Consider the following 51,571-nt stretch of genomic DNA (forward strand, 5'->3'; position numbering starts at 1 on the left):
GGGGGCGGGAGCCTGGAGGCTCTAAGTTTGGCCTGACGGCCAAACCAACGGGCCTGACGGCCCGTTGAGGTACGGTCGTCGTGCCTGGCGGCACGACTGTTTGTTAAGTGCGGGGTTGGCCCTGGCGGGCCAACTTGTTTGGTTTTTGTTGGGAGTTGGCAGGCCTGACGGCCTGCTAGTTTCTGACTGGGTGTTCCCCTGCCTGGCGGCAGGGCTGTGAAACGTGAGTGGTAGTGGATAAGGGCTGGCGCCTGGCGGCGCCGGTGATGTCATAAGGGTGTCGTTACGCAGATATTTGAGTTGCGTCCGCCCCCCTGTCGGGGAGCTTCAACTGCTGCTATCGCTGGCTTCTGACTGGGTGTTGCCCTGCCTGGCGGCAGGCTATGGAACGTAAGGCTGTGGGACCGGGTTGTAGTGGAGGGCGATGTCTAGCAAAGCGTCGATGTTGTCCGGTACTGGTTAGGTCTAAGTGATCCGCCAGTCCCAGGGAGAGCCGGGCCCACTGCCGCGAGGACGCGGACGGCAGCGGCGCCCTCACTATCGACAAGAACGTCTCGGTCTCCTCCTACCTCCAGCAGGCCGACGCCGGTCTGGTCGTGGCCCGGCGCTCGGCCGACGACTCCGTCACCGAGCCGGCCGTGGTGCTGGTGCACCGCGACGAGTTGGCCATATCGGGGTGGCGCGACTGGCAGGCGCTCGGCATGCGCGGTACGTGCAGCGGCGGCGGCCGGGTCCGGGCCCGCGCGCACCGTGACCGGATCCTGGAGGAGTCGTTCGGCGAGGTCTCGGCCCGGGTCATCATGCCGCTGACGAACCTGGGCTGGGCCGCGTGCTGGCTGGGCATCGCCGAGTCCGCATTCGCCACCGCCCAGGACGCGCCTTCCGGCGGCAGCAGGGCAGGACCGCACCGGACGTCCTGACGGCCAAGACGATACGGCTGGGCAGGGCGTCGGATACCCTCGACGAACTGGCGGAGCAGATCCGCTCGATCGCCGCGGGATATGAGGAGCTGGCAGGCACCGCGAGCGACGCCATGGTGCGCCGCTCGAACGCGCTGCGCCTGACGGCAGCCGCGCGCGCGAACGAGAGCGTGCTGGACTCCTTCCAGGTCATCGGGGTAGACGCCTACCGGGAGGTGTCGGCGAGCAAGTGGAGCCTGAGTCGCCAGATCCGCGATGTACTGTCCGCCCGGGTGATGATCAGCGAGGACCGCATCAGGCTCGGCAGCGGCGGGCTCGCTCAGCTCCCCCGGAAGAGCAGCTTGCAGGAAGCACTTGGATGACTGGGGATCTGACTGAGGATCGCCGGGGCGGCGGTCGGCCGGAGCCTCGCCCCGACGGTGACAAGACCGGAGGTGACATGGAGTTGGAAGCAGTGACGTCGCGGTACGACGGGGAGGTCCTGGAGCCGAGCGATCGGCCCGTCGATCCCTGGGAGGGAGTGGACGCAGCGGCGCTGGCGCGGGCGGTCCGTGCGCAGGCGGCGCGGCCGGTGCCGGGTGTCGAGGACATGGCGTCGTACCTTGCCGCCCAGGTGTCGGACGCCACGCACCGCGAGGTCGTGGGCCCGCTCCTGGACGGGCAGGGGGCCAGTGGTGTCGTGGTGCGACGCGGCACGGTCATCGCCTCGTGGGGCGATCCGACGCGCGCGGAGATGGCGTTCAGCGCCACCAAGAGCGTGCTGTCACTGGTGGGCGGCATCGCGTTCGACGACGGGACGTTGCACCTGGACGAACCGGTGTCCCGGTCGGTGGACCTGCCCCAGTTCGGCGGCCCCCATGGGCGCGCGATCACCTGGCGCCACCTTCTCGACCAGACCAGCCAGTGGGAGGGCGAGTTGTGGGGCAAGCCAACATGGGTGGACGTGCAGAGCACGCGTGAGGGCACCGAGTCGGCGAGCGGGCCGCCCGGCGAGGGCTGAGCCTACAACGACGTCCGCGTCAACCTCACGGCACTGGCGCTCACGGTCATCTCCGGCCGTGCCCTTCCGGACGTGCTGCGCGCACGCGTCATGACGGCGATCGGAGCCTCCGACGACTGGTCCTGGCACGGTTACCAGAACTCGACGGTGACCATCAATGGCGCCTGGGTGCCGGTGGTTTCCGGCGGCGCGCACTGGGGCGGCGGCCTGTGGATCAGCGCCCTGGACCTGGCCCGGATCGGCCATCTCTGCCTGCGCGGCGGAGCGTGGGGCGGACGCCGGGTCCTCTCGCGCCGCTGGATCGAGGAACTGTGGACGCCCTGCCCCGTCAAGCCCAACTACGGCCTGTCCTGGTGGCTCAACGACGACCGCCCCGTATGGCCCCGGGCACCGCACACTGGCCGCTGCGCCCGCGGAAACGCGGGCAGCCACCTGCTGTGGGTGGACCCGGCACGCGAGCTGGTGATCGCCTCACGCTGGGGCGCGAAGGTCGAACGCCTCCTGGTCGATGTGTCAGGGGCGGTACCGCCGGTCGCCTGACGTCCTCTGAGCTTGATTCTGTCGGGGATCTTGGAGTTGCCGAGGTCAGGTGCCCAGGGTTCGCCAGGGCTTCGGCCGGGGGATCTCGTGCTGATCAAGGTAGGTCTGGAAGGCGGTCGGTCGGCGAGGAGGGCGCACTTCTTCGGTCGGTGGGAGAGCGCTGAGGCGCTCGATGTTGATGGCGATGGCGGTCAGGACGTGCTGGAGGTGGACCCTTTCCTGGCCTCGGTAGCGGCAGTAGCGCATGCCGTGGCCGTGGGCGAACTCGTTGACCGTTCCCTCGACTCCGGAGCGGACCGCGTACGGGTCTTCCACTCGAGTGTCTGTTGCTCGGCACGGATGCGGAGTTGCAGGTCGCGTAGTTCGCGTGGGGGAAAGCCCACGGTGCGGTGGCTTGCGCGGGAGGCGGTGCACTGAGCACGGGCCGGGCATGGCTGACATTGGCTCTTGGTGAACCGGGCCACGATCAGCGGGGCCGCGGTGGGCGAGGAGGTCGGGTAAGGGCCGTGCCAGCCCTGGCTGACCTGCCCCTGGGGGCAGGTGACCTGCTGTCGGTCGTAGTCGATGTGGAAGTCGTCGCGGGCGAAGCCTTCACTCCGGCGGTGCTGCCGGGTGGGGTTGGCCTTGAGCGGCCCGGAGACGGTGACCTGGTGATTGCGTGCGGCTTGCGCAAGGTGGGGCAGGGAGGTATAGCCGGCGTCGACCAGGTGCTCGGCGGGCAACAGTCCGCGACGGTGCAGGCGAGTGTGGATGCCGGGCAGGACCTTGCTGTCGTGGGTGGTGGCCGCGGTGGTGGCCACGTCGGTGATCACGTTGGGGCCGTCGGGAGCGCACGTCTCCGTGAGATGGGCGGAGAACCCCTTCCAGCTGATGATGTGCCCGTGCCGTGCGTAGCGGGCTGAGGTGTCGTAGGGCGAGACGATCGCCCGGGAGGAGGGCGGCAGGCCGGAACCGTCTTCCGTCTCGGCGGTGCGCCAGCGCAGGTGGCCTGCGGCATCGCGGTGGTAGTTCTGCACCATGATCTGGCGCAGGGCCTGGACACGAGGGCCGAACGCCCGGTCTCCACCATGCTGGTGGAGGTGTTCCAGGAGCCGAACGGCGTCGTGGCCGGTGGCGGGGATCCTGGTCTTGGGCTTGGTGGGATTCTTGCCCAGGCGGACCGGGCGGCCGTAGCGGCGCCCCCAGTCCTCGTCGACCAGCTCGGCAGTGCCGGCGACTTCCTCCAGCGCGGCACGGACCGCCTCGGTGATCAGCTCCAGCCGGGTCAGGTCACGCACGGCGGCCAGGACGTGGATGGAGTTGGTGCGCTGCGTGGTGCGCTCGCGCACCAGCCCGGCTTCCTTCAGGCGGGTCAGCGCGAAGTCGAGGAGGCGATCGGCGCGGTCGCCCTCGGTGAGACGGTCGCGGAAATCGGCCAGCACACTGTGGTGGAAGCCGGGATCGTCCAGCTCCATGGCCATCGCGTACTTGAAGTCGATCCGGCAGCGCACCGCCTCGGCGGCCTGCCGGTCCGACAGGCCGAGCACGAACTGCAGCACGCAGACGGTGGCCAGCTGGGCGGGCGAGAGGCCCGGACGCCCGTCACGCGGATACCAGTCCGCGAAGTCCTCGTCACACCACAGCCCGTCCAGACGGTCTCTCACCCACATCGCCGCCGTACCGCCCGGGTTGCTCGCCCTCGCGATCTGCGCCGTCAGAGGCGGGACTTGCTCACCGGAACGAGGACGGAGCGACAACGGACACCTCGACAACTGCATGGGCTCTCGGAACACCCCGAGCATGCCCACCGATCACCCCAGCTCACCGGGAAAATCCAAGATCCCCGACAGAATCAAGCTCAGGCCCAGTTGGTCAGGGTGAGGACCTGCGCGGGTTGGGCGGTTTCGCTGGTGGCGTGGGATGCGATGTGGCGGTTGGCGCAGTGGCAGTCGAAGCCGGGTGACAAGATGACGCCGATACCGTCGGTGACTGCGGGGGCTCGGTGGCGGTCTGCAGTGTGGAGCGTCGGGCGTGCATGCGGGGTGGTGTGACGTGTTGGCGGACGTCGTCGATACCGCGCCGCATCGTGGTGCGGAGCCACTTTCCCAGGGGGCGTTCGACAAGAAGGTGGATGAACCAGGCGGCCATCAGCATGAGTATGGTCACCGTAGCTACCAGGACTGGGGCGGGGATCTGGTTTCGGTAGTGGTGGATGAGCGTCATGCCGATGTTCATGTGGATGACGTAGAGCGGGTAGGTGAGCGCCCCCGCGGTGGTGAGCCACTTCCACTGGATGCGGTCGAAGACGCCGAGCGCAATGGCGGCGATAAGGGCGAAGGCGGCGGTGATGATGAAGCGGGCGGGCCAGGTGGGCAGGGCGTCCACGGCGGCCTTGCCGAGGTTGGTGGCCAGCCGGTAGTCGATATAGCGCTGGGCGAGGAGGAGTTGCAGCACCACGATCGCCCACAGGACCGCGTTGGGGCGAAAGCGCCGCATGAGGTAGAAGGCGATGCCGGCGATGAAGAACGGTGCGTACTGCGGCATCGCGAAGGCGGTGAGCAGGGGCGTCTTGAGGACCGGGGCGAGGGCGGCGGCCGCGGTCCATACACCGCACAGGATCAGGCAGTTGCGGTAGGTGACACCGAACAGCACCACCACGACCATGATCAGGTAGAACTTCAGCTCCACGAAGAGCGTCCAGTACACCGGGTCCACGTTGGGGGTGTTGTTGCCGCCCTGCAGCATGGTCAGGTTGGTGATCACCGTGTCCCAGCCGTGCAGGGAGCTGACCTCCGGCCACATCTTGACGACGACGACGGTGAGCAGGATGCCGACCCAGTAGGCGGGGAAAAGCCGGGAGAGGCGGGAGACGGCGAACCCGCCCACCGTGCGGCCCCACACGCTCATGCAGATCACGAAGCCGCTGATCAGGAAGAAGATCTCGACCCCGAGCCAGCCGTACTGGGCTAGCTTGTGGGCGGTCGGGAAGATCGTGTCCGTGCTGTGGCCCCACGGTCGGGCCAGGGCGACGTAGTGGTAGAAGACCACCATCAGTGCGGCAAGCAGCCGCAGTCCGTCGAGTACGGCAAGCCTGCTGCCCGAGCGCTGCTCGGTCATGGTGCACCCCCAAGCGCTCTGGTCAGAAGCGCTCGATATCCGAGGAGGCTCGCAGGCGGCGAGAAGCCTGCGCGCCGTCGTTCGTCGTTCCTGTCAACCGACAGGTAAACAGCTGTCCTGCGGGCTGTGGCAGCAGCCGTGGATGGGACGAAGAATGAGAGATGGCTGGTCAGGCCACTCCCATGCGTGTCCCGTATGCGCCTGGGCCCGGCTTGGCCGCCGGACCCAGGCGGAGGGTTTCACCCGTCAGGGCAGGTGGATCAGGCGAACTGCAGCATGGTCTTCCAGCTGCTGCCGCCGTAGGGGATGGCGGTGCCGGCGTTGATGCCGCCCTTGCCGTCGCCCTTGTAGAGGTGGAGCGTGCCGTCGGTCCAGATCGCCATGAGGTCGGCGATGCCGTCACCGGTGTAGTCGCCGGCGGTCAGTTGGCGGACCGTGCCCCAGGTGTTGCCGCCGACCGGGACCGGGACCTGGGTGCCGACCTGGCCGGTGCCGTCGCCGGGGTAGTAGTGCAGGGTGCCGTCGGTCCAGACCGCCATGAGGTCGGCGATGCCGTCACCGTTGAAGTCACCGCCGGGCAGCAGCTTGACGGTGCCCCAGGTGTTGCCGCCGGTGTTCATCTTGACCTGCGGTTCCAGCTGCCCGTTGCCCTTGCCCTTGTAGAGGTGCAGGGTGCCGTCGGTCCAGACCGCCATGAGGTCGGCGATGCCGTCACCGTCGTAGTCGCCGGCGGTCAGCTGCTTCGTCGTGCCCCAGGTCTTGCCGCCCTCGGTGATGGTGATGTCCGAGCCGAACTTGCCCTTGCCGTCGCCCTTGTAGAGGTGGAGGGAGCCGTCGTCCCAGATTCCCATGAGGTCGGCGATGCCATCGTTGGTGAAGTCGCCCTTGGCGAGCTGCTTCATGGTCTTCCAGCTGGTGCCGCCGGCCTGCGCGATGTTCTTGCCGCTCAGGCCCTTCTCGGCGTCGCCTGGGTAAAGATGCAGGGTGCCGTCGTTCCAGACGGCGGCGAGGTCGGCGATGCCGTCGCCGGTGACGTCGTCCTGGACGCGGAAGGCGGTCTGGCGGATCCAGCCCGCGAGGTCGTCGACACGCACGTCGACGGCGCCTGTGCGGGTTTCCTTCGGGTCCGTGCCCAGGCAGCCGCCCTGCTGGGAACGGCTGTTGATCGCGACGAGTTCCGGAGTGCCGTCGTTCATGCGGAGGGCGGGTCCGCCGGCGTCACCCTGGCAGATAACGGCCTGGTCGGAGCCGTTGAGGTTGACGTCGCCACCTGCTGCGGAGGCGACGGTGAAGGGGGCGGAGTGCAGCTTGTCGGGCACCCACTCGGTCTTGGTGCGGCCGAAGCCGGTCACTGTCAACTGTTCGCCCGCGGAGGGGCCGTTGGTGGCCAGCTTGGCCGGGGTGGTACCCAGGGCGCGGTGGGCGAGCTTAACCATCACCACGTCGCGGTCGGCGTGCGGCACGAGTTCGACCGCGTCCGTCACCTTGCCGCCGGACTGGTTCAGGTCGGTGCGGCCCACCGTGACAGTGGTCTTGAGAGCGGGCTTGCCGGCATTGACCGACTGGCCGCTGTCGGCAAAGCAACTCTTTGTGGTGAGGACCCATTGCGGATCCACCAGCACCCCTGAGCAAGCGTAGTTCTCCGCTACATTGATCTTCGCGGTGAACGTGTAGGTGTCGTCCGCGGTGTTGGCGCCTTGCAGGGCCGTCGCGGGAGCGGCTATGGCGAGCCCGCTCGCCATGGTGGTGGCAAGCAGACCTGAGGTCCACGCGGCGCGTGAACGCTTTCCAGGCATGTGTAGTCCTTGATCGATGTTCGTGTGGGTGCCGCGAGCGTGCCTCTGGCAGTCTGGTGCGCTGGGCAGTTGGCGGATGGGGCTCTACTTGCCAGTGACGATCTCGACGAGTACGTGGTCGCGTCCTGTCGGGTCGGTGGATTCACCGATGCCTTGCCACTTGTTCTTGCCGATGTCGTAGGACTTGGTGGTGTCGTCGACAGTCATCTCGACATGTGCGGTGTGCCCCTTGGTCTGCACTCCGGTAACCGCGGGCACTTCGAGGCTGAGGTAGCCCTTGCTGCCTGTGACACGGAAGCAGAAGTCGTCTCGATTACGGCCGATGAATTTCAGCAGGTCGGGAGAGCTGCCGCACTCGGCCAATGTGATGTGGCCGTCTCCACGCTTCAGCTTGAGGTTCTTTTCCGCGAGGATCTGTGCCGCATTGGGGTAGGAGAAGTTCTCGACCGCGGAAGGCATCTGGTCGTCGGCCTGGGCCGTGGGGGATGCTGTCGTCTGGGGGACGGCGGCGGAGGCCGCTCCGGTCAGCAGCAGGGCTCCACCCGCCAACGTGAAGGTCAGCAGGCGCCTAGGCATCTTCATCAATAGCTCTTTCACTGAAGGGCAACCCATCGACCCTCCAGCCCGAGGGGATGGGAAAGGGGGCACGGGGTCAGTCCGCAGAGGGGCTGGGATCCTCGTCCTGGCGAACGGGTCAGAAGAAAACAGGTATCACCGGATCGTCGCTCTGGACAATTTTGCTGGAGTGACGAGATGCACATTCAAGAGCTTCGGAAACTCATCTGCGCATCACCGTGGGACTAAAGTCCCGTAGCCAACTTGCTTACGTGGCACGAAAAATTTCCGTCCATGATCTTGGATTTCCCAACGCGATCAGGACTTTAGTCCTGCTTTACCGCTCCTTTAATGCTCATTGAACATGTGGAACCATCGGGTTTCGCATCAAGCGCACTGAGAAGCAAGACACTTGACGACGAAATTCGGCAGCGAATACTTGACATGAATCGGACAGGTTCGAAGCGTGAGCGACCGCGCCGCGCAGCAAAGAGAAGCACCACCCTCACCGCCCTGACTATCTCCGGGGTCGTCTTCGGTACCACCGTCGCGGAGGCAGTACCTTCCGCACCGAGCGCACTACCGGCCAATGCCCGGGCCCAGGCCGTTGATGCCTGGATGACCGGCGATGTGGGAGTACGGCGCGCAGCAGCCGACGCCCTGACCGGCACGGATGCGGACCTTCAGGCGTTCCTCAAGACGGGGCTGCACAAGGCGACCGTCGACGACGCGCGTATCGCGATCCTCAAAATGCTCCCCACCGCCGGCAAGGGGGTGAGTGAAGCCGGGCAGGAGGCTCTGTCCGGAAGCGATCAGGACGTGCTCGACTTCGTGAAGTCCGGGGTCGACAAGCCCTTGCAGGACGACCGGCGCGTGGCCGTGCTGCGCACGATGAACGAGGGCGGAAAGGCGGTGTACCGAGAGGGGCAGAAGGCCCTGGACAACGGCTCCGCCAAGGCCCTGGACGAGTTCTTCGAAAAGGGCTGGCCCAAGGCCGAGGATGAAGACAATCGGGTCCGGGTGTTGGGCCTGATGAACTCGGGCGGTCAAGCGGTGCAGCAGGCCGGCGAACGGGCGATGGACGGCACGCCGGAGGACAGGGTCAAGTTCCTCGAGAGCGGGCAGCACTTGGCGCGTGCTCGCGACCAGGAGCTGATGACGGTCACCCAGCTCGCGCAGGCCGCCACCGCGGCGGGCAAGCGGGCCAAGGCCGAGACCGAAGCGGCCAAGGAAGCGGCAGACCGCGCTGATACCGCCTCGGAAGCGGCCATGAAGGAGGCGCAAGAAGCCGCGAAGGAGGCCAAGGCGGCGGAGGGTGAGGCGAACAAGGCCGGACCTGCCGCCCTGCGGGCCGCCCGCGCCGCCGAAGGAGCGGCAGCCGCTGCCCGCACGGCAATCCAAGCCTCCAACACTGCCGTAGCTGCGTCGCGTACTGCCGCGCAAGCTGCCGCAAATGCGGCATATGCTGCTAATGTGGCTGGCCAGGCAGCCGTCAAGGCGTACAAGTCTGCGAATGCTGCCATCAAGGACCGCAACCAGGCTGCGGGTGCCCGGCAGGCAGCGCAGAAAGCCCGCAACGCAGCCACTGAGGCCCGTACCGCCGCCGAGGCCGCCTCCCATGCCGCCGATGCGAGCGCCGCCGCCGGGAACTCGGCGTCCTCCGCTGCCCGCGCCGGACAGAACGCGGCTGCCGCGGCAGAGGCTGCAGCAACAGCAAGCGCACAGTCCGGGGTTGCCTCCAGCGAGGCGGCACGAGCTCGACGGGCTGCGGCTCAGGCCCGTTCCGCAGCGAACCAGTCCACTAATGCCTCGAGTCGGGCTCAGAAGCTGGCCAACGCATCCGCGGCAGCGGCCCGTGAAGCTCGGCAGGCGGCCAACAATTCGGCCAATCACGCCGATGCGGCGGCCAAGGCTGCAGAGGAAGCCGCCCAGCACGCTGGTGAGGCCGACGCGGAGGCGAAGAAGGCCACCGCTCATGCTGCCGCAGCCATCGCAGCCGCTGAACAGGCGTCGTCTGCAACCCATCAGGCTCAGCAGGTCGAGAAGATCGCCCGCGAAGCCGAGCAGTACCGCCTCGAGCAGGAGAAGGCTAAGGCGACCGCGGACGCCGAGCTGGTCAAGTCCATCGACGAGGAAGCCAGAGCCACTCACAAGTACGAGCGGACGCAGGCCGCCCGCATGGACGACGAGGCCAAGAAGCACCTCGCGGAAGCCGAAGGCAAGGGCACGGCAGATCCGACGGCGACGGCCGCACTGGCCCGCAAGGCCGCGGTCAATCTCCTCGGCAGTGAAGGCACCTGGACCCGCGAGGCGGCGGGCCAAGCACTTTCCGGCACCGATGCCGACATGCTTGCCTGGCTCAGGACCGACCGCCTCGTAGCACAGCAGGAGGATGATCGTGAGACCGTTCTCCACCTCGCGCGCATCGGCACGGTGAAGACGGCTGCCGCTGCCGAAGCTGCCTTGTCCAAGGGCGCTCAGGCGGTTGAAACCTTCTTGAAGGAAGGCGTCTTGGAGGGGCAGCGCGACGAGTACCGCATCCAGGCCCTGCGGGTGATGGAGCATGCGGGCAAGGCCGTGACCGCGGCGGGCAATACAGCCATGGACGACGGATCAGCCAAGGCGTTGAGCACCTTCCTGCTCAACGAATACCCGAAGGTCCAAGCCGAGGACGACCGGGTCGAAACCCTGCGGATCATGGAGAAGGGCGGCCCGAACGTCAAGGCGGCAGCCCACATCGCCATGGCTGGTGCTCGCTGGATGCCGGGCATCTTCGTGACGCGCCTCCAGTACAAGGCCGCCCAGGCCGATCAGGACACCACTGCTCACGTCGCCGCCGTCCGCGCGCAGATCAGTATCGCTGCCAAGGCCGCAGCCACGGCTCACGAAGATGCCAACACGGCCGCAGAGACAGCCGCTCACGCCCGCGGAAAGGCCGACGAGGCCGCCGGCTACGCCAAGCAAGCGCAGGCTTCCGCCCGAGAGGCGAGTGACCACGCCACGCGGGCACGTGAGAGTTCGCAGGCGGCCGACAAGTCCGCTGCCGACGCGGCGGTCTCCACCAGCCGTGCGAAGTCCGCTGCTGCCACTGCGCGTAAGGCCAGCCGAGCAGCGAACTATTCAGCTCACATGGCTACGAACTCTGCTTCTCAGGCCAGTATCTCGGCAAACAATGCAGCCGGATCCGCTCGGCGGGCCCGACAGGCCGCGCTGGATGCCGGAAAGGACGCTGTCGCGGCCGGTCAGGCCGCACGCGACGCCTACGCCGTGGTCGCGGAGAAACGGCGTCAGGAACAGGCGGCGGAAGTGAAGGCGGCCCGGGAAGAAGCCCAGAAGAACGCCGAGAAAAACTACCGCCCCCAGGACGACGCAAAGAACGAGGACGTCGTATTCGAGATGCACAGCAATGCTGGGGTGCCGGATGGTGTGCGCAACGTGGTCGGATTCTTCAGTCTTCGCGGCGCCTTTGACAGTGTCGCACTGATTGCAATCGGCCGGCGCGACGAAGGGACGGAAGCCTTCAAAGGCTTCGTCGGTCCGTTCGTTACAGGACAAGCCGCTGGGTACGCCAGTGGTGCTGCAGGTGAGATGGGCTCGCTAGTGGGTGTCATCGGCCGAGGTGGTGCAAGGCTCTTCGGCTGGCCCGTGGCCTTTGCCGCTACGATCGCCGACTACCTCATACCTGAAGGAGGTCCGGTACGCTATCTCTAGCCTGATCCTTCCAGGATTCCTTCGCCCGAAAACCCCTATCACATGATGGTGCAGCCATGACGTACAACGGAAACCGGCAAGACTCGCAGAAAAGCGGGCGCTCCGCGAGTCGTTTGACTACCGAGCTCGGGAAGTTGTTTCTAGGCTGGCGATCACTGTTTCTCGGCTGCTGTGGCACGGTCGCCGGGTTCGTCGGCGCCATCACTAATAGCGGCATCGGGGTGAGGATTTCACTGCTCGCCATCGGCTGCGCATCCCTCGCGCTCGCAGTGGGAACGTTGAAATTCATGGAGTATCAGAAGAACAATCGCAGCGCCCCTCGCCGTTGATATAGCGCTCAGGGTTTCGAACAACTCACAGCCCGATATCAGGCATACCATAGCCCCATTCCAACGGTTTCCGGAACTTCACCCAGTTCTAATATGCGAATCGATGGGATGAGGTGCGATGCCGCATCGATCCGTTTGCCTCCCCGTCGAGGATGGCGTGCGCGATCGCACCGGCGGTGCATTCAGCCCGGAAGGCCTGCTGTGCGTAGTGACGCACAGCAGGCCTTTCGCGTGTTGCCAACCGTCTGCCCGGTCATGCCCCGAGTCGGTTTTAGACAAAAGCACCGCTGCTCGGCCACTCCCGCTCGACACAGGGCAGCAGACCGTCTGCGGTCGCTCGGCACAGGAGAAGACGCAGGGGGCATCGGTGACCCACAGGGCACCGGATTGTTCACGGCCACCGAGCGGGTCGGGCAGGTGCGAGTACTGCCGGCGTGGTGCTCCGGCTTCCGGTCAGCAAGCAGCGTTTGAGGGCCTGAGGTAGGCCGACGTTCGTGTCCAGGGCCGTGACCTGGATGTCGCCTGGGCCTTGAGGGAGTAGTGGGGAGGAAGTTGGGGCGTGTCTCCCAGATCTGGTTCCACTCTCGCTTGGAGGCCACCGCCTCGGTGTCCCCGTCCTGATCGGCGTCTGCGTCCCAGATGCGCGGGGTGGCGGTCAGATACAGGCGGCGGGCGGCTGGGACCTGGTCGTCGTGGTGGACGGCGGCCCATGCTTTGCCGAGGCGGCCTGCGGTGCGGTGGGCCTCGTCGATGACCACCATGTCCCAGGGAGGCATGTGGTGGTCGCGGTGGGCGGCGATCACCACGGGGAGAGAGGCGTAGGCGGCGTACGCGGTGACCGGGCCGGGGCTGGAAGGGGTAGTCAGGGCAGTCAGTTCGGCGGGGTCGGTGATGAGGGGACGTCTGCGCCGAGCGGATCGTGGTCGAGGGCCTGCCGCGCGGAGCACACGGCAATGGTGGTGCCTTTGCGTCCGGCAGCACGCCAGGAGCGGATGGCTTGGGAGAGCAGGTCCAGCGTCGGCAGGAGTACCAGGACGCGGCCGCGCGGGGCGATGCGGGCGGTGGTGCGAGCGGCGATGAGGGTTTTGCCGGTGCCGCATGCAGCGATCACGCTCGCGCGGGGCTGCTGACTGAGGGTGCGGGGGCCGCAGTGACGGCGTCCTTCTGGTGAGGGTGGAGTACGAGTTCAGGAGGCATGGGGATGCGTCGCTCCGGGGCTGATCGAGGCGAGGCCGCAAGGGGGCTGTGGTCATTGTTGACGTGCGGCGTGATCGACGGCCTGCTGTTGGTCCGGGCATAGCATGAGCCGGTCGGAGCGAGCTCAGTATGGCGTAGTGGCTGATGTTTCAGCCGCGGGCTCAGGACTAGAAGACATGGGATGGATCCTCGACTGGCGGCAGGGTAGCAGCCGACAGGATCCGTCCTGCCGCGCGTGAGCGAGCTACCACAGGAAGGGCTAAGAACTCCTATCGAAATGATCTTCAAGGTGGTTGGATCGCTCCGGGACTGATGAACCGGGGTGCTGGGAGTGGGTCGGGCGAAGCCACGGGAAGTCGACGACAAGCCGTGGGCAGTGCACGCTGCGCCGAGGGAACGACCGCACCACTGCTGTGAACTCTTGCGCCCCAAGCCGGACAGTGCCCTGAAAGGTCTGTACCGGCCCGCCCCGAACCTGTAATCGGAGCCAGTGGAAGGTAAATGCGTCGACAGCACCCCTCCGCGCCCGGCAGAGTGGCCGCCCGTGACGAGCAGTGAGCTGTGGACCCGTGCGACCGCCGACCGCTACGACGCCGAGGAGGCCGAGATGTCCTCGGCCACCGTTCTCGAACCGACTCTCACCTTCCTCGCCGAGCTTGCCGGAGACGGCCGGGCGCTGGAGTTCGCCATCGGAACCGGACGAGTGGGCGTCCCGCTCCGGGAACGCGGCGTGCCGGTAGCGGGCATCGAACTGTCCGAGCACATGGCAGCGGTCCTGCGGCGCAAGATCGACGAGGACACGCTCCCGGTAGCCATCGGGGACATGGCCACCACTGTCGTCCCCGGCGAGTTCACCCTGGTCTATCTCGTCTACAACACCATCACGAACCTGCTCTCGCAGGACGAGCAGGTCGAGTGCTTCCGCAACGCCGCACGTCACCTGGCACCCGGCGGCCGATTCGTCATCGAGCTCGGCGTGCCGCCGCTGCGGTACCTGCCGCCCGGCCAGGTCGCGGTGCCGTTCGACGTCTCCGACCGGCATCTCGGCTTCGACACCTTCGACCTGGTCGAGCAGATTCTCGTCTCGCACCACTTCACCCGCGATGGCGACGACGGCCGCTACCGCCGCGGAAACTCCCGGCACCGGTACGCCTGGCCGGCGGAACTCGACCTGATGGCCCGGATCGCTGGGCTGGAGCTGGATCGCCGCGTCGCGGACTGGGACGGGGCGCCGTTCACTCAGGACTCCGCGAAGCACATCTCCGTGTGGCGCAAGCCAGCCTGACGCAGGACGCTCCTCGCCCCGACCATCGGCCGGGCCGGGTTCGGCGGGGGTGGGCCGAAATCCGGTGTGCTTCCCTGAGTCGTCCACCCTTCGTCCATACCGAAGGAGAGCGCCTCCCATCTCGCAGACGTCGTTGGACCGGCTTTCACAGCCGCGTCCCCCTGCAGGCAGCTAGGCTCCAGATGTCGGGAGTGCCACGTCCTGCAGCAGGTCGGCCACCGGGCCTTCCACGCATGCCGTGCCTGTCTTGAAACACCTATCGGGAGTTCAGCGTCGCCAGCAGATCAGTGCGCATCCAAGGGCGAGGAAGGCTTCGTGGATGTCGTTGTGCATCTCCCAGTGGATCCGCAGGCGACGGAACCAGTGCAGATGGGCGAATGCTCGCTCCACGCCTCAGCGTTGGGTACCCAGGCCGAAGCCGTGCTCGGTGCCCCGGCGGCCGATCAGCGGCTTCACACCGAGATCCCAGGCCAGATGGCGATACTTGTCGTGGTCGTAGCTGCAGTCGACCAACACCACCTCCGGGCAGCGCCGGCGCCAGACTCGGTCCACTCGGCCAAGCGGCGCCAGCAAGTCATGCCCGAGCCGAAGCCGAATTCCTGCGGCAGAAGTTCCCAGACGATCCCGGTGTGCAAGACGGACAGGATGCCTTGGAATACCAGCCGGTCGAGATGCCGCTGGCGCCCGGGATGCCTGGCCCGACGCTCCCGCACCATGGGCGTGAAGCACGTGAAGCAGCTGGGCTTCGCCACCACTGTACGAACTCGGTCCCGCGCCCTGGCTGCTCATCGTGGAAAACACCGCCGCGTTCACCAGCCTGCGTGACATCCTCAGCGCCCGGCCCGACCGCACCCAGGTCGGCTGACTCGGCTTCGGCGCCGGCGACCAGCTGACCGCTTCCATCCCCACCGCTCTGACCTTCTACCGTGAACGCGACCACCCCGTCGAAGACCTGCTAATCTCCGCAGACCTCGGCATCGACGTAACTGCACTGCGCCCAGCAAACCAGCCACCGGGCACAAGCCGTCGGCCACGCTTCCGCCCGCCTGCCGACGAGGCACGCACCGCAGCGCCCTTGCTCCCGCCCCACCATCCGTCGCGGTTGAGGCGGGCCTCGAGATGGCGGGCGACATTACGGGGGGCAATGCCGCCAGCGAGTTCGTCGAGCGTGCGCGCAACGGCGTCGCTGCCTTTGATGCCCTGGGCATCGAACTCCCCGAAATCGAGATTATTCTCCGGCTTTACTCCTGCTCCTCCCCATGGCTACGCCAGTGTAGGCGTCCTTCCCGCTGGTGAGGGTAGGCCCACTCCCAGATGGCCCAGGCGAGGCAGAACTGCGACGGGCAGACCCCACAGAGGTGGATCACTCCGGAACCGTCAGAAGCCGGCTCTCTCGGAAGCCGTCGGTACGGTAGGTGCTCCCAAGCTCCATGTCGGGCGTGCCGGAAAGCAGGATCAGGTCGTGCCCCGGGCCTGCCGTAACCGCGGGCCAAGATGGTGACGCACCTCGGTGGCGCCCCCACGTCACAACAAGTGACGGGTCCGACAGGGACCGAAGCCTAAGGAAGCGGTCGGCGAACTCACCCGCGAGGTTGGGGCCGAACACCTGCGAGGGAATGACGGTGAAACCTAGACGACTCTTAAAATTGAACAACCCCGGTTGCACGATGTGCCCGAAGAGTGAAGGGTCGTTGCCCAGGGACGCGAAGGTCAGGCCGGCCTCGCGAGCGAACTGGAAAGCCTTGACGTAAGTTGCCCTCATCACTCTGCTTAAGCGGGCATTGGCGGAAGCAGCGGAGAAACGCAATTGCAGTAGCGACTCTTCATGCCGTATCCACCAGAGGGAACCGGCCACCATGGCCGCACCCGAGTACACGCCGACGCAGGCGTACTCCGAGGATGCCGCGAGCAGCCGGGCTCGCCACTCCCGCGCGATGTTCTTACCGCGTGGCATCCCCGCTACCTGCGCGTCGTACAGCACCAGGAATTCATCGATGAGCGGTTCGGTGATACCCACACGCACGTCGACGCGCAGCTTCTCTTCCTGGATGAACCGGCGACCGAGGCGGATGTTCCTCCTCTCAGTGCCCGACAAGGCAGACAGGTACTCCTCCTCCGAACTCTGCAAGGGAGCTACCCAGTTGACCCACTTGGGGCGTGTCACGAAGCCCATATGGGTCAGAGTGGCTTCGTCGAGGTTCTCGGACCCAGCGAGTCTGGCGACGTCCACAGGAGTATCACTTTCCTCCCAGGCGTTAGTTTCAGCCTCGTACGGGTCAACCAAGGCGATGACAAGACCGTCCTGCTCACTGATCTCCACTAGCAACTCCCATCCGTGTTCGGCGCTGCTCAATAGCGGGTGGCGTGCAATGCGAAGACCTGTTCCCCGTCCAGCCGGGCCATGTCCCGTACGTCTGCCCGCTTAATGGTCGTGTACAGCTCGCGGCGCGGCGAGCCCAGCAGCCCCATCAGGTACTCGTCACGCTCGAGGGCGTCCACTGCCTCCGAGAGGCTCTGTGGCAGCGGCCTCACGCCCCGACGCCGCAGCTCGGCCTCGGAAAGGCCGTTCGGATCCACCGTCAAGGGTTCGCCAGGATCGAGGCAGCGCTCCATACCGTCCAGCCCCGCGTGGATGATCCCCCCCAGCGCGAGATACGGATTGGCCGTCGCGTCGCAGGGCTTCACCTCGACGTTGGTGGTGACGCTCTCCGCATCGCGCAGCACTGACGGAACGCGGACCGCCGCATCACGGTTGTCCGGCCCGTAACAGCCGAACGCACCAGCCCAGTTGCCGCGTACGAGACGCTCGTAGCTGTTGACGCTCGCGCACAGCAGTGCCGCGAGCCCGGGAAGGTGTGCGAGCACCCCTGCGATGAAGTGGTGCGCTACGTTCGAAAGGCCCCCCGAGGGCCCGGCGAACGCGTTGCTGCCCTGCCGCCACAGTGAGATATGGACATGGTTTCCGTTGCCCCGCAGCCCCTGCCTCGGCACCGGGGCGAAGGTCGCGTGCAGTCCCCGCGCCCGAGCCACTCCCCGGGTGAATGCCCGCTGCCACACGTGGTTGTCGGCGGCTCGCAGAGCGGAGGCAGGCTGCACCGTCAATTCGTGCTGGCCTGGTGACGACTCCGGGTGGTACTGCTCGACGCTGATGCCCGGCGCCCGCAGTGCCCGTATCAGCGCGACGATGTAGTCGTTTGCGGCGTCGAATGCCTCAGTGTCCAGCATGAGGCCGTCGTCGTACAGCTCGCCGTTGCGCAGGAGCGTGAACTCCGGCTCGAACGCAGCCACGACGTCGTATCCCAGGCCGGCAGCTCGGTCGACAGCATCGCGCAGGAAGGTTCTGGGACAGGCGCCCCATGGTGTCCCGTCGCGGTTCACCAAGTCGCAGAGCACCGCCGCCGAGCCGGGCGCGTACGGCAGCAAGGTGAAGGTGCCGGGATCGGCCGTGACGCGGACCTCGTCCATGACTTGGAAGCCGGGCACGGGCTGCGCCAGATCGAGCAGGCTCGCCGACTGCCGGACTGTGGACAGCCCGACCCCGGAGCGCAGCCTGCCGACCAGCACGTCCCGTGCCACTGCCTTGCCCCGCAACAGCCCGTTGTGGTCCACCCATAGGAAGCGGACCAGCTCGACTTCGGCGCGCTCGACGGCGGACAGCAGGGCCTGCGTCTGCTCCCCCTGGCTGCCAGCGTACGGGCGGGCCCAGACCGGGTACGAACGCAGCGGCTCGCATTCAGCCTCGATGAGCGTCATGACGCGCTCCGGGTACGGAGTGGAAGCACTTCCCGGATCAGTTCGTAGGGCGGCGCGGGCACCAGGTAGAAGTGGTCGCCGTAGACGACGCATTCGCGCAGACCCCCGGTGGTCAGCTGGTTCCAGGGGCGGCAGTCGGCGTCTGGGTCGGCGTCACCCGTGATGGTCGTCACCGGGCACCTCAGTGGGGGGCCGGTGCGGAGTCCGTACGAGTGGAACATCAGGCCGTCGGCCCGTACGTACGGCAGGACAAGTTCTTGGAACTCAGGGTCCGCGGCCAGCTCGGGGTCCGTTCCGCCCAGGGTGAGGAGGCGCTCGACAACGGCCGCATCGTCCTGGTCGTCCGGATCCTGCCACTGCTCGGGGTTGGGATACGGAGCATTGCGGCAGCCCGAGGCGAACAGGTGCACGGGATCTGTGCCGCGGGTCTCCAGCGCCACCGCAGTTTCCAGCGCCACCGCTGCTCCCATGCTGTGGCCGAACAGCGCAAGGGGCCGGTCCGTCAGCTTTGCCAGCACGTCCGCCACGTCGGACGCAAGCTGAACCAGGTCCGTCGGTGGCGACTCGGCGATCCGCTCCGCACGGCCCGGATAGCGGACCGCGTGCACTTCCATGCCGGGCAGCCGGTGGCCCCAGTCGCGGAAGAAGGATGCCGAACCCCCGGCGTGCGGGAAGCAGATGAGTCGGACCTCGGGATCCGGGAGGGGTAGCGGGCACTGGAGCCACACGGCGGGATCGATGGTCATCTGCTAAACCCCCAGTTCGGTGTCGCACTGTTCCACGCCCCGGCTCGCGGCCCGACGGGCCCGTAGTCGGCGCGCCCGTACGGCTGCCTCCTGCCGTGCGCGCCGGTCACCATCGGCGGTGCCGTCGGCTTCGTCGCGCAGGAGGGCGACCTGCGTGGCGACGGTGGTGTGACGAAATAGGGCGACGACCGGCAGCAGCTTCCCGGTGTGCCGGTTCAGGGCCTCGCGAAGCCGGAACATCGCGAGTGAATGCCCGCCCAGGTCGAAGAAGTTGGCATCGGTGGGCACGTGCGGAACTTGGAGCACCTCGGCCCAGGCCGCGGCGACCTGCATCATGAGGTCGGCCCCTGCTGGGATGGCGGCAGGCTCGGGGCGGGTGGCCTCCTCGTCGACCCTCGCCTGTAGTGCGGCACGGTCAGTCTTGCCGTTGCCGGTTCGGGGGAATGCATCGAGTACCACGATCCGGGCGGGGACCATGGCGGCCGGCACTCGGGTGGCCAACTGCTCCCGGACTTCCTGAGGCGACAGCCGCGCCGGGGCGAGTACGAAGCCAGTGAGGGCGCCGCCGCTTGCGCATGGGATGACCGCAGCCTCCCGTACCCCGGGTAGTGCGCACAGGTGTGCTTCCACGGCTGGGAGTTCGATGCGGTGGCCGCGGATCTTCACCTGGTGGTCGCGGCGGCCGAGGAACTCCAGGGTGCCGTCCGTGTTCCAGCGGGCAAGGTCGCCCGTGCGGTACATGCGTGCGCCCGGCGTCTCGGCAAAGGGATCGTCCAGGAAGGCCAATGCGGTGGCCTCCGGCCGGTTGTGATAGCCGCGGGCGACGCCGGAGCCGCCGACGAACAGTTCGCCCACCTCACCTATCGGCACCTGGTGCAGGTTGGCATCGAGCACGTAGAGGTGGGCGCCTGGGACGGGCCGGCCGATGGAGACGGGGCCCGGGACGTCGAAGCAGTGGTAGCTAGCCCAGACGGTTGCCTCGGTGGGTCCGTACTCGTTCACGAGCGCGCAGTCGGTCGGCCCGTTGGCAAAGTGGCGAGTGATGAGCTCCGGCGGCAGCGACTCCCCAGCCACGATCGCTGTCCGAAGCGATCCTAGCCGGGCCACTCCTAGCCTGGCCGCGGCGTCGAGGACGACGCTGTACAGGGAAGGTACGCACAGCAGGTGCGTGACCTGGTGGGTCCCAATCAGTTCCACCAAGCGCTCGGGGTCGCGGACCTCGTCCGAACCGGCCACCACCAGGCAACCGCCTGAAGTGAGCGTCCCCCACAGTCCAGCCACGGAGGAGTCGAAGGCTAGGGGGGAGACCAGCAGGAAGACCGGAGTTCCGGGGTAGACCAAGCGGCGGGCCGTCGTCGAGGCGGCAAGTTGGCCATGTTCGACTACGACGCCCTTCGGTTCTCCCGTGCTGCCGGAGGTGTAGATGAGATACGCGGGGTCTGTGGGGGTTACCGGGGCGGCAACGGGTCGTGCGCCACGAAAGGGCGTGCCCGTGGGCTCGCCTGGTTCATCGTCGCCCGCGCATTCGGCGGACACGAGGGGCAGTTCGAGGCCCAGCAGGCGGCCGCGTGTGGTCTTGGTGACGACAGCAGCGGAAACCTGGGCGTCTTTGAGGATGCCGTTGATGCGCAGGTCGGGATGGGAGGGGTCCATTGGCACGTAAGCGGCTCCTATGCGCAGGACACCCAAAACGGCTGCGATCATGGCGGTGGAAGGTTCGGCGAGCACAGCAACCCTGCTTCCCCGGCCCACGCCCGCCTCGGCAAGCCGGGCGGCCAGTCTGCCGGCCCAGGCGTCGAGATCCGCGTAACCGATGCTCTCGGCACCGCTACGCACCGCCGTGCGCGCCGGGTTTACCCGGGCGAACTCCGCCACCAGGTCGTGCACGGGCCGCAAGGCAGCGGCCGACGGCAGGGGGGCACCGTGGTGGCCTGGGCAAGGTGGGGCGGGCGGGCCGCCCGGTGCATGGTTCGTCATCAGAGTTGCCATCAGGACTCCTCCGTTTTCGGCGAGAGCGTGGTTCGGGGACCGGCCACACAAGGGCGATATTGCCAGATCGGGCACATCAATGGCAATCTTTTGCCTCATCGATGGAAGGTGGATGCGCCATCCCGGAAATCCCTTGTGCGCTCCGGCAGTTGGGTGCACAGACAGGAAGGCGGAGTAAAGGTGAGGATTTCCCCGTTCGGTACTTGGGCCTCCCCCATCAGCGCCAAGACAGCGGCGGCGGGCGAAACGCGGGTGGAATGGGCTGCCTGTGTCGGGGACGAGGTGTGGTGGACCGAACTGCGCCCCCAAGAGTCCGGCCGCAGCGCGTTGGTCCGCCGAACGCCAGACGGCGTGGTCGCCGACGTACTGGCCCCTAGATGGAACGTACGCACTCGGGTCATCGAGTACGGCGGAAAGCCCTGGCTTCCGCTCGGCGGGCCGGAGACCGGGTTCGTGTTCACGCACTGGGACGACCAGCGGGTGTATCGCGTGGTCCCCGGTGGCTCCCCGGAGCCGATCAGCCCGGAGCCCGCGATGCCTGCGGGCGCGCGCTACTGCGACTTTGCTCTGGTCGGGGACGAGGTGTGGTGCCTGCGCGAGGAAACCATCGGGCACGCGACCGACGTACGCCGCGCACTCGTCGCGCTCCCGCTCGATGGCAGCGCGGCGGATGAGCCGGAAGCGGTCCGGGTGCTTGCCGCGAGCCACCACTTCATGACGGGACCAAAAGTCTCACCGGATGGCCGCCAGGTGTGCTGGCTCGGCTGGGACCATCCGGCCATGCCCTGGGAGGGTACGGAGGTAATCTGCGCACGCGTCGGTGTCGATGGCATGCCTGGCCCGGCCCGCGTGGTCGCGGGCGGGCCAGGCGAGGCGGTAGGGCAGGTCGAGTGGGCACCGGGACATGCAGGTGTGCTGTACGTGCTGAGCGACTCCGACGGCTGGTGGAACCTGTACGAGATCGACTCAGAGGGCAAGCGCCGGGCGCTGTGCCCCCGTTCCGAGGAGTTCGGCGAACCGCTGTGGCGGATCGGCGCCCAGTGGTTCCTACCGATGGATGGCGACCGGCTGGCCGTCGCCCACGGCACCGCCGGTCGGCAGCCGGCAGTCCTCGAACCGGACGGTTCGCTGTGGGACGTCAGCGGCGATGACCAGTACACCGAGTGGGCGGTACTGGCCACTGACGGCCGCCGGGTGGTGGCGACGGCGGCCGGTCCGCGGCAGCCGCGCGCCCTTCTGCTGTTGGACCCGGCCCCGGGAGTGCCAGCAGAAGTGCTGCGTGCCTCCGACACGACATACGCCGACTACCTGTCGCCGAGCCGCCACGAAGTCTTCCGCAACGACGCGGGCGAGGAGGTGCACGCGTACGTGTACCCGCCGTACAGCCCCGACTTCATCGCACCGGCGGGCGAACTGCCGCCGTACGTGGTGCACGTCCACGGCGGGCCCACCACTAGAAGCCAGTGGGCCGCCGACCTCACCACGGCCTTCTTCACCAGCCGCGGCATCGGCGTCGTCGATGTGCAGTATGGCGGCTCCACCGGGTTCGGACGCAGGTATCGCCAACGCCTCCAGGGGAAGTGGGGCGTAGTCGACGTACACGACTGCGCCGCCGCTATCCGCGGTCTCGTAGCCCGAGGCGTCGCAGATCCGGCACGCCTGGGCATCCGTGGTGGTAGCGCAGGCGGCTGGACCACGGCCGCCTCGCTGGCGAGCGAGCCGGACCTGTACCGGGTCGCCGGGATCTACTTTCCGCTTCTGGACCCAGAGGGGTGGAGCGAACGCGGCACCCACGACTTCGAGTCCCGTTACTTGGAAAGCCTGATCGGGCCGTGGCCACAAGCCCGGGACCGCTACGCGGAGGTGTCGCCGCTGCGCCGGGCCAACCGAGTACAGGCACCCTTCGTCCTGTTCCAGGGGCTGGAAGACGAAATCTGCCTTCCAGCGCAGGCGGAGCGATTCCTGCGGGAGCTAGGTGAGTCGGGACCGCCGCGCGCCTACCTCACCTTCGACGGTGAACAGCACGGCTTCCGCAAGGCCGAGACACTCATCGCCTGCCTCCAGGCCGAACTCTCGGCCTATGCCCAGTGTTTCGGATTCGAGGCACCCGAAGTGCCTCACACGGAGCTGACCGCACGTCACCGCTGAGGCGCCGCCCACGGGCGCATACGGCTGCCGCTCCGGGACCTGAGGTCCTGGAGCGGCAGCCGTATGCGTGGCCGTCTTCCTCCGTGCTGCCGCGCGCGATGCGGACGGACAGTCAGCCTGCCGCGGCAGCGGGCAAACCCTGCTCAAGAAGGCTTTGGACCAGGGTGGTCTGCGCACCGAGTGTCCGGCAGACCAGCAGGTCGCGGACCGGCACGCGGACTTTCAGTTCCTTGCGCAGGCGCTGGGCGAGGCGAGTGACGACCAGGGAGTCACCGCCCAAGTCGAAGAAGTCGGCGTCCTCAGCAAGGCCCTCGTGCCCCAACAACTCCGCCCATTGGCGGGCCACGAGCGCCGGTACGTCCGTACCCCCAGCGGCCTGATCATCTCCCTCATCAGGACGGCCGCCCCGGGCTGCGTCGGCCGTTTCGAAGGGCGCAGGGGCGGGGGGCCCAGCGGCGGGGCGGCCGCCGGCCGGACGGACAAGGGCTTCCGGCGCGATCCGGGAGGGCCCCGCGAACAGGTAGCCGGGCAGGTGGACCGGCTCGCCGGCCCTGCACAGGGCTCGGGTGTCGAGGGGCTGCCCCATAGCCCATAGGGTGCCGAGCGCCTCCAGGACAGCCACGCCGTTGTGTGCCGAGCGGCCAGGATCGAGCGGCACGGCGGTGAGGCCTGCGGCCTCCGCCATGGCCGACACGGCGCGCCCCGGCCCGGCCTCCACCACCACCGCTCCGGGGAACCGGGCGGCGAGTTCCTCCAGGGCCTGTGCAAAGCGCACCGTACGGCGCGCCTGTGTGGCGAAGAGCTCCGGTCCGATCTCCGCTCCTGGCAGCAGCAGTTGGCCACAGTTGGTGGCCCACGAAAGTGCGGGGGAACGCAGGGGGGTCCGGGACAGTTCCTCGGCCAGCGGCACGAGCGCAGGCTCGATAAGACGGGAGTGGAAGGCACGGCTGGCGGCCAGCCGCCAGGTCCGTACCCGGCCGTCCAGCCATGCGTCGAACGCTTCGACGGCCGCGGGAGTCCCGGCCACCACGGTGGCAACGGGAGAGTTGACGGCGGCGATCTCCAGTTCAGCCGCCGCCGCGGCCAGCAACCCGCGCGCCTCGTCCTCGGCGCAGGCAAGAAGGAGCATGGCCCCCTCAGGGCAGTCCTGCATGGCCTGGCTCCTGACGCACACAAAGCGGGCCGCGTCCCGGAGGCCGATCACGCCAGCGACGCAGGCGGCGGTGACCTCCCCGAGGCTGTGCCCGATCACTGCTGCAGGGAGGATGCCCAGACCCCGCAGCGCCGTGGCGGCGGCGTACTCGACCGCGAAGAGGGCGGGCTGCGCCAGGTCGGTTCGTGCCAGCTCCTGCTCGGGGAACGCCGGGTCGAACAGTGCGCGGCGGAGCGGGTTGGCCACGGCAGGCTCGAACACCTCAAGGCAGTCCTCGAGAGCGGTCGTGAAACCGGGCAGGACGTTCGCCAACGGCCCTGCCATGCCCGGGCGCTGGGAGCCCTGCCCCGGAAAAGCCAGGACGAGCGGCGCGGGTCCCTGCTCCAGGCGGCTGCCGCGGATCCCTCCGGTCCCGGACGTCAGGTGCCCTGCGATCTCGGCAGTGGTGCCCGCCACGACGGCGAGGCGCTCGGAGAGGGCGGCCCTGCCGGTCGCGAGCGTGCGGGCCACGTCGGCCGGTCGCGGGCCGTGGACGGCCAGATGGCGGCCCAGCCGATCGGCCGAGCGGTCGAGGGCTGCGGCGTCGGCGGCAGACAGCAGTACGAGGTGTCCGGAGTGCGCGGCGTCCTCCGCCGCAGGTACGGGCTGCGTGCCGGCCCCGGCAACGGGGTGAGGTGGCTGCTCTACGATCACGTGCACGTTGGTGCCACCCACGCCGAACGAGCTCACCCCTGCACGCCGGGGCTCGGGCCCCGTCCACATTCCGGATTCGGCAGGCACGAACAGAGGCGTGTCCTCCGTCTCCAGCAGGGGGTTGAGCCGGGAGAAGCCCGCCACAGGCGGAACCACGCCCTCGCCCACCACCAGCAGGGCCTTCATGAGACCCGCCAGTCCGGCCGCGTTGTCGAGGTGTCCGGTGTTGGCCTTGAGCGCGCCGACGGCCACCTGGCCCGGCCGGGCGCCGGCCGCGCGCAGGGCCGCCGAGGCCGCGGACCACTCGATGGGGTCACCAATGCTGGTTCCTGTGCCATGGGTCTCCAGGTATCCGATGCTCGTGCCGTCCACGCCCGCCGCCCCCAGAGCGGAGCGGATCACGTCCTCCTGGCCACCGACCGAGGGGGCGTAGTAACCAGCCTTCGCCGCACCATCGTTGTTGACCGCGGTACCGAGGATGACCCCGTGGGGGGTGGGCCCGTCCGTGAGGGAGTCGGACAGCCTGCGCAGCACGACACAGGCCACCCCCGAGCCCGCCACCACTCCGTCGGCCGCCGCGTCGAAGGGCCGGCAGTAGCCCGAGGCGGAGTGGATGCCGCCGGGTATCCGCAGATGCCCTGTCTGAGGGTAGGCCATTCCGGCGGCCACAATGAGTGCTTGGTCGCACTCACCGTTCAGCAGAGCCTGGACGGCGAGGTGGACGGCGACCAGGGAGGATGAGCAGGCGGTCTGAACGGCCAGCGCGGGCCCGGTCAGATTGAGCTTGTACGAGATGAGGCTCGCGAGGAAGTCCGGCTCGTTGCCATGAATGGCGTCTTCAAGCGTCAGCGGGTCCAGAGCGCCGCCGGCGATCATGCTGCGCAGGTAGCCGCTCCCACTGGCAGAGGCATAGACGCCGGTGACGAGTCCGGTGTCGAGCGGATTGGTCCCGGCGTCCTCCAGAGCCGCCCAGGCGCACTCCAGCATCAGCCGGTGCTGCGGATCCATGATCTCAGCCTCTCGCGGGCTCACCCGGAACAGCGCGTTCTCGAACCGGTCGGAATCCGTCAAGTGTCCGTGTACGGGCACGAAATCTGGGTCGTCCATCAGATCCGCGGGCACACCGGAGTCTGCCACCTCCTGCTGTGAGTACCGTCGGGTGAGGACGCGCCCCGTGATCAGCGAAGCCCACCAGTCCGCAAGGTCCGACGAGCCGGGGAACCGGCCAGCCATGCCGGTCACCGCAATGTCGAGTGAATGGTCGCGTGCCATGTATCCACCTTCAATCAGCACGGGGCGCCACCTCACAGCACGTCAGGCGAACCTGACTTCGTCTCTGCGGGCTCTTCCCTAGGGGTCGTCGACACGAGGTTGCCAGATTAGGCAACTTCATGGCAATGTCGTTGTCAAAGCTGGTGGGCGGCACGGGAAACCCGGGCTGCCGTGTGGAGCAAGGGGAGAAGGACAGCGTGCGACCAGACCCTGAGTGGACCGCCGGCCCCCCGAACATCGCACCCGGCGGGGGCCTGCACGAGGCGTTCTCCCGCCGGGCCCGCGAACGGCCCGGCGCAATCGCCCTCGTCGACGGGGACCGCGCCTTGACTTACGCGGAACTTGACGCCGTGGCCGACGCCTGGGCCGCCGGGCTCGCCGCCGCGGGCGTCTCCCACGGCGACCGAGTACCGATCCAGCTCCCCAGGAGCACCGAGTTAGTCGTCGCGCTGCTCGCCGTACTGAAGGCCGGTGCCGCGTACTGTCTGCTGCCCCCCGATTGGCCGGAAGAGCGGACCAGCGATGTACTGAGCGCCCTGAGGCCCCCGTTGCTCGTGGCCGCAGCCGACGGTGCATCTGCGGGGTACACCCTGCTCGTCTGGTCACCGCCGACGAGTCCGGCCGTCGCCCCGGTCGGGTTCCAGCCAGCCACGGTCGACGCCGCCGCCCCTTGCTGCGTGTTCTTCACTTCCGGGACGACAGGCCGGCCCAAGGGCGTGGTCAGTCCGCACAGGGCTACCGCCCGCCTCTTCCAGCCGGGCGGCTTCGCCAGGTTCACGGGCGGCACGGTGATGCCTCTCGCCGCCCCCACCCCGTGGGACGCCTTCTCCCTGGAGCTGTGGTCGGTCCTGCTCAACGGTGGCTGCGCGGTAATCGTCACCGACCCGTACCTCTCCCCCACCGCCCTGACGGAGGGCGTGTCACGACACGGCATGGACACCGTGTGGTGCACCGCCAGCCTCTTCAACTTGATCGTTGACGAGACCCCGGACGCGTTCAACGGACTACGCCAGGTCCTCATCGGCGGCGAGCGCCTGTCCGTCCCCCACGTCCGCCGGTTCCTGCGCCACCACCCGGACGTCGTCCTCATGAACGGTTACGGGCCCGTGGAGTGCACCGTCTTCGCTACCACCCACCGCATCACCGAAGCCGACTGCGACCTGCCCGGCGGCATCCCCCTTGGGCGCCCCGTCCCTGGCACCCAGGTGTACGTACTGGACAGCCAGCGGGAGTGTTTGGTGGGCGAGACGGGCGAAATCTGCCTCGGCGGCGACGGGCTGGCACTGGAGTACCTCGGCGACCCCGCCCTGACCGAGGAAAAGTTCCCCCATGTACGCGTCGACGGGCAGGACACCAGGGTCTACCGCACCGGCGATCTCGGCCGGTGGGGCGCGGACGGCCTGCTGCACCTGGAGGGCCGAGCCGACCGCCAACTCAAGATTCGCGGCCACCGCGTGGAGCCCGCCGAGGTCGAGAGACAAGTAGAGCGGCTGCTCCCCGCCGTGCGGCACTGCCGGGTGGTGCCCCGAGGTGACGCCGCCCGCGGTGAGCGCGAACTGTTGGCGTTCTGCATACCTGCCCGCCCTTCGGATCCGCTGAGCGGCGCACTGGCCACCCTGCACGGCGCCCTCGTCCCCTACCACCGCCTTGCCGCGGCGGTGAGCGTTGACGCCTTCCCACTGACACCGCAAGGCAAGCTGGACGAGCGAGCCTTGCTGGCCCTGGCGCCGGCTCAAGCGCCCAACATGCCTGCGTCGAGGGGCACACGCCCCGGCACGCTGCGGGATCCGCTACTGCGGGCCGTGGCAGAGGGGTTCGCCACACTGCTGGAGACCAACTCCGTCCCGCTGGACGTGCCCTTCGTGGAACTCGGCGGGACGTCGCTCAAGGCCGGACGGCTGTGTGCCCGGCTGTCGGCCCGGCTGGCCCGACCGGTTCCGGTCGCCTGGCTGTACGAGCATCCGTCCGTCGCGGGTTTCACCGCCCGGCTCGCCGCCGGTCAGCCCGGGCCAGATCTCGAGGAGTCCGCCGAGGCAGCTGTCTCCAGCGAAGTCCCACTCTCCCCAGTCCAGACGATGCAGCTGACCCGGCAGCTACTCGACCCGACGGACCGCACCGGGCACTGTCTGCTCACCTGGGTCGTCGAGGGCGAACTCGACCAGTCAGCCCTGGTGGCGGCCATCGCCGCAGTGCACGAGCGGCACGAGCCGCTGCGGGCCGCCTACCGGCTCGACCCTCGCCCGGGGGCCCATCCGACGGACATCCCGCCGCCGGTCCTAGAGGAGCTGCCTCCCGAGCCCTCCGTCGACGCAGCGCTGGCCTCGGCACGTTCTCTCCTGGGCGGCGAACTGCTGCCCGAGGAGGGCGAAGTTTGGCGCACCGTCCTGGTCCCCGTCAAGGCCGGGGCGCCCGGCGAGCCGGTCTCGATCCTCGGCTGCGTTGTCCATCACGTTGCCTTCGACGGATGGTCCGAGGGCGTGCTCGCCGACGACCTCGCCACCGCCTACGAAAGCGCGGCCAGCTCCTCCACCGGGTCCTCAGCGCTCAGCCCACAGCCCTCGATGACCGCACTGTCCCGCCGGGCGCAGGCCCGCAGGCGGCTAGCGGCATCAGAGCTCCACCTCTCCCGGCTGCGCGCCGAGCTGGCCGGCGTCCCGCCCATACGCTGGCCCGGAGCGCCTCTGCCAGGCGGGCCAGGAAGGATAGATGCGGCGCGGCCCGCACCGGGCCGTATCGAAGTGGTGCTGCCGCCTTCGACCCTCGCCGCCGTGGACGGCGCCGCGGCAGCAACTGGTGTGACCCGCTTCGTCGTCCTGCTGACACTGTGGGCGACGAGCCTGGCGGAGGTGACGGGCCAGTGGGACTTCGCCGTCGGCGTCCCCGTCGCCCAGCGCGACGACCCCGGGCTGGAAGACGCCATCGGCTGCCACATCACCATGCTCTGCCTGCGGTTGCGGGACGCGGCTCTGCAAGGTGACCGGGCTGCCATCGAGCACACCGCCCGGATCGTCAGACAAGCCCTGGCAGCCCAGGAGGTGCCGCTCTTCGACGTCCTTGACGTCGCGGCCGCCCCGGGGCCCGGCCAACCACCTCTCTACCAGACTCTCTTCGCCTATCAGGACAACGCCTTGCCACGCCTGGCCCTGCCTGGGGCCCGCACCACCTTCGTACGGCAGCCCTATCTCGACCTTCCCCTCGAACTGCACGCCGAGCTGTGGCCTGAAGCGGACGGACAGCTGCGCCTCGAAGTGGCCTTCCGGCCGGATGCTGTCGCGGAGGAGACCGCCCGGGACGCAGTCAAGCTCTTCACCGAACACGTGCACCACCAGGCCACAGGAGCCCTGTGATGACAACCGCCCCGACCATCGGACCTGCCACGCTGACCGATCCCGAGACACACGCCACCAGCGACCCACACGCCCTGTGGACGTGGATGCGCGCGCACGCCCCTGTGCACTGGCACCCCGCGACAGACCTGCCGGCCTTCTGGTCGCTCACCCGGCACGCGGACATCCGAGCCGTCTACCGGGACACAAGCACCTTCAGCTCGGCACGCGGCGTGCTGCTGCGCCCTGCGAAGGCCGGCGACGATCCCGGTGGCGGCCTCACTTTGGCCCTGACTGACGCTCCGCGCCACAAGCAGCTGCGCGTCCTCATCGCAGACTGGTTCAACACTCGTGCCGTACGCGCCCTGGAGGGCTACGTACGCTCGGCGACCCGCGCCGTACTCGACCGGACCACGGGAACGCCGGGCTGTGACTTCGCCACTGATGTCGCGGGCCGGCTGTCCCTCTCCGTGATCTCCCACATCCTCGGAGTCCCTGACGAGGACCATGAAGACCTGTACCGCTGGACCAACGAGGCGTTCGAGGCGCACAGCTCGCTCGTGGCTCACCCCGACATCGTCGGGTACTTCATGGAGCTGCTGTACCGGCGCATGGAGAAACCGGCCGGCGACCTGTTGAGCGCATTGGTCCACGGTACCGTGGACGGGGAGCTGCTGACCGAGGAGGAAGCGGTCCTCAACTGCGAGAACCTAATAGGGGCGACGGAAAACGGGCGGCTGGCCCTTATCGGCGGCATGAAGGCATTCCTCGACCATCCGGACCAGTGGCAGCGCCTGCGGGATGACCGAAGCCTGCTGCCGAGCGCGATCGAGGAGATCCTTCGCTGGACCTCTAGTGCCACGCACAGCATGCGGGTGGCCGTCCGCCCCTGCGAGATCCGCGGGCGGCGGATCGAGGCAGGCGACCGGGTCGTGCTGTGGCTGCCTTCGGCCAACCGCGACGAGGCCATGTTCATCGATCCGTACCGATTCGACGTCTCACGCAGTCCGAACCGGCACATCGCCCTGGCGGCCGGCGAGCACTTCTGCATCGGCAGCACGCTGGCCAGGGCTGAGATGCGCATCCTGTTCTCCGAACTCCTCGACTCGATGAACGCCATCGAACCTGTCGGTCCCGCCCGGGCTTTGCGGTCCATCGCCGTCAACGGCCCGGAGAGCCTGCCCGTGCGCATGACCGCCGGGTGACCTGCACGCATCGCGGACCTGCGGGCCGCCTTCACACCCGCCAGGCGCAGTCCTGGCCATGACACCCACTACCGGAGGACTGGATCATGCTCGACCGTCAGCTCAGCCATTTGCCGGACCCCGCCGGGGTCTTCCCGAGCTCGGGCTACACCCATGTGGTGTCCGGCCGGGGACGGCTCGCAGCAGTTTCCGGCCAGATGGCCTTCGATCCCGAGGGCGAACTGGTCGGCGCAGGCGACCCGGAGGCGCAGGCACGACAGGTATTCACCAACATGAGCCGCTGCCTCGCCGCGGCCGGCGGGAGCTTCGACAACGTCATCAAACTCACCTACTTCGTGACCGACGCCGCGTTCATCCCCCGTATCCTCGCCGTCCGCGACGAGTTCATCGACACCAAATGCCCGCCGGCCAGCACGGTGGTGCAAGTGGCCGCCCTGTACCAGCCCGACCTGCTGCTCGAAGTGGACGCACTCGCGCTCCTGGATGATGAGTGAGGGCGCTGTGACCGACACCGCCGCCCGCCCCGGCCAGCCGGGCACCACGACGCCGCCTCCGTTCGACACGGAACTGGCCGGTCCCCTGCACGACATCCTCGCCGGATTGCCGATGCCGCTGACACCCGCACTCATCCCCGACCGGCGCCGGCGCTCCCTGGCGGGTCGGCTGAGCGACGCTGAGATCCGCCGGGATGGGGCCTTCGTGATCGAGGAACGACAGGTGCCTGGTCCGCTAGGCGCAGCCGAGGTCACCCTGCTGATCTGCCGCCCCGCCGGCGCAAAGGGAGCAGTCCCAGCTATCTACCACACCCACGGCGGCGGCATGGTCGCCGGAAGCCACCGCAGTACGGAGCTGGCCGGAGAGTTGGACCGGGCGCAGGAACTCGGCCTCGCCGTGGTCGCCGTGGACTACCGGCTGGCCCCTGAACATCCCGGCCCCGCTCCGGTGGAGGACTGCTACGCCGGGCTGATGTGGCTCGCGGATCACGCCGACGGCCTTGGTCTCGACCCCAGCCGCATCGTCCTGAGCGGGAACAGCGCGGGCGGAGCACTCGCCGCGGGCCTCGCTCTGCTCGCCCGTGACCTCGACGGTCCCAAGCTCAGCGGACAGCTGCTGCAGTTCCCGATGCTCGATGACCGGTGCGACTCCGCCTCCGCACGGCAGATGGCACGTGTGGGTCTGTGGGACGGGCTCTCCAACCAGGCGGGGTGGACCGCTCTGCTGGGCGGGCGGCGCGGTACTGCGGACGTCCCCTGCTACACGGCGCCGGCCCGGGCCGAGGACCTGTCGAGGCTGCCTCCGGCGTTCATCGAGGTGGGCTCAGTGGAGGCATTGCGGGACGAGGGCATCGCGTACGCCAGCCGCATCTGGCAGGCTGGCGGAGAAGCTGAACTGCACGTGTGGTCCGGAGCCTTCCACAGCTTCGACGAGTGGGTGCCCAGCGCGGTGGTCTCGCGCACTGCGCACCAAGCGCGCGTCGGCTGGCTGCGGCGGGTGCTGAGCTGAAGGTCAGTGCGGCCCGCGTACTCGGCGGCCGTGCTGGTGCACGGCGTGCTGACGAAAGTCGGGCCGCCTCCGCCATTGCTCCGTCGAGGATGTGCCAGTCGGCATGCCTCGCGGCCGCCTTGGCGGAATCGGACCGTGGCCGCAGGTAGCGACCGAAATCTCTACGGACACCGGACCATGGCTGGCCTGCTCCCGTTCAAGGTCGCGACGGGCTTCCGCTGCAACATACTCCCTTGCGAGGGCCGAAGCGCACCTGTTGGAACAGCCGGTCGCCTTCGCCTCCCGGGCCTGACGCACAAGGGCGCAACGCGATCAACCTGAGTCAGCACGAGGCGGCACAACCGGATCAACGGCGGGGCTGGCCTTCGGTCGCATCGCGCTTCCCTCCGCGGCGGGACAGACGAGAAGGTACGGCCACCAGCGTTCCCGGGCCGGACCCGGGAGGCCACCCAGATCAGAAGAACGTCCGGAAAACTCGACGACGGCCTCGCCCTGGGGCGCGGGAATGAGTTGCGATTTTGCTGGACGCACGCACGGGTAGGCGAGCCCGAAGTCAGCTCGGGGGCGCCGAGGCATGGCGGACACGCCGAGCGTCATACGCACCGAGGCGCTGTGGCACGCAGGGTACTTGCAACTCTTTGCCACAGGTGGTGCGCATCGCTGCGAGGCAGAGCGTGCGCCCCAGGCTGTCCCTGCGCTACTCCTTGGTCACCGCGAAGGACGTGATGCGTATGGCGTCCTGGTCGGGGCACCCCAGCATACGCAGCCGCCCGCTAGGACGCTGTCCAGCCGTTCCGCCCAGTTCCGGGACGGCGAATGTCCTGGCGGGTCTTGTTCTCAGCTGGGCGAGGGACTCCTCCTCGGTGGAGAGAGGACCACGTGAATGTGCTCAGTGACGTCCAGCCAGGAGCGGGAAGACAGTTCGGCCTAGCTGCTACGGGCGATGGACACTGCGTGGCAGTAGATGAGCTGCTTCCGCTGTCATCGGTTCCCGGTGGGCTGGGTGGAGTCGTTGGTGCTCGTGTGGATGTGGAAGAGGTTGTCGATGTAGGTGATGCGCCGGGTGATCTGCGCTTCGTCGGTGGCGCGCATAAGGACGAATCCTGCGTAGATGGAGGAGTCGAGAGGGCCGGTGAGGGTGTCACCGATCTTGGTCTTGACTTCGGCGTGGATGACGCCTTCGGCCGCGAGGAGTTCCTCGGCCCGAGTGACGGAGGTGACGGTTCCCACCGGCCGGGGCAGCATGTACTGGATCATGTGATCGGTACGCGGCTCGCAGTCGGCCGCGACTGGTTCGCCCAGTTGCGCGGCGAGGAACGCATCCCACAGGTCCACGCCGTACTGGTGCCGGATCTGGGCGACAATCCCACCTCCACCGGGCCGGCAGGCAATCTCCCCAATTAGGTATCCGCTGCCGGTCTTGAAGACCTCCAGATGCGTCACGCCGTCCTGCAGGCCGAGGGTGGTCACAGCCTGTTCGTGCAGGGCAGCCACCGCCTGGGCGTCGGGGTGGGCTTCGGACAGCGTGGCAGAGCCGATCACTCCGCCGACGCTGTCCAGGACGGGCTTGAAGTAGCGGGAGACGGGAGCGAAGCGCACCTTGGCGTCCACGACGACGCCGTCGCAGTGGAACTCCGCGTCGATGTCGACCTTTTCCTCCGCCATCAGCGGGAAGGGGGCCACCCGCAAAGCCTCGGTGCTCTCAGCCATGCCCAGCGCGCGCAGATGCTCCGCGTCCCGCACCACCACCACGTAGCCGGAGCCGCCACCGCAGGCGCGTTTGACGACCAGGGGCCAGCCCAGTTCGGTGCTTGTTTCCGCAGCCTCCTCCAGGCGGCTCAGGCGGCGGAATGCGGCCACCGGCAGGCCCGCGGCGGCCAGTTTCTGCTTCATCACGAACTTGTTCGAGAACGCGTTTGCGACCTCGTATCCGGTCCCGGGAAGACCGAAGTACGAGCGGATGTACCCACCGGCTTGCACGCTCCACTCCGACGGCGAGACCACGTACTCGAAAGGATTGCGCTCCCGGATCCGCAACGCGGCCAGCCGCACCTGAGTCAGGTCGGCTACGGAGTCGACGATCTCCACATCCGTGCCGTCGTCGTAGAAGTGTCGGTACTTCTCAATGGTGACGGCGGTGAGCCTGACATCCGGCCGGTCCTGCAGCAATCGGGCAGCGATCCGGCAGTTGGAGTTGACGAGCAGAACGTTCCTTATGGTCATCGTACGACCCCTTCCGTAACCCCCGTAACGAAGCGGTTTTCAGGCTTACTCCGGCGACGTCCGCCCACAATCGTCCATATGAGGACGGCCAGTACGGCGGCAACGGTGACCGGGAAAAAGACGCGGAACGATCCGGTGAGACCCACGGTGAGCCCCAGCAGCAGCGACGAGACGGGGATGGCACCGGTGACAAACATCCGGATGACGGTGTTGACCCGTCCCGTGAACTCGGCGGGGATCTCCTGCTGGCGGTAGGCCATCGTCGTCGAGTTGACCCCACCCTCACCGAAGGACAGCACGCAGAAGCCGATCACGACCGCGAGCGGCGAATCGATCAGCAGTCCGAACGCCCCCAGGGCGGCCACACCAAGCCAGACGCCGACCCGGTGCCGCCGCCGATCGTCGCGAGACGGGGCCAACGGACTCACCCAGGCCCCTAGCGCCGCGGCCACGGCAGCGCAGGACACCGCCACGCCCATGGCCATCTTCGACCAGTGCCACTGCGCCGTGCCCACGGTCAGCAGGGTGGGCTCCAGCGCCCCCGCCCCCAGGTTGTATAGCGCCACCGCTGCTGTCAGCCATTGCAGATCGGGCCGGGAGCGGAAGTAGCCGATGCCTTCTCGCAGCAGTACGCCAACAGATCTGCGGCTCTTCTCGACCCGCTCCGCGGCCTTGGGGAGGGACAGCGCCGCGACGGCAGTGACCAGGAAGGTGGCTGCGTCGATCTCCAACGCCCAGGCCGGGCCCACTGCGGCGATAGTCAGCCCAGCGAGGGCAGGGCCGGCGAACCGGGCAGTGAGCTGCGCCGAGTTGAACCAGCTGGATGCCTGGTCCAGGCGTTCGCGGGGGACGAGCGCCGGTATCAGCCCGTAGTCCCCGGCCACGTCGGAGACAACCTTCGCCAGCCCCATCACGCACAGGGACACAAACACCAGCACCACCTGGCCCACGGCGAGCAGCAGAGGGATGATCGCCACGCTGACGCACTGGACCAACTCGCCCGCGACGAAGAGAGTTCTGTTGTCGTACCGATCGATGTACGCGCCGAGGAAGGGGGCGGCCAAGTACGGCGCCGTCTGCGCCGCCATGCTCAGAACCCCCAGCAGACTGGACCCTGTTGCCTCGACAAGAGCCCAGGGAATGGCCAGGTAAAGAAAGGTGTTGCCGGCCATGGATATTGCCGTGGCACCGGTCAGCAGCCAAAAGGATTTCATGAGACTCCCGATCGAAGTCGTCCGACATCTGCCGCCCACGCCACCGACCGCATGGGCAGGACATGGAGGGCGGACTTACAACTGGCGCCGAGCCATGGATCCGCCGGACGGCAGGGAGCAACCACCCCGATGTTGCCATCAATTGCCCCATCATGGCAACCTTCTTGACTTGATGACCTCTCTCACCACAGGGTCACGCCGAGCGTTTTCCACCGGTAGGTCCGACTACTCGACGTTCTTCAGCATCTCCACCAAAACCTTCCACGCCTCGGAGGTCAGGTAGAGATTTCGTCACGCAAAGAACTTCCTCACCCAGCGCCGCTTGAGTTGGGCACGCTACTGCCACTGATGCCCTTCCCTGACAAGCTGTTGAGAGCCTGCAGCCGAGCTCCCCGGCCCGATGGGTCAGCGACGTTTACCGAAGTCCGACACTCTGACACCGACAACTCCTGCTACTGGACAGGTGTTCCGGTGGACGAGAGCGTCGCCTCCTCGGGTACGTTCTTGCCCTGCCCGCTTCAGGGATCCGTGAGCCACCTCACCGCCCCTCGGCAAGAGCAGGCCTGTGTCGATTACCTCTGCATTCGACCGAACCGTCACAAGTGCACCAGCGCTGCGCATGCATCCGGGCCAGGATGGCCCTAGGGGCAGGCGCCACTCCTGCACGACCCGAACAACCGATGGACAGCAATCATTGGCAAATCTCCTTGCCATCGGCCTAATGACATCTCGGCGATACCTTCAAGACGCCGACCAACAATGAGATTGGGTGAGCATTCAACATATGGCGAAGATGCATACAGATGAAGCGGACATCGACGAAGACCTCGTCCAGCGGCTGCTCCGTGCCCAGTTCCCTCAGTGGGCGAACCTGCCGATCCGACGTCTGGTCTCCGGAGGAACGGTGAACGCGATCTACCGTGTCGGTACCGAGCTGACTGTCCGGCTGCCTCTCACCGCGAGCGGTGCCGAAGGGCTAGCCCAGGAGGCCCTGTGGCTGCCGAGACTGGCGCCGGTGGTGCGCGTCAGCATCCCAACAGTGGTTGGGACGGGCGAGCCCGGCGAGGGCTACCCATGGGCATGGTCCATCCACCAATGGATCGAGGGCGACGTATTGGTCGAGGGTCGAGTGGCTGAGTCTGAGCTTCTGGCCCGCGACCTCGCGGCTTTCGTCACCGACATTCGCAAAGCCGACCCCTACCACGCTCCCCCGGCATACCGAGGCGCACCGCTGGCTACCGCCGACGCGGGAACTCGGGCCGCGATCGAGGTACTTGGGCGCACAGATGAGCCCTTCGACGCCGACGCTGCCCTCGCTGCCTGGGAGGCGGCGCTCGCCGCACCGACCTGGTCAGGGGCACAGTACTGGACCCACTCCGATCTCATGCCTAGCAACTTGCTGGTCGCCGACGACCGTCTAGTCGCGGTGCTCGACTTCGAAACCGCGGGAATCGGCGATCCGGCCATCGATCTCATCCCGGCGTGGAACCTGCTACCGCCCTCTGCGCGGCGAACCTTCCGCGACCGCGTGGATGTCGACGACGACACCTGGGCCCGTGGCCGCGGGTGGGCGCTGTCCATGGCAGTCATTCAACTGCCGTACTACCGGAACACCAACCCGGTTATCTCCACCAACGCCCGCTACGTGATCAACCAGGTCCTCGCTGACTAACGAAGAGGCAAGAGGGGGCGGGCGTGACACGTGGTAACCGTCCCCTCATCGCCCCACCGCTACACGACAGGGCCGCTCGCCCCAGGCAGCCAGGCTACGGGCTGCTCACGGACCGCAAAGAAGCCCGTGCCGCGAACAGCCCCCGTGACCACTCCTGTGCACATACGCCAGTGATGACGGGCGGCGGGCGGGGCGACATACGCGCCACCCTTTCCTCTTTTGACGAGTGGGCGATCGACGTGATCTGTACGCGCCGCCCCCAACTCCGGGTCCACACCGATGGCCAGCAGCCCGGAGCCCCACACGCGGGTGGCACATCCTAGGCACTCTATTGCCAATAGCTTGACAACTTGTGCGCCGATCAACAATGCTCGTCGATCCATGCGGCATGCGCTGGCTACAGCAGTCACAAGCCAAACCGCTGGCCGGCCATGACAAATTTCGTGGCACGAGTTGCCAGGCTGGAGGGCAGATGCTCTATTCGGGGATCGGCTGGAGTGCCGACGGCTTCACGGTGGATGTCATCGACGAGAACGGGGAACGCCAGCAGCCCGTGAGGCTGTTCGGAGCCCGGGACACCCAGGAATTGGTCGGGTACCTGCAGGGTTTCGAGAATGCGCTCGTCGCTGTGGTGGACAGCACCAACGGGGTGCTCGACGGACGCATGATGGCCGGAGGGCTGACCGTGTACCGGGCGGATCCTCAGTTGCTGGGCGTTCGGCCGGACTTCGGGTCCGTGCCCGCGGTGGACGTCGCAGCCGCCGCGCGGCGAGGGCTCGGAGCTCTGTCCCGGTTGCAACGCGACCGGGGGACCCAGACCGGGCGGGAGGACGACCTCGCGGCGTTCGCTCGGACGAGTGAGCAGACGCTGGGCGAGTGGACCAGGCGGGGCACCTGCGCCAGCCGGGGCAGCGGTGAGCGCCGGGAGGTCTCGTTGACTTTCGACGACGGTCCGCAGCCGCCGTACACCGGGCAGGTGCTGGACATTCTGCGGCGCTACGGCGTCAAGGCCACCTTCTTCTGCACGGGGATGTACGCGAAGGCCTATCCCGAGTACCTGGCGCGGATGCGGGAGGAGGGCCACGGCGTCGCCAACCACACCTGGTCGCACCCCATCCTCTTCGAACTGACACGGCCCCAACTCGACGAGCAGCTGGAGCGCACCAACGAGGCGATCGCCGAGGCCACCGGCGGCCCCGCGCCCGCGCTTTTTCGACCGCCGTACGGGTCGCGCTCCCCCGAAGTGTTGGGCTGGCTCGCGGAATCGGGGCTGACCACTGTGCTGTGGGACGTGGCACCCGACGACTGGCAGATGCCCGGCGCGGACACCATCGCCACCCGGGCAGTCCAGGAGGCCAGGCCTGGTTCGATCGTGCTGCTGCACGACGCCGGCGGTGACCGCTCACAGACGGCGGCCGCCCTGGCTCCGACGATCGAGGGGCTGCTGGAGCGCAGTTTCACGTTCGTCCCGGTCGAACAACAGCTCGCTGCACCCGCGCTCACCGGATGGGTTGGGTGAGCACGATGATGCGGAAGCTGAGCAATTGGGCGGATAGCCTGACCTACGGCGCGCGCCAGGTGCACGAGCCGCACACGCTCGACGAACTGCGTTCGCTTGTTGCCGCAACCGACCGCATCCGCCCGCTGGGCAGCGGGCACTCGTTCAGCGGGGTCGCGGACACCACCGGCGATTTGGTGCGTCTGGACCGGCTGCCGCAGTCCGTGGTGATGGATACGCAGAACAGAACCGTGACGGTGGCGGCCAGCATGCGCTACGCCGAGCTGGCGCAGCATCTGCACGGGGCCGGCCACGCGCTCGGCAACATGGCCTCGCTGCCGCACACTTCGGTAGCTGGCTCCGTGGCCACCGGAACCCACGGGTCGGGTGACACCCAGCGCTGCCTCGCGGCGGCAGTACGCGGCTTGGAGCTCGTCGGGCCGGAGGGCGACCTGATCGAGCTGCGGCGCGACACCCACGGTGACGAGTTCGCTGGCGCGGTGGTGGCGCTGGGCGCACTGGGAGTTGTCACCCGGCTCACCTTGGACATCGAACCCGCCTACGAGGTGGCCCAATGGGTCCGGCTAGACGTGCCTCTGGACGAGGTCGCCGAGAATGTGGACGCGGTGTTCAGTGCCGCCTACAGCGTCAGCTTGTTCACCGACTGGCGCAGCGGGCAGGGGGCGGTGTGGCTCAAGCACCGCACCGACCGGCCCGGATCCGGCTGGACTGGAGGACGTCCAGCAACCCGATCAGTACACCCGGTGCCCGGGGTAGATCCCGAATCCAGCACCGAGCAGCTGGGCGTGCCCGGTCCCTGGTACCAGCGGCTGCCGCACTTCCGACCCGAGCTCATACCTGGCGCCGGCGCGGAATTGCAGTCGGAGTACTTCCTGCCCCGGGAGCGCGCGGCCACGGCGTTCGCCGCGATCCGGTCGGTGGCCAACCAGGTCGCCCCGATGCTGCACATTGCCGAGGTACGCACGGTCCGCGGCGACGACCTGTGGCTGAGCTCCGCCTACGGACGGGACACTGTCACCTTCCACTTCACCTGGCACAAGGACTTGCCCGCGGTGCGGCCAGTGATCGCCGCCGTCGAGGAGCTCCTGATGCCACTCGGTGCCCGGCCGCACTGGGCCAAGCTCACCGAGACCCCGGCCGTACGGATCATCGCTGGCTACCCGCGGGCGACGGACTTCGCTCGGCTCGCCGTGAAACACGATCCGGACGCAAAGTTCCGTTCCGCATTTATCGATCAATTATTCGTCAATTCGTAGAAGTCATGGGAAAATGCAATGACATCGAACGCCTCTTTGCTCGACCATGCGACTCCGGTTGCACTGCGCTCCAACCAGGTACAGCAGTTCCAGGAGCTTGGCTACCTGGTCCTGCCCGGCTTCCTGCCCCAAGACCTGGTCGACCAGATAAAGCCCGAGGTAGACCGGTGGGTGGACGACGGGCTACGGGCACGCTCCATCGACTCGGTACGCAACCCGGAGAAATTCGGCGTGCCGCCGGTCATGGAGCTCGAACTGCCCGTCCACGGCGAGCTGATCACCTGGTCACCGCTGCTGGGGATACTCGACCAGTTGATAGGCGCGCCGTACGTGTTCCACCACCTGCACAGCGACCGCCAGGCCCCGGACGTGCCGGGCAAGCCCTGGCACCACGACTACGAGCACAGCACGCAGGACGACCTCTCGGCGACCATGATCCATGCCCTGCACTACCTGGAGGGGCTGGATGCCGAAACCTCCTCGCTGGTCGTGCTGCCCAGATCGCACCGGGAGCGCGCAGACAAGGCGGCCCGCGCGCACCTAAACACCGACTCGCTGGCCGGAGAGGTTGTGTTAGAGGAGCTGCCGCCAGGCAGTACCGTCGTACTGCATTCGGCGCTGTTTCATGCCCGCCGGCCCCGTTCAGACGTGTCGGGCAAGCCGCGGTACTTCGTCGATGCCTCCTACTGCGAGGTCGGCCGGTTGTGGCCGCCCGTCAAGCCGTACTGGCGTTACATGCTCCGCCGGGCCCGGGAGTTGAATCTGGCGCCCGACCGTCCGGAGCTGTTCGCCGAGCGGAACTTCTCCGAGTACGTGAGGCCGGCATGACCGGGCAGCAGGTGCGGGTCGGGTTGCAGGTGCAGCCTGAGCACGCCGACTACGCGACGATCCGCCAGACCGCGGCCGAGGCCGAGGCGCTTGGCGCGGACGTGATCTTCGTATGGGACCACTTTTTCCCGCTCACCGGCGACCCGAACGGCAAGCACTTCGAGTGCTGGACGGTGCTCGCAGCGCTGGCCGAGTCCACCTCCACGGTGCAGCTCGGACCGCTGGTGAGCTGTGTCAGGTACCGCAATCCCGACCTGCTCGCGGACATGGCCCGCACGATCGACCACATCAGCGGCGGCCGAGCCCTGCTCGGGCTCGGCTCCGGCTGGTATGAGAAGGACTTCACCAGCTACGGCTACCCGTTCGGGACCGACAGTGAGCGGCTGCAGGAACTAGCCGCGGCGCTCCCACGGGTGAAGACCCGGCTGGCGCAGCTCAATCCGCCGCCAGCCGGGAAGCTGCCGCTCATGCTCGGAGGCTCCGGCGAAAAGCGCACCCTGCGGCTCGTTGCCGAAGACGCGGACATCTGGCACGCCTTCCACGACCCGGCCACCATCCGGCACAAGCTGTCCGTGCTGCACAAGCACTGCGCGGACGTGCGCCGCGATCCCGCAGAGATCGAGGTGGCCACCAGCGTGTCCGGGCTGGCCGCGCACGAGGGGACCCCGGGGGAATTGGGACCGGAACTGCACGACCTCGGGGTCTCGCTGTTCATCGTCGGCGCGGGCGGGCCGGAATTCGACCTCGGCCCGCTGCGGCAGTGGATCGCCTGGAGGGACAGGGCGAACGACTGAGAGAACGAGCCGGCTCCGGTGTCCAGAAGCCACTGGGCCGGGTCCTTCGCTATACAGAGGTTGCCAGGATCTGCCGGATAACGTACCGGGCGTTGGTCGGATTGGTCTTGCGGCAGTACGGCAGTTGGACGACCGCCGTGGACAGCGCTTAGCCGTGGCTGCGGGCCCAGGTCGCATCGTCCACATCCACCGCCTCGAGGTACGCCTGCAAGGCCGAGGCGGACGGGAGGTTCCAGGCAGGGATGAGATCGCTTGCTGGCTCCCATGCCCACGGTACCGAAGCCGATGACCGCCGAGAGGTGGTCGCCAGTGAGCAGGATGTTGCTTGGCATGAGGTCGGAGTGCGTCCAGCAGCGCGCGCCTGTCTACTGGGGTGCCGCAAGCGCTTCCTCCCAGGCTGCAGTAATCCGTCGGTCTCGAATGGTTCTCCGGCCTGTGTCCGGCAGAGAACCCGTAATGCACATCCCAAAACGGACTCCGGGCTCGCTCACAGCCAATATTTGGGCCGACAGAACAGTTTCCCGTTCACTTGGCCCGAACTTGCTTTGGATGCCCGAGGAACTCGCCACGGACGCGACTGCGGCCGTCGATGCCGGGTCTCCCGACGCGGAGACACCGAAAACACAAACGTATGGCAATGCATGGCAATGATCTAACTCGCCCCGGCTTTCCCAGTCTCCACAGGCGAGTCACAGAAACATTGACACCCCTCTTGTCAATGAGTTGCCAAGCATGGCAATGTAAGGAAAACGGGCCAGGGATCGCGCCACCTGGCGAAGCCGCACCAGCAGAAGGGAGCTGGGGTGACTGAGAGTTGGGGTCGCATCGCCCATGATGTCGGGCGCGACGGGGTCATCGTCGGAGCAAACCTGATCAAGGACTTGGTAGACGGCACGGCGGTCGTGGCAGTGCTGCGGAACCTACTGCCGGAGTCCGTGCTTGCGGCGAACCGGAAGCGGCTCGCGCCGGTCTGCGGCCGAGCCTCGCCCACGCAGCACACCAACAGCAGTCTCACCACAGGTTTCTTCTTCGGCTTCTACGATGACGAGCTCGCCAAGGCCGTGTCGTGGATCTGAACATTCAGGAGGAAAGGGACGTGATCGAGAACATCCTGGTCATCGGTTCCGGCGACCAGCACTTCCGTGAGTACGCCCTGCGCGGTCTGGCCAAGCGCTACCACGTCCTGCTAATCGCCCAGACCCCGACGTCCTGGCAGTCGCCTTACGCAGCCGACTACCGCGAGGTCGAGTTGGCGGACAAGGCACAAGTGTTAGCCGCTGCCCAGGACCTGGCCGCCCGCCACCAGGTAGCCGGTGTGATCACCTGGGACGAGATGCAGGTGGCGGTAGCCGCAGAAGTCGGGGTCGAGCTCGGCGTGCCGACTATGCCGGTGGACGCCGCACGGACCTGCCGGGACAAGGGCATCCAGCGGGAACGTTTCGCCGCGCACGATGTGCCGTCAGCGAGGTTCTGCCTCGCCGACACCCTCGACACGGCCCTCGTCGCAGCGCGGGACATTGGCTACCCGGTGGTGGTCAAGCCCCGGGGCCGGGCAGCCAGCATCGCCGTCCAGCTAGCCGGCTCCGACGAGGAACTGCGGAGGGCCTTCGAGTTCGCCCGCGGCTCGGAGAACTCCTCCATCAAAGACGGCCTGGTGCTGGTTGAGGAGTACCTCCAGGGGCCGGAAATCAGCGTCGATTGCTGGGTGCTCGACGGCAGGGTGGAACCGTACGTCCTCGCCCTCAAGCGCACCGACTACCCGCCATTCTTCGAAGAAGTCGCCCATGTCGTCGGCGATGTGCTCGACGAGCAGACCACTGCTGCGGTCCGTGATGTGACCGTCCGCGCCCACCGCGCGCTGGGCATCGACCGCACCGTCACACACACCGAGTTGATGCTCACCGCTGATGGCCCAAAGATCATCGAGGTCAACGGCCGCCTGGGCGGGGAGCTCATTCCATACCTCGCCGAGCTGTGCACCCCCGGCTTCTCAGTGGGCGAGATGGTCGGCGCGGTAGCAACGGGCCGGACACCGCAGACGGTGGCCGCGCCGAGCCGGCTGATGGGCATCCGGTTCCTCTACCCCACGCACAGCATGGTCTTCCACAACCTCGATCATCCAGCCGCGCTCGCCGACGAGCCGTGGGTGCAGGAGATCCGCCAGGTCACCGAGCCGGGTCTGCAACTGCACCTGCCGCCGAAGCAGTTCCTTGGCCGCGCCGGCTTTGTGATCGCGACCGCGGACACTGTGTCCGAGGTAGACGAGCGACTGCTGGCGCTGGCGGACAAGGTGTCGCTGGTCGGCACCCCTCTAGCCGACCAAGACCAATGACAACGTACGACGATTCCTTTGATGGGGGCAGGCGCATGTCGAAGGCGGTCATCTTTGGCGAGTACAAACTCGCCCGGATCCTTCCGGAGCTGCGGGCACGCGGCGTAACGGACGTGGTGGTCTATTCCGCGGTGGAATTCGACGGGTTCGACGTCGAGGTCAAACGTCTCGGACTCGCCTGGACCGCTGCGGACGTACTCGACGTCCTTGCGGCGGAGCAGGCGGACGTGGCGATCGCCAATCCGTACGCCCACGGTCAGGAACAGCTCCCCCTCGCCTACGGCGAGGCAGCCGCCAAGTGGGACGGTCACTTCCTCGCGCACTCGGCGGCGTTCGCCGAAGTCGCCTGCGACAAGGTGGCCCTGCACGAGACGGCAGTCACGCGCGGCTGGCCGGTGCCCGAGGGAGCCGTGTGCCACGACGTCGATCAGGTGCGCGCGGTGGTGGCCCGACTGGGGTTTCCCGTCGTGCTGAAAGAAGCTCGGTCTCAGGCGGGCGACGGCCGGTTCTACGTGGAGTCGGTGGCTGATCTGAACACCCTGCTGGCCGGTGAGCCCAGCCTGCCGTTGATCGTGCAGCGCTTCCAGCAGGGTTTTGAGTGCGGAGTCGAGCTGATCAGCTCCAGCGGCTCGCACGTGCGCTGGCCGGTCGCCTCATTGGGCAGCCTGGACACCGAGCTGGACCCCTCCTTCCGGGCTCGGACCATGCCCTTCGCGCTGCCCGAACGGGCCGCGGCCGACCTGGAGCGGCTGATCGACGACATCGAGCAGAACCTGGTCCCGAACGGACCCTGGCAGATCGACTTCGCGGTGGTCGACGACGAGCTCTGCCTGCTGGAGATCAACGCCCGGCTGGGCGGCCTGTCCGACCTGGGCTCCATCGCCACCGGGACCGACCCCCACGGGGTGTTCGTCACAGCCGCCCTAGGCGAGGAACTCCCACAGGTCGTACAGCGCACGGTCGCGATCGAGCTGCCGTCCACCGAGATGCCGGACACTCCACTGCCAGCGAGGCCCGAGGGCAGCAACCTCATGACGATCACAGCCCGAACGCCCACCAACCGATGCTTCATCAACACCGACCACATGCAGGTCATCGTCACCGTGGACGAGGCTAAGGCCACCAAGAAGTGGATCATCGAGCTGCACGAGGCGGGCCTGCTGCGCTGCTCGACGGAGAGCGCCTACGCCCAGCTGGACAAGGCGCTGGCAACCTTCGCGGAGAAGCAGCGGTGAGAGTACTGATCGCGGGACTGGGAGAGAACAAGGAGTTCGGGCTGCGCTCACTGCGCGACGCCGGGCATTTCGTCGGGGTCATCGACCTCGCGCACCGCATCCCAGTCAGCCTGGTGGACTGGTGGCGGGCCGGGGACCGGTTCTCCGCCGACTCGATGTTGGCCGCTGCCCGCTCCGCCGACTTCGACTGGGATGCGGTCGTCTGCTGGGAAGAGCTGTCTACCGATCTCGCCCGCAAAGTCGCCGAGAAGCTCAGCGTACCGGCCACGCGCATGCCGGCCGGCCACTTCCGGCACAAGGGCACGATGCATGCCCGTCTGCGGGAACTCGGCATTCCGACGCCACAACTCGGTGTCGCGCACACCCTGCCTGAGTGCCAGCGCCTGATCGACGGCCAGTTCCCGGCGGTCGTCAAGCCCACCGACTACGGCGGCAGCGGCGGTGTCCAGATCGTGCGCAGCCCGGACGAGCTGCCAGCGGCCTTCGCCTTCGCGATGGCCTCCGCGCGCAACGGCCAGGTAGCGGTCGACCGCTATGTCTCTGGCAAGGAGTACAGCGTCGAATCGGTCACCTGGGCTCTGGGCAAGACGGAGATCATCACGGTCACCGAGAAGCACCTGAGCAAGCCACCGTACTTCGCGGAGGTCGGCCACGTCTGCCCAGCCGTTCTGTCCACCGCCGACCGCGAGCAGCTTGAGCGCGCGACTGTGCAGGTGCTCGACGGCCTCGGCATGGCGGCCGGCGTGTCCCACGCCGAGTTCCGGATGGCCCCGGACGGACCAGTCCTGATGGAGGTCGCCGGACGGCCCGCGGGCGATCAGGTCCCCCGGCTGGTGGCCCTGGCCACCGGCTGGAACCTCTACCTCGCGGAACTCGGCGCGGTTGTGGGGACCGCAGTGTCCCCGGACACGCCCTCAGTCGAGAGCTCCGCCATCAGGTTCTTCAACAGTGACGGCAGGACGCCCTTCCGGCATCCGGTGACCTTAGACAATTCGATCACGTCTCCGTTCTCTGGGGTCCTGCAGGAACTGTGCTACTTCGAGCACGAGGGAAGGGTCACCGACGCCCCGCGCGGCATCGGGGGACGCAACGGGCACGCGGTGCTAGCCGGCTCGGCCAAGCAGGTCCGGGATGCCTTGCGCGTCCTGGACAACGGCGCACCGATCTACCAGGGCGACAAGTAGCCGAGCCTCCGAGCAGGGGAGAGAACAAGCACGTGCTAAACCTGGAAGCCACGCCGAGACCGGTTCTGTGGCGTAACTACGATTTCCTCAGGCTCTGGTCAGGCGAGACCGTCGCACAGATCGGAGCACAGATCACGCAACTGGCGCTGCCTTTGCTAGTCCTCGGCGTGTCGGGCGCCAGCGCGTCGGAAGTCGGCCTGGTGTCCGGCATGCAGCTGCTGCCCGCCCTGTGTGTAACGCCCCTAGCGGGTCTGCTAATCGACATGTGGGATCGCCGCTGGATCCTCTTAGGATCCAATCTCGGGCGCGCCCTCGCGCTGACCATGGTGCCGGTGCTGTACCTGACCGATGCCCTGTCCATACCAGCGCTGTGCGTCATCGCGTTCGTGGTGGGTTCCTGCACCGCGGTCTTCGAGGTCGCCTATATCGCGTACCTGCCCGTCCTCGTGCCACAGGACGACCTGGTCGAGGCCAACGGCAAGCTGCAGGCCTCGTACTCAGTGTCGCAGATTGGTGGCCCCGGCCTTGGTGGCCTGCTGACCAAAGCTCTCGGCGCCTGGTTCGCCATCCTGGCCAACGTCGTATCGTACCTGGCTGCTTTTGTGCTCCTGTTTCTCATCCGCCACCGTGCGCCGACCACCGGTGCGGAAAGCACGGCGGACCGGCCCAGACTGAGCGATATCTTCACCAGTTTCGGCCTGCTCTGGCGACACAGGATCCTGCGTGTCCTCACCTTCCAGGCCGGCTGGTTCAACTTCTGTGAGCAGGCGATCATGACCCTGTTCCTCGTATACGCGGTCAAGGAACTGCACATCGACGCCGGCGGGGTCGGCATCATCCTGGCACTGGGAGCCCTCGGCTCCCTCCTCGGCGCGATGGCTGCCAAACGGCTCGGCGAACACATGGGCTTCTCGTCCACACTGGTCACGGCGATGGGCGTGGCGTCCTGCGCCCCGCTGCTGCTGTCCCTGACCGGCGGATCAGGCTGGTACGACTATGTGCTCAGCGTGCTGGCCTTTGGCATCTACGGCTTCGGCCTGACGATCTATAACGTGCACGTCGTCGCGTTTCGGCAGTCGGTCATTCCGCTCACCGTGATCGGACGGGCGACCGCCGCCTACCGCATGCTCACCTACGGTCCCTTCCCTCTTGGCGCGTTCGTCGGGGGCGTCTTAGGCGAACGCCTCGGGCTGTGGAACTCGATCCTGGCCTCGGCGGTGTTCTCGGTCGTCGGCTGGCTGTTCTTCGCGCTTATCGGGAGCAGATTCATCCATGCGGCAGGGCAGACCGAACAAACAAGCTGACAAGACATTTTCCGACATCAATGAACGGAAAGGCTTCACATGACCGTCACCACTGAGCGCTACCCGCTGTGGGAGTCGCTCGTCCTGCCCAGCCGCTACGGGCGACCGGAGGTCCACGCGATCGGCTGCGAGGGCAACCGAGTTCACTTCGCCGACGGTACCTCCGCCCTGGACGTGATGAGCGGCCTGTGGAACGTCAACCTCGGCTACGGCAACAAGGCCGTCACCAAGGCCATTACCGAGTGCCTCACCACGGCGTCCTACTTGCCGCTGTTCCGCGGCGGCCACCGCCTCGCCGAGCAGGCGGCAACAGCCCTGCTCGGCGTCAGCGGACCTGACCACTTCGGCCGTGTCTTATTCTCCACCTCCGGTGGCGCCGCCAACGACGTGATGATGAAGCTGGTCCGCCACTACCAGGCCCTGCGCGGCGAGGAGCACCGCGATGTGGTCGTCGGCCTCAAGGGCAGCTGGCACGGCCTGACCTACGGTAGCTTCGCCCTCACCGGCCAGCCGCTGGGCCAGGATGTCTACCGCATCGACCGGAGCCGGGTCCGCCACGTCAGCCACGAGGATGCCAGCGAACTGGTCGATCTGCTGTCCAAGGAAGGCGACCGTATCGCCGCCGTCGTCCTGGAACCAGTCCTCGGCACCGGCGCCCACCCCGTAACCGACCAGCTGCTGGGCTCCATCGAGGAGCTCCGCGAGCAGTACGGGTTTCTTGTGATCGCCGACGAGGTTGCCACCGGCTTCGGCCGCGCCGGCAGCTACTTCGCCTCCCAGAACTGGCCGTTCAAGCCCGACGTGATGATCACTTCCAAGGGCCTGACCAACGGCACCTGCGCGGCCTCCGCCATCGTCGTCTCCCACGACGTCTGCGAGATGTTCGAACGCACCGACACCGTCCTCTTCCACGGCGAGACCCAAGCCGGCTCTCCCACCAGCTGTGCGGCCATCATCGCGACCATCGCAGAGATGGAACGCCTCGATGCGGTCGCCCGGGCCCAGAAGCTCTCCCTGAAGCTGGACGCCCTCCTCGCGGAGATCTCCGTCCACCCGCTGGTCGTGGAGACCCGGGGCCTCGGCTGCTTCCGCGGCATCCAGCTGTCCGTACCCTCCGACCCGCTCACCGCGGCGGCCCGCAGGCACGGCCTGATCGTCCAGCCGGGCACTGACTTCATTATGCTAGTGCCGTCGTTGACCTATACCGACGAGGAGTTCGAGGAACTCGCTGACGGCCTTCGCGCCGCCCTGGACGAGATCTGATCCTGCTCTCCCGACACCGCAGCGGCCGTTCCCTAGGCTTCAAGGGGAACAGCCGCTTTGGTGTTCTCGAACCTCATGCTGTCGGCTTCGGCTCTCGACGAGGTCAGCGGCCAGTGCTGTCCTCCCGGGGCTCGACCGCCTCCGCCAAATCTCGACGGCCAAGTCGAGGTTGGTAGCGCGACGGGCCTCCTCACAGCTGGTTGAGCTGGGCCGTCCTCTGCTCCCGTCTGACTGCTTTCTGTTGAACCACCAAAGCTCACACCGTATTGATAACAAGTAATGGAGTGCGTACGTAGCGAGTACAACCGCGACCTTTATGCCTGTCAGGCCTCTTCGCATCGCAGCAGAGTTACCAGTAATTTTCATTGAACGCGTCGGTGGCCGAGGGGCGACAGCCAAGCAAGTTATTCATAGTTCGGTGGGTACGGGCAAATCATCCACTGGAGGCCGAAGATGACGGCCCGTCGCCCGTGTCCGCCTGAGAAAGCCGGGGAAGGACTCCGCGCCAAGGATGTCTGCCAGGCGCTCGGCCCGGGCACGGAGCCGCGGCACACGGAAGGCATCCGTGCCAAGCTGAAACGCCTGGTCAACCTAGTACTCCAGCTGTAGATCGTGATCAGGTGTCGTGAGACGCTGCCTTCATGATCGCCAAGCTGCAGTGCGTGGTGTTGGACTGTGCCGATGTCGTTGGACTGTCCCGGTTTTACCAGTCGCTCCTCGGCGGCGTAGTGAACGAGCCGGATCCGCGGTGGTCGCTCGGGGAGAGCTGGGCGACACTCCACACCGACGGCGGGTTCGTGCTGGCCTTCCAGCGCGTGGACAACTATCAGCCGCCGCGGTGGCCGGACTCCGCTCACCCTCAGCAGTTCCACCTCGACCTGGAGGTCAAGGACCTGGAACAAGCTCAGGAAGACGTCCTCAAGCAGGGCGCCACACTGCTCGACGCGGGTGACGGACAACGGAGTTGGCGCATCTTCGCGGATCCGGCAGGACACCCGTTCTGTCTCGTCCGGCACTGAACGGGGGCACCGTAGGGGGCGGCCACCGTTGATCATCGTGAGTTGTGTGGACTGACGACGAGACGGTGGCCGCAGGCCACAGCATAGATCCCGCGCGTTGGCGGGAGGCGTTCGAGGTGGCCATGGGCCGGATAGCGGGCCGGTTCGCGCGGGTCGAATCACGGCTGCGGGCCGGGCGGCTGGTGCTGGGCCTGCTGTCGGACCTGCCTCGCAAGAACTGCTGGACGATCGCGGAGTGGGCCGGGGAGGTCACCCCGCACGGGATGCAGCACCTGCTGTCCCGGGCCGTCTGGGATGCCGACGCCGTCCGTGATGACGTGCGCGAATACGTCCTTGAGCACCTCCACGACGAGGCCGCGGTGCTGGTCGTCGACGAGACCGGCGATGTGAAGAAGGGCACCCACACCGTCGCCGTCCAGCGCCAGTACACCGGCACCGCGGGCAGGATCGAGAACTCCCAGGTTGCGGTCTTTCTCGTCTACGCGGGCGAGCGGGGACACGCGGCGGTGGACCGGGAGTTGTACATCCCGCGCTCCTGGACGGGCGCCCCGGACCGCTGCCGGGCAGCAGGGCTCGGCGAGAACACCGTCTTTGCGACCAAGCCGGAACTGGCCCGCACGATGATCGAACGGTTCCTGGACGTCGGGCACCACGTGGGCTGGGTCACCGGGGATGAGGTCTATGGCGGCAACCCGAAACTATGCACGACTCTGGAGGAACGCGGCATCGGGTACGTCTTCGCGGTGGCCTGTTCGACCGAAGTCTCCACCCAAGCAGGCAAGTTCAGGGCAGACCGCCTGGTCGAACGGCTGCCGAAGCGGGCCTGGCAGAAGCTGTCGGCCGGGCGCGGTGCGAAGGGGCACCGCTTCTACGACTGGGCCGTCATCGACCTGGCCGGCGCTCGCCCGGGCCACCACCAGCTGCTGATCCGTCGCAACCGCTCCACAGGCGAACTCGCCTACTTCCGCTGCTTCTTGCCCCAGCCGGTGCCGCTGGCCGAGCTGGTGCGGGTCGCCGGATCCAGATGGCGGGTGGAAGAGACCTTCCAGACCGAGAAGGGGCTGGCCGGACTCGATGAGCACCAGGTCCGCCGCTACCCCTCCTGGCCCCGCTGGGTCACCCTCGCCATGCTCGCTCACGCCTTCCTCGTCGTTGTCCGCGCCGACGAACACGCCAGCAACCCCGCCCCGGATGGGCTGATCCCGCTGTCCTGCAACGAGATCCAGCGCCTGTTCATCACCCTCGTCGTCCGGCCAGTCCACCACGCAGCCCACCGGCTCGGCTGGTCCGACTGGCGACGCCGCCACCAAGCCCGGTCCCGCACCAGCCATTACCGGCGACAAGCCGCAACCCAGACATGAAGATCACGATCTACAGCTGGAGTACTAGTGACCTGAGTCGGAGATTCGTCGTTGGTTGGGTATGAGTCGTCCGGGTCCGAAGATTCCGCCGTTATTGGTGACTGATGCTCAACGGACTGTGCTGGAGGGCTGGGTGCGCCGCCGTACGAC

General features: G+C 67.4%; 38 protein-coding genes and 3 pseudogenes. 25 read left to right on the top strand and 16 right to left on the bottom strand.

Going from position 1 to position 51,571, the window contains the following annotated elements:
- The first annotated feature begins 596 nt into the window (after positions 1 to 596).
- From ABD385_RS35585 to ABD385_RS35600, 4 genes are all read left to right on the top strand, one after another.
- Positions 597 to 920, top strand: coding sequence for a hypothetical protein (locus ABD385_RS35585; protein ID WP_344583703.1), 324 nt, complete (start codon positions 597 to 599; stop codon positions 918 to 920).
- Positions 830 to 1,282 carry a hypothetical protein gene (locus ABD385_RS35590; protein ID WP_344583705.1) on the top strand — a complete coding sequence of 151 codons (453 nt, stop codon included), beginning with the start codon at positions 830 to 832 and terminating at the stop codon, positions 1,280 to 1,282. Before ABD385_RS35585 ends, ABD385_RS35590 begins: the two co-directional genes overlap by 91 nt.
- 77 nt (positions 1,283 to 1,359) lie before the next feature.
- Positions 1,360 to 1,920, top strand: a complete 561-nt coding sequence (locus ABD385_RS35595) for a serine hydrolase (RefSeq protein ID WP_344583706.1) — start codon at positions 1,360 to 1,362, stop codon at positions 1,918 to 1,920.
- Positions 1,921 to 1,992: 72 nt separating this feature from the next.
- Complete coding sequence (locus ABD385_RS35600) at positions 1,993 to 2,460, top strand: serine hydrolase domain-containing protein (RefSeq protein ID WP_344583708.1); 468 nt, start codon at positions 1,993 to 1,995, stop codon at positions 2,458 to 2,460.
- A 45-nt stretch (positions 2,461 to 2,505) separates the two neighbouring features.
- On the opposite strand, the pseudogene ABD385_RS35610 reads toward ABD385_RS35600, so the two are convergent.
- The 4 genes and pseudogenes from ABD385_RS35610 to ABD385_RS35625 form a co-directional block, all read right to left on the bottom strand.
- Positions 2,506 to 4,241: pseudogene (locus ABD385_RS35610) on the bottom strand (IS1182 family transposase).
- Positions 4,242 to 4,311: 70 nt separating this feature from the next.
- Positions 4,312 to 5,556 (bottom strand): acyltransferase family protein, encoded by a 1,245-nt coding sequence (locus ABD385_RS35615; protein ID WP_344583711.1) that lies wholly within the window; start codon positions 5,554 to 5,556, stop codon positions 4,312 to 4,314.
- 260 nt (positions 5,557 to 5,816) lie between these two features.
- The gene (locus tag ABD385_RS35620; RefSeq protein WP_344583712.1) at positions 5,817 to 7,352 is read right to left on the bottom strand and encodes an FG-GAP-like repeat-containing protein; all 1,536 of its coding nucleotides are present in this window, start codon (positions 7,350 to 7,352) and stop codon (positions 5,817 to 5,819) included.
- 84 nt (positions 7,353 to 7,436) lie between these two features.
- Entirely contained in the window at positions 7,437 to 7,934 is a 498-nt protein-coding gene (locus ABD385_RS35625) for a hypothetical protein (protein ID WP_344583713.1), read from the bottom strand.
- 417 nt (positions 7,935 to 8,351) lie between these two features.
- Here ABD385_RS35625 and ABD385_RS35630 point away from each other — a divergent pair, with 417 nt between their 5' ends.
- On the top strand, positions 8,352 to 11,618 hold the full coding sequence (locus ABD385_RS35630; protein ID WP_344583715.1) for a hypothetical protein: 3,267 nt from the start codon (positions 8,352 to 8,354) through the stop codon (positions 11,616 to 11,618).
- 56 nt (positions 11,619 to 11,674) lie between these two features.
- Entirely contained in the window at positions 11,675 to 11,947 is a 273-nt protein-coding gene (locus ABD385_RS35635) for a hypothetical protein (protein WP_344583717.1), read from the top strand.
- Between the two features lie 871 nt (positions 11,948 to 12,818).
- On the opposite strand, the gene ABD385_RS35640 is transcribed toward ABD385_RS35635, so the two are convergent.
- The gene (locus tag ABD385_RS35640) at positions 12,819 to 13,058 is read right to left on the bottom strand and encodes a DEAD/DEAH box helicase family protein (RefSeq protein ID WP_344583719.1); all 240 of its coding nucleotides are present in this window, start codon (positions 13,056 to 13,058) and stop codon (positions 12,819 to 12,821) included.
- A 630-nt stretch (positions 13,059 to 13,688) separates the two neighbouring features.
- On the opposite strand from ABD385_RS35640, the gene ABD385_RS35645 reads away from it, so the two are divergent.
- Positions 13,689 to 14,429 (top strand): class I SAM-dependent DNA methyltransferase, encoded by a 741-nt coding sequence (locus ABD385_RS35645; protein ID WP_344583721.1) that lies wholly within the window; start codon positions 13,689 to 13,691, stop codon positions 14,427 to 14,429.
- Positions 14,430 to 14,696: 267 nt separating this feature from the next.
- On the opposite strand, the gene ABD385_RS41455 is transcribed toward ABD385_RS35645, so the two are convergent.
- The 7 genes and pseudogenes from ABD385_RS41455 to ABD385_RS35670 form a co-directional block, all read right to left on the bottom strand.
- Entirely contained in the window at positions 14,697 to 14,819 is a 123-nt protein-coding gene (locus ABD385_RS41455; protein ID WP_425585551.1) for a hypothetical protein, read from the bottom strand.
- Positions 14,820 to 14,822: 3 nt separating this feature from the next.
- On the bottom strand, positions 14,823 to 14,981 hold the full coding sequence (locus ABD385_RS41460) for a hypothetical protein (RefSeq protein WP_425585554.1): 159 nt from the start codon (positions 14,979 to 14,981) through the stop codon (positions 14,823 to 14,825).
- A pseudogene (locus ABD385_RS41465) lies at positions 14,966 to 15,115 on the bottom strand (transposase); the annotation flags it as partial. The gene ABD385_RS41460 and the pseudogene ABD385_RS41465, both read right to left, overlap by 16 nt.
- Positions 15,116 to 15,792: 677 nt before the next feature.
- Positions 15,793 to 16,749, bottom strand: a complete 957-nt coding sequence (locus tag ABD385_RS35655) for a hypothetical protein (RefSeq protein ID WP_344583723.1) — start codon at positions 16,747 to 16,749, stop codon at positions 15,793 to 15,795.
- 29 nt (positions 16,750 to 16,778) lie between these two features.
- Entirely contained in the window at positions 16,779 to 18,182 is a 1,404-nt protein-coding gene (locus tag ABD385_RS35660; protein WP_344583725.1) for a glutamine synthetase family protein, read from the bottom strand.
- Entirely contained in the window at positions 18,179 to 18,928 is a 750-nt protein-coding gene (locus ABD385_RS35665) for a thioesterase II family protein (protein WP_344583727.1), read from the bottom strand. The genes ABD385_RS35660 and ABD385_RS35665 overlap by 4 nt, the downstream gene beginning before the upstream one ends.
- Before the next feature lie 3 nt (positions 18,929 to 18,931).
- The gene (locus tag ABD385_RS35670) at positions 18,932 to 20,815 is read right to left on the bottom strand and encodes a non-ribosomal peptide synthetase (protein ID WP_344583729.1); all 1,884 of its coding nucleotides are present in this window, start codon (positions 20,813 to 20,815) and stop codon (positions 18,932 to 18,934) included.
- A gap of 282 nt (positions 20,816 to 21,097) precedes the next feature.
- Between ABD385_RS35670 and ABD385_RS35675 the strand changes: the two genes are divergently transcribed.
- Complete coding sequence (locus tag ABD385_RS35675) at positions 21,098 to 23,065, top strand: alpha/beta hydrolase family protein (protein WP_344583730.1); 1,968 nt, start codon at positions 21,098 to 21,100, stop codon at positions 23,063 to 23,065.
- Between the two features lie 112 nt (positions 23,066 to 23,177).
- Here the strand turns inward: ABD385_RS35675 and ABD385_RS35680 are convergent, their stop codons facing one another.
- A complete protein-coding gene (locus ABD385_RS35680; RefSeq protein WP_344583732.1) occupies positions 23,178 to 26,183 on the bottom strand; it encodes a type I polyketide synthase in 3,006 nt (1,001 codons plus the stop codon).
- Between the two features lie 197 nt (positions 26,184 to 26,380).
- On the opposite strand from ABD385_RS35680, the gene ABD385_RS35685 reads away from it, so the two are divergent.
- The 4 genes from ABD385_RS35685 (at position 26,381) to ABD385_RS35700 (ending at position 32,217) form a co-directional block, all read left to right on the top strand.
- Positions 26,381 to 29,530, top strand: a complete 3,150-nt coding sequence (locus tag ABD385_RS35685; protein ID WP_344583734.1) for an amino acid adenylation domain-containing protein — start codon at positions 26,381 to 26,383, stop codon at positions 29,528 to 29,530.
- On the top strand, positions 29,530 to 30,714 hold the full coding sequence (locus tag ABD385_RS35690) for a cytochrome P450 (RefSeq protein ID WP_344583736.1): 1,185 nt from the start codon (positions 29,530 to 29,532) through the stop codon (positions 30,712 to 30,714). Before ABD385_RS35685 ends, ABD385_RS35690 begins: the two co-directional genes overlap by 1 nt.
- An 86-nt stretch (positions 30,715 to 30,800) precedes the next feature.
- On the top strand, positions 30,801 to 31,208 hold the full coding sequence (locus tag ABD385_RS35695; RefSeq protein WP_344583737.1) for a RidA family protein: 408 nt from the start codon (positions 30,801 to 30,803) through the stop codon (positions 31,206 to 31,208).
- The gene (locus ABD385_RS35700) at positions 31,201 to 32,217 is read left to right on the top strand and encodes an alpha/beta hydrolase (protein ID WP_425585552.1); all 1,017 of its coding nucleotides are present in this window, start codon (positions 31,201 to 31,203) and stop codon (positions 32,215 to 32,217) included. The genes ABD385_RS35695 and ABD385_RS35700 overlap by 8 nt, the downstream gene beginning before the upstream one ends.
- Before the next feature lie 981 nt (positions 32,218 to 33,198).
- Here ABD385_RS35700 and ABD385_RS35705 read toward each other — a convergent pair.
- Positions 33,199 to 34,386 (bottom strand): ATP-grasp domain-containing protein, encoded by a 1,188-nt coding sequence (locus tag ABD385_RS35705; protein WP_344583741.1) that lies wholly within the window; start codon positions 34,384 to 34,386, stop codon positions 33,199 to 33,201.
- 50 nt (positions 34,387 to 34,436) lie between these two features.
- Positions 34,437 to 35,654, bottom strand: coding sequence for an MFS transporter (locus tag ABD385_RS35710; RefSeq protein WP_344583743.1), 1,218 nt, complete (start codon positions 35,652 to 35,654; stop codon positions 34,437 to 34,439).
- Between the two features lie 784 nt (positions 35,655 to 36,438).
- Between ABD385_RS35710 and ABD385_RS35715 the strand changes: the two genes are divergently transcribed.
- From ABD385_RS35715 to ABD385_RS35735, 5 genes are all read left to right on the top strand, one after another.
- A complete protein-coding gene (locus ABD385_RS35715; protein WP_425585553.1) occupies positions 36,439 to 37,326 on the top strand; it encodes an aminoglycoside phosphotransferase family protein in 888 nt (295 codons plus the stop codon).
- Between the two features lie 388 nt (positions 37,327 to 37,714).
- The gene (locus tag ABD385_RS35720; protein ID WP_344583745.1) at positions 37,715 to 38,845 is read left to right on the top strand and encodes a polysaccharide deacetylase family protein; all 1,131 of its coding nucleotides are present in this window, start codon (positions 37,715 to 37,717) and stop codon (positions 38,843 to 38,845) included.
- A gap of 5 nt (positions 38,846 to 38,850) precedes the next feature.
- Positions 38,851 to 40,101: an FAD-binding protein gene (locus ABD385_RS35725; RefSeq protein WP_344583765.1), complete on the top strand. Its 1,251-nt coding sequence runs from the start codon at positions 38,851 to 38,853 to the stop codon at positions 40,099 to 40,101.
- 18 nt (positions 40,102 to 40,119) lie between these two features.
- Entirely contained in the window at positions 40,120 to 40,929 is an 810-nt protein-coding gene (locus ABD385_RS35730; protein WP_344583746.1) for a phytanoyl-CoA dioxygenase family protein, read from the top strand.
- Positions 40,926 to 41,723, top strand: a complete 798-nt coding sequence (locus tag ABD385_RS35735; RefSeq protein ID WP_344583748.1) for an LLM class F420-dependent oxidoreductase — start codon at positions 40,926 to 40,928, stop codon at positions 41,721 to 41,723. Before ABD385_RS35730 ends, ABD385_RS35735 begins: the two co-directional genes overlap by 4 nt.
- A gap of 272 nt (positions 41,724 to 41,995) precedes the next feature.
- Here ABD385_RS35735 and ABD385_RS41470 read toward each other — a convergent pair.
- Positions 41,996 to 42,073, bottom strand: a pseudogene (locus ABD385_RS41470) (hypothetical protein); the annotation flags it as partial.
- A 453-nt stretch (positions 42,074 to 42,526) separates the two neighbouring features.
- Between ABD385_RS41470 and ABD385_RS35740 the strand changes: the two are divergent.
- The 8 genes from ABD385_RS35740 (at position 42,527) to ABD385_RS35775 (ending at position 51,421) form a co-directional block, all read left to right on the top strand.
- Positions 42,527 to 42,799, top strand: a complete 273-nt coding sequence (locus ABD385_RS35740; RefSeq protein WP_344583750.1) for a hypothetical protein — start codon at positions 42,527 to 42,529, stop codon at positions 42,797 to 42,799.
- Positions 42,790 to 44,055: an ATP-grasp domain-containing protein gene (locus tag ABD385_RS35745; protein ID WP_344583752.1), complete on the top strand. Its 1,266-nt coding sequence runs from the start codon at positions 42,790 to 42,792 to the stop codon at positions 44,053 to 44,055. Before ABD385_RS35740 ends, ABD385_RS35745 begins: the two co-directional genes overlap by 10 nt.
- Before the next feature lie 35 nt (positions 44,056 to 44,090).
- Complete coding sequence (locus tag ABD385_RS35750; RefSeq protein ID WP_344583754.1) at positions 44,091 to 45,290, top strand: ATP-grasp domain-containing protein; 1,200 nt, start codon at positions 44,091 to 44,093, stop codon at positions 45,288 to 45,290.
- Positions 45,287 to 46,474, top strand: a complete 1,188-nt coding sequence (locus ABD385_RS35755) for an ATP-grasp domain-containing protein (protein ID WP_344583755.1) — start codon at positions 45,287 to 45,289, stop codon at positions 46,472 to 46,474. Before ABD385_RS35750 ends, ABD385_RS35755 begins: the two co-directional genes overlap by 4 nt.
- Before the next feature lie 32 nt (positions 46,475 to 46,506).
- Positions 46,507 to 47,778, top strand: coding sequence for an MFS transporter (locus ABD385_RS35760; protein WP_344583757.1), 1,272 nt, complete (start codon positions 46,507 to 46,509; stop codon positions 47,776 to 47,778).
- Positions 47,779 to 47,817: 39 nt separating this feature from the next.
- Positions 47,818 to 49,041 carry a daptide-type RiPP biosynthesis aminotransferase gene (gene mpaD, locus ABD385_RS35765; RefSeq protein ID WP_344583759.1) on the top strand — a complete coding sequence of 408 codons (1,224 nt, stop codon included), beginning with the start codon at positions 47,818 to 47,820 and terminating at the stop codon, positions 49,039 to 49,041.
- Positions 49,042 to 49,682: 641 nt separating this feature from the next.
- Positions 49,683 to 50,060 (top strand): VOC family protein, encoded by a 378-nt coding sequence (locus ABD385_RS35770; protein ID WP_344583761.1) that lies wholly within the window; start codon positions 49,683 to 49,685, stop codon positions 50,058 to 50,060.
- A 122-nt stretch (positions 50,061 to 50,182) separates the two neighbouring features.
- The gene (locus ABD385_RS35775; protein WP_344583767.1) at positions 50,183 to 51,421 is read left to right on the top strand and encodes an IS701 family transposase; all 1,239 of its coding nucleotides are present in this window, start codon (positions 50,183 to 50,185) and stop codon (positions 51,419 to 51,421) included.
- Positions 51,422 to 51,571: the final 150 nt, after the last annotated feature.

Origin of the sequence: Streptomyces lunalinharesii (assembly GCF_039532155.1) — a bacterium.
In the GTDB taxonomy this organism is placed as follows: domain Bacteria; phylum Actinomycetota; class Actinomycetes; order Streptomycetales; family Streptomycetaceae; genus Streptomyces; species Streptomyces lunalinharesii.

Bases quoted from the DNA above. Each gene is read 5' to 3' on its own strand.
- ABD385_RS35595 (WP_344583706.1), top strand. From the start codon at position 1,360: ATGGAGTTGGAAGCAGTGACGTCGCGGTACGACGGGGAGGTCCTGGAG.
- ABD385_RS35615 (WP_344583711.1), bottom strand. From the start codon at position 5,556: ATGACCGAGCAGCGCTCGGGCAGCAGGCTTGCCGTACTCGACGGACTG.
- ABD385_RS35620 (WP_344583712.1), bottom strand. From the start codon at position 7,352: ATGCCTGGAAAGCGTTCACGCGCCGCGTGGACCTCAGGTCTGCTTGCC.
- ABD385_RS35625 (WP_344583713.1), bottom strand. From the start codon at position 7,934: ATGAAGATGCCTAGGCGCCTGCTGACCTTCACGTTGGCGGGTGGAGCC.
- ABD385_RS35630 (WP_344583715.1), top strand. From the start codon at position 8,352: ATGAATCGGACAGGTTCGAAGCGTGAGCGACCGCGCCGCGCAGCAAAG.
- ABD385_RS35635 (WP_344583717.1), top strand. From the start codon at position 11,675: ATGACGTACAACGGAAACCGGCAAGACTCGCAGAAAAGCGGGCGCTCC.
- ABD385_RS35660 (WP_344583725.1), bottom strand. From the start codon at position 18,182: ATGACGCTCATCGAGGCTGAATGCGAGCCGCTGCGTTCGTACCCGGTC.
- ABD385_RS35665 (WP_344583727.1), bottom strand. From the start codon at position 18,928: ATGACCATCGATCCCGCCGTGTGGCTCCAGTGCCCGCTACCCCTCCCG.
- ABD385_RS35680 (WP_344583732.1), bottom strand. From the start codon at position 26,183: ATGGCACGCGACCATTCACTCGACATTGCGGTGACCGGCATGGCTGGC.
- ABD385_RS35690 (WP_344583736.1), top strand. From the start codon at position 29,530: ATGACAACCGCCCCGACCATCGGACCTGCCACGCTGACCGATCCCGAG.
- ABD385_RS35695 (WP_344583737.1), top strand. From the start codon at position 30,801: ATGCTCGACCGTCAGCTCAGCCATTTGCCGGACCCCGCCGGGGTCTTC.
- ABD385_RS35700 (WP_425585552.1), top strand. From the start codon at position 31,201: ATGAGTGAGGGCGCTGTGACCGACACCGCCGCCCGCCCCGGCCAGCCG.
- ABD385_RS35710 (WP_344583743.1), bottom strand. From the start codon at position 35,654: ATGAAATCCTTTTGGCTGCTGACCGGTGCCACGGCAATATCCATGGCC.
- ABD385_RS35715 (WP_425585553.1), top strand. From the start codon at position 36,439: ATGGCGAAGATGCATACAGATGAAGCGGACATCGACGAAGACCTCGTC.
- ABD385_RS35720 (WP_344583745.1), top strand. From the start codon at position 37,715: ATGCGCTGGCTACAGCAGTCACAAGCCAAACCGCTGGCCGGCCATGAC.
- ABD385_RS35725 (WP_344583765.1), top strand. From the start codon at position 38,851: ATGATGCGGAAGCTGAGCAATTGGGCGGATAGCCTGACCTACGGCGCG.
- ABD385_RS35730 (WP_344583746.1), top strand. From the start codon at position 40,120: ATGACATCGAACGCCTCTTTGCTCGACCATGCGACTCCGGTTGCACTG.
- ABD385_RS35735 (WP_344583748.1), top strand. From the start codon at position 40,926: ATGACCGGGCAGCAGGTGCGGGTCGGGTTGCAGGTGCAGCCTGAGCAC.
- ABD385_RS35750 (WP_344583754.1), top strand. From the start codon at position 44,091: ATGTCGAAGGCGGTCATCTTTGGCGAGTACAAACTCGCCCGGATCCTT.
- mpaD (WP_344583759.1), top strand. From the start codon at position 47,818: ATGACCGTCACCACTGAGCGCTACCCGCTGTGGGAGTCGCTCGTCCTG.
- ABD385_RS35770 (WP_344583761.1), top strand. From the start codon at position 49,683: ATGATCGCCAAGCTGCAGTGCGTGGTGTTGGACTGTGCCGATGTCGTT.
- ABD385_RS35775 (WP_344583767.1), top strand. From the start codon at position 50,183: ATGGGCCGGATAGCGGGCCGGTTCGCGCGGGTCGAATCACGGCTGCGG.